Origin of the sequence: Burkholderia sp. BCC1047, from assembly GCF_902833155.1 — a bacterium.
Lineage (GTDB): Bacteria > Pseudomonadota > Gammaproteobacteria > Burkholderiales > Burkholderiaceae > Burkholderia > Burkholderia sola.
Map to the genome: position 1 here is coordinate 115344 of NZ_CADFEH010000009.1, position 57671 is coordinate 173014.

Here is a 57671-nt window from a genome sequence, read left to right on the forward strand (position 1 = left end):
CGACGCACACGTGCTGCCGTACGCGATCGTCACGCTGGTGTCGGGCATCGTCGCGTTCGTCGCGCAGTTCGATCCCGCGCCGAGCGAGCGCTAGCGAAATCGCCGGGCGCGCCGCATTCGACATCATGCTTGATGCGGGAATCGCTGATTTCCGTCAATCGCCGCGCGCCGCTTCGCGATGTAATCGACGCACTGAACCCGTCGACTTCCAGTGAGACGAGCGATGAAACTGACTTTTCTCGGTGCGACCGAAACCGTGACCGGCTCGAAGTATCTGGTCGAGCACGGCGGCCGGCGCGTGCTGATCGATTGCGGCCTGTTCCAGGGCACGAAAAACCTGCGCTTGCGCAACTGGAGCCCGCTGCCGCTCGCGCTCGACACGCTCGACGCGGTCGTGCTCACGCATGCGCATATCGACCATACCGGCTATCTGCCGGTGCTGGTGCGCGAAGGCTATCGCGGGCCGGTGTACTGCACGGCGGCCACGGCCGAACTCTGCGACATCATGCTGCGCGACAGCGCGCGGCTGCAGGAGGAAGAGGCCGACTTCGCGAACCGGCACGGCTACTCGAAGCATCATCCGGCGCAGCCGCTCTATACGCTCGACGATGCGCAGCGCGCGCTGCGGCTGCTGAAGCCCGTCGCCTTCGACGAATGCACGGCGCTCGGCGACGGCCTGGCGTTCCGCCTGCTGCCGGCCGGGCACATCCTCGGCGCGGCGAGCGTCGTGATGCACTGGGATCACAAGGTGCTCGCGTTCTCGGGCGACCTCGGCCGCTATCACGACCCCATCATGCAGCCGCCGCGGCCGCCGGCGCATGCGGATTTCCTGGTCGTCGAGTCGACGTACGGCGACCGGCTGCATCCGGAATCGGACCGGGAGAACGCGCTCGCCACGCTGTTCGACACGACCTTCGCGCGCGGCGGAGTCGTCGTGATACCCTGCTTCACCGTCGGCCGCGCGCAGGAGATCCTGCACTACATCGCGCGGCTGAAGGCGTCCGGCCGCATGGCGCGCGTCCCCGTGTTCCTCGACAGCCCGATGGCGACCGACGTGACCGAAATCTATCGCCACCACATCCTCGAGCACCGGCTGACGCTTTCCGAAGCGAACGCGCTCGGCCACGCGGCGACGATGACCCGGACGGTCGAGCAGTCGAAGGCGATTGCGGAACACCATGGGCCGATGGTCATCATCGCCGGCAGCGGCATGGCCACGGGCGGCCGCGTGCTTCATCACCTGAGCCGCTACGCGCCCGACGCGCGCAACACGATCGCGCTGGTCGGCTATCAGGCGGCCGGTACACGCGGCGCGGCGCTGGCCGCGCACGAACCGACGGTCAAGATTCACGGCGAATACGTGCGCGTGCGCGCGCAGGTCGAGTCGATCGCCGCGCTGTCCGCGCATGCCGACTACGAGGAGATTCTCCGGTGGCTCGGCACGATGCAGCCCGCGCCCGCACGGACCTTCATCACGCATGGCGAACCTGCATCGGCGGACGCACTGCGGCGGCGCATTTCGGAGCGATTGCACTGGCCGTGCGAAGTCCCGACCTACGCGCAGACCGTCGATCTCGATGCAGTCGAATCGGGCGATGCGCGCGAGCCGGCCGCCGTTTCGTCCTGACTCGGGCGCCGGCGAAACGCCGGTCGGCCGCGGCGGGAACCGAACGACGTTGCATATCGGTCCCCGTCACGCGCCACCGGCCCGTCAGCTGACTTCGATGATGACCTTCAGCGCATGGGTTTGCGCCGCGCGACCGAACGTGTCGTACGCACGCTCGACGTCGTCGAGCGAAAACCGGTGCGTGATCAGGCGTGTCGGATCGAGACGCCCGGCGCGCACGGTCTTCAGCAGCATCGGCGTGCTGACCGTGTCGACAAGCCGCGTCGTGATCGAGATGTTGCGATCCCACAGCTTCTCGAGGTGCAGGTCGGCCTTCACGCCGTGCACGCCGACGTTCGCGACGACACCGCCCGGCGCCACGAGCGCCGTGCACATCTCGAACGTCGCCGGAATGCCGACCGCCTCGATCGCGCAATCGACGCCGATGCCGTCGGTCAGCTTCATCACTTCTGCCACCGGATCGCCGGCACGGCCGTCGATGCAATCGGTCGCGCCGAAGTGCCGCGCGGTCTCGAGCCGGTTGCTGTCCGGGTCGATCATGATGATCTGCGCGGGCGAGTAGAACTGCGCGGTCAGCAACGCGGCCAACCCGATCGGCCCCGCGCCGACGATCGCGACCGAGCACCCGGGCTGCACCTTGCCGTTCAATACCCCGCATTCGAACCCGGTCGGCAGGATATCGGACAGCATCACGAGCGCGTCCTCGTCGGCGCCGGCCGGAATCCGGTACAGACTGGTCGGCGCATGCGGGATACGCACGTACTCGGCCTGCGTGCCGTCGATCCGGTTGCCGAGAATCCAGCCGCCGGTCGTGCAATGCGAATAGAGTCCGCGGCGGCAGTATTCGCAGCGGCCGCACGACGAGATGCACGAAATGAGCACGCGATCGCCCGCCTTCAGCGAATCGACCGCGGCGCCGACCTGCTCGACGATGCCGACGCCTTCGTGGCCGAGAATGCGGCCGGGTTCGCAGGTCGGTACGTCGCCCTTGAGGATATGCAGATCGGTGCCGCAGATCGTCGTGCGCGTCACGCGGACGATCGCGTCGGTGGGCGACTGCAGTGCCGGCCTGGGCCGTTCTTCGAGCGCCTTGCGCCCCGGCCCGTGGTAGACGAGTGCTTTCATCGCTGTTGCTCCATTCATGTTTCGAGTACATAGGCGCCGGGCGCCGCCGCGAAGCCGTCGGGCGGCGTACGGGCCGGCTCGTCGCCCGACGAGCGCGCGTGCAACCAGTCTCGCCAGCCTGTCCACCACGATCCGTCGACCGCCGGCGTATCGCGCACGAAGTCGTGCGGGCTGCGGTACGCCGCGCCGGGTTCGCGCGTCGCGCACCGATAGTGGCGCCCCGGATGGCCCGGTTCGGACACGATGCCCGCGTTGTGCCCGCCCGACGTCAGCACGAAGGTCAGCGCATGGTGCGTGAGCAGATGGAGCTTGTAGACGGACCGCCACGGCGACACGTGATCGCGCTCGGTGCCGACCACGAACGTCGGCACGTCGATATCCGACAGCGCGACAGGCCGCCCGTCGACGCAGTAGCGGCCGGCCGCGAGATCGTTGTCGAGAAAGAGCCGCGTCAGGTATTCCGAATGCATGCGGTACGGCATGCGCGTGGTATCCGCATTCCACGACATCAGGTCGTTGGGCTTCGTGCGCGTGCCGAGCAGGTATTCGCTCATCATCCGCGACCAGATCAGGTCGCGCGCGTTCAGCAGTTCGAACGCGGCGGACATCTGCGCACCGTCCAGGTAGCCCTGCCGCCACATCAGCGCGTCGAGCGCGGACAGCTCGCTCGCATCGATGAACAGGCCGAGTTCGCCGGGTTCGCTGAAATCGGTCTGGGCCGCGAGCAACGTGACCGAGCGCAGCGCGTCGTACTGCTTGCCGTCGCGCGCCAGCGCCGCCGCGGCGATCGCCAGCAGCGTGCCGCCCAGGCAATAGCCGACCGCGTGGACCGCTTCGCAGCCGATCGACCGGGCTGCGTCGAGCGCCGCGATGCAGCCGTCGCGCAGATAGTCGTCGAGCCCGAGGTCGCGCGATTCCGCGCGCGGGTTGCGCCACGACACCGCGAACACCGTATAGCCCGCATCGACCAGGAAGCGGATCAGCGAATTGTGCGGCTGCAGATCGAGGATGTAGTACTTCATGATCCACGACGGCACGATCAGGATCGGCTCGCGCGCCACGCGGGCCGTCGTCGGCGCGTATTGCAGCAGCTCGCACAGCGCGTTGCGCCAGACGACGCGACCCGGCGTGATCGCCACGTCGCGACCCGGCAGATAGGTGCGCGCATCGTGGGCCTGCGTGCCGCTCGCACGCTCGACGAACGCGTTCGCGTCGTCCAGCCAATGCCGCAAGCCCGCCGCAAGGTTCGCGCCGCCGCTGCGCATCGTCGCGTCGAGCACGACCGGATTGGTCGCCAGGAAATTGCCTGGCGAACAGGCGTCGAGCCACTGGCGGGCGGCGAATCTGACCAGTTCCTCATGATGGCGTTCGACGCCCGGCACACCGCGGGTCGCGTCGCGCCACCAGCGCTGGATCGACAGGAAGCCGTCACGATACGCGCGAAACGGCCAGCCGCCCCATGCGGGCGCGGCGAAGCGCGGATCGGCGCCGCCGGCGTGCACAGCCAGACCGCTCGACTCCGCATCGTCGGCCTCGCCGTCGCGCCCGCTTGCCGTCGGCGCCACGGCGCCCAACCACGCCTGTGCGGCGAGCTCGAAGCCTTTGCCCGGCGCCACCGCCAGATGCGCGCCCCAATCGAGCATCGCCAGCGCCAGCGACACCGGCGACAGCCCGAACGTCAGCGCGGCCACGTTCGCGTGCGCGGCACGGTTCCACTGTTCGGCAGCGCTCATCGGGGAAGGCGCGCATGGCGTCGCCGCCGGCGCGTGCCCGTCGTCGCCCGGCGTCGGCAGCGATGCCGGCGCGAGCGCCGCGCGCAGCACGGACGCGTTCATCGCAGGTACATTCCGCCGTTGACGTCGAATTCCGCGCCGGTGGCGAACGCACCGGCGTCGGAGCACAGGAGCGCGACGAACGCGGCGATCTCGTCGGGGTCGCCGAGCCGCCCGGCCGGAATCTGCGGCAGGATCTTCGCGTCGAGCACCTCCTTCGGCACCGACTCGAGCATCGCGGTCGCCAGATAGCCGGGCGACACCGTGTTGACCGTCACGCCATGCCGCGCGAGTTCGAGCGCCAGCGTTTTCGTGAAGCCATGGATGCCGGCCTTCGCGGCCGCGTAGTTGGCTTGCCCGTACGCGCCTCTCGACCCGTTGACGGAGCCGATGTTCACGATCCGCCCGAAACCGGCGTCGATCATGCCCGGCACGAACGGCTTCGTCATGTTGAACATGCTGTCGAGATTAGTGCGCAGCACCACGTCCCACATGCTCTTCGTCATCTTCACGAAGGTGGCGTCGTGCGTGATACCGGCGTTGTTCACGAGCACGTCGACGCGCCCGAATTCGGCGAGCACGCGCGCCGCGCAGTGCTGGCACGAATCGTAGTCGGCCACGTCCACTTCGAACGCATGAAACGTGCGGCCCGCGTCGCGCTCGTGCGCGAGCCACGTCGCGACGTGGTCGTTGCGCTCCGTGTACGACACCGCCACCGTCATGCCGGCATCGTGCAGGCGACGGCCGATCGCGGCACCGAGCCCGCCCATCCCGCCGGTGACGAACGCGACGCGCTTAGCGGACATGATCGTGCTCCCGATCGCCATCGATGCCGGCCAGGCGACGCGCGCCGCGTGCCCCGTTCGTCGCGCCGCCCGCTTCCTCGATCCCGCGCTCCAGCGCGGCCATCCAGTCGGCCCACGGCATGCTGGCTTCGTTGACCACCGCGAGTCGCTCGAGGTCCGGCAACCAGTCGGTCTGATAACGCGTCAGCGCGCCCGAGCCGTATTCGCGCAACCAGGTACGCCACGCACTGGCGTGCTCGAATTGCGCACGCATGCACAGCTCGGCGGCATCCTGCCAGATCTCGACGCTCGCGATCGCGTAGTCGCTCGTCACCTGCCGGCCGGCCTCGGCGAAGGCCGTCCACTCGTTCGTTTCCGCCAGCGCCTGCTGCAGGCGCCGCACCGCGGTGCGGTCGCGCTCGATGCGCCGCCCTTCCAGCGCATGCCATTCGTGTTGCCAGTCGCGGTTCAGCGCGACCATGCGCAACGCGAGATCGCAGCTCGCGCGCCAAGCGCCGTTCGGTGTCGTCAAAGCATCGCTACTCATCGGCTTCCCCTTTCGATCGGATCAATGGGTTCGCATCCGCGTCGCGCCGCCTGCCCGGCCTCGGCGTCTCGACCGCTTCACTGTGCGGGTATCGCGCACGGCCCCCGTTGATCTGAGTCAAGCGCGTGGAAACCCTGCTTCTTAGACTGGATTGCACTGGCGGATCACCCGTCGATGGAGCGATTCCGATGAGCTACAAAAGCATGGTCGTGCACCTCGATACGAGCGCCCGCGCGCATTCGCGTCTCGAGTTCGCGTTGCGTCTCGCCCGGCGCTTCGGTGCGCATCTCACCGGGCTGTTCGCGATCTACACGCCCGAGCCGCATTCGTTCTACGTGATGGCCGGTTCCGCCGACTATTTCCGCGCGCAACGCGAACGGCGCGACGAGCGGATGGCCGCGCTGGAGCGTCTGTTCCACGCGGAGACGGCGCGTGCCAAAGTGCCCGCAACCTGGATTCGCGCCGACGAGCGGGCGAACGTGGCCGTACCGCGCGCCGCCCGTCTCGCCGATCTGGTGATCGCTGGCCAGAGCGACCCGAACGATCCCGAGACCTATATCGACGACCAGTTTCCGGAAAATCTCGTGTTGACCGCCGGCCGCCCTGTGCTGTTCTGGCCGTACACCGGAGAATTCCCGTCGATCGGCGAACGGGTCTTCGTCGCATGGGACGGCAGCCGCGAAGCGTCCCGCGCCGCGCACGACGCGCTGCCCTTTCTCGAACACGCGAAACGCACGACGGTCGTCGCCGTGGTCGACGGCCATTCGGAGGCCGCGGCCACCCGGATTCCAGCCGCCGATGCCGCGCTGATGCTGGCGCGCCATGCGCACGACGTGAACGTGCTCGACATCGATGTCGGCGCCGGCTCGTCCGTCGGCGACACGCTCCTGTCGCGCGCCTATGAAACGGGTTCCGACCTGCTCGTCATGGGCGCGTACGGCCATCCGCGCTGGCGCGAGCTGTTGATGGGCGGCGCCACGCGCACGGTGCTCGCGTCGATGACGCTGCCGGTGCTGATGTCGCACTGAGCCGCCCGATGCGCATCGACCATCGACGCGTGGATCGCACCGCGGTGGGCGTGCTGCACGGCAACCGGGACGCTTGATCCAGATCAGCGCCATCGGCGTGCATGCGCCGATGATGGTTTCATCCACATCCGCTCAAGGGACATGCCATGTACTCGAACATTCTGGTTGCACTCGACGGCAGCGACACGTCGTCCCGTGCACTCGACGCCGCGCTGGACCTCGCGGCGCAAACGGGTGCACGGCTGACACCCGTCTACGTCGTCGATTTCCTCGCGCCGGCCTACGACATGTACGGATACGATCCGTCGATCCTGGTCGATTCATTCCGTGAAGAAGGATTGCGCGTGACCGAGGACGCCGCGCGACGCATGAAGGCGCGCGACGTGGCCGGCACGCCGCAGATTTCCAACGTCGCGCCGGCAGGCGAAGACATCCCGCACCGGATCGTCGGTCTCGCGGGCGAGATCGGCGCCGATCTGATCGTGATGGGCACGCACGGCCGGCGCGGCTTTCGGCGCCTGTTCCTCGGCAGCGTGGCCGAACGCGTGCTGCGCATGGCCAAATGCCCGGTCCTGATGATTCCGGCGAGCTGCGCAACGAAGGCATCCGCCGACGTCACGGCCGCTTCCACCGAAAAGGAGCCATCATGAGCTACAAGACCCTGCTCGTTCATCTCGACGACAGCGATCGCTGCGCGACGCGCGTCGACCTCGCGCTCCAGCTCGCGGGACGCTGGAACGCGCATTTGATCGGCCTCTACCTGGTCTGCCAGGATCTCCTCGAACCGTTGCGCCGGCCCGACGAACCACTGAAGCTGGCCGTCTACGAGCGCCTGTGCGACCAGCGGCGCAAGGAGGCGGAAGAACGCTTCCTGACGGCCGCCGAACGCGCCGGACGCAGCGTCGAATGGCTGGCGCCGGCCGGCAATGCGATCGATGCCGCGATCCTGCACGCCCGTCACGCCGATCTGCTGGTGCTCGGCCAGGAGGATCCCGACGATCGCATGACCTACGTGGCGCGCCATTTCGTCGAGGATGTCGTGATCGGCAGCGGCCGTCCGGCGATCGTCGTGCCGTATGCCGGCGACGTGCGCACGTTCGGCGAGAACGTGCTGATCGGCTGGGACGGCGGGCGCGAGGCCGCGCGCGCGATGGCCGACGCGCTGCCGCTGCTCGCCCGCGCACGCTTCGTCAACGTCGAGACGGTCGTCCGCGGGCAACCCGATCCGGACCGGACGCCGGCCGGCGTCGACGTCGCCGCGTATCTCGAACGACACGGCGTACGCGCGTCGTTCTCGACGACGCCGCGCGAGCGGTCGGTCGGCGTGGGCGGGACGCTGCTGAACCGGGTGACCGACGTGCATGCGGACCTGCTCGTCATGGGCCTGTACAGCCATACCCGCGCCCACGAGCGCGTGCTGGGCGGCGCGACGCGCACGATCCTCGAGACGATGACGGTGCCGGTGCTGCTGTCTCACTGAACCGGCGAGGTTCGGGCAGCCGGTCGCGGATGCCCGCTTTCGTCACAACACGGACGCACCCGCGCCCGGCCCCTCCCGCACGACCAGCACCGGCCGGTCGGCGATACGCACCAGCGACTCGGCGACGCTGCCGAGCAACGCGCGGCGCATGCCGCGACGGCCGTGCGTGCCCATCACGATCAAGTCCGCGTCGCATTCGGCGGCCGCTCGCGCGAGCACCGACGACACGTCCTCCCCGCACGCGTCGATCGCCTGCGCGGTGCCGCGAACGCCGCACAGCCGAAACGCCGTCTCGGCATCCGCCACCGCGATCGCGGCCTTGCCCACCTCCAGCCCGGCCGGGTCGCGCCGCTCGATATAGCCGCTGTCGACGTCCGTCGGCCGCGGCGCGTCCGATACCACGCACACGGCGACGATCAAGCCGTCCGACTCGCGGGCGAGCGCGATCGCCTCGTCGAGCGCGAGCCGCGAACCGCGGCTGCCGTCGAGCGCCGCAAAGATTCGTGCATACATAAAGCCTCCCTGTTGCCGTCCGGTGTCGATTGGCCTGCCCAACCAGTCTGGGCTCGGCGCACATCGTCCGGTTGACGCCGGTCAAGCCTGCACGGCAACCGCCGTACGCATCGGTCCCGATTGGCGAATACCGGCAAAACGCGCACAATCTCAGCGCATCGGACGCGCTTTTGATGCGACCCTTTGAAGGGACATCGTCCGGTCATCGACGGCGGCTATCATGCTCGCCGTCCGGAATCGGACCATTGCCAGGTTCGGGCCGAAGCAGGATCGACGAACGCCGACGCGCGCGTGCCAGCGCGAGCCGGCAAAGGACGCACTCCATGATCCGGGTACTCATTGCAGACGACCACACGCTCGTCAGGGACGGCCTGCGGCACATCCTGCAGAACGCCAACGATTTCATCGTGGCGGGCGAAGCGAACGACAGTGCGTCGACGATCGCGCTGACGCGTGCCACCGACGCCGAGGTGCTGGTGCTCGACCTGTCGATGCCCGGCCGCAACGGCATCGAGCTCATCAAGCAGATCAAGGACGAGAAGCCGGCCCTGCACATCCTCGTGTTGACGATGCACGCCGAGCAGCAATATGCGGTGCGCGCGTTCCGTGCCGGCGCATCGGGCTACATGACCAAGGAAAGCGCGAGCGCGGAGCTGGTGGCCGCGCTGACGAAAATTTCCGGCGGCGGCGTGTACGTCAGCCTTGCGATGGCGGAGCAATTCGCGCAAAGCCTCAACGAGCCGACCGACCTGTTGCCGCATCAACGACTGTCCGACCGCGAGTTCGACGTGTTCCGGCAGGTGACGACCGGCGAGTCCATCTCCGAGATCGCGCGGGCGTTGTGCGTCAGCGTGAAGACCGTGAGCACCTACAAGACGCGGATCCTCGAGAAGATGCAGATGGCCAACGATACGGCGCTCGTCCGGTACGCGATGCGCCACAAGCTGTTCGACGACCCGGACGAGCTCTGACCGCGACAACCCGCCGCACCGTTGTAGGAATCGCCCTACAAACCTTCGCTATCACCTACCGCATCTTCAATTTCGGCTGATTTCAATCAAGCGTCCGGCTGTCCATACTCCGATCAACAACAACACACCCGCGTGCCTTCCGGATCTGCCCGGCCTTGCCCTCGCGTCGCGACGGCATCGTCGTCTCGCCGATCCGGTGCGGCGCCGATTCGACAAACTAGGCGGCCGCCTCCCTGTCCGCCTGTACGACGGCCAGCGCAACCGCGACCACGCGACCCGCTGCCGCCCCAACCGGAGCAGATCATGCAGAGCCATGCCGACATCCCGACGACGGCGCCGTTGCACCCGTTCATTCCGCTGCATCCCGTCGCGCGGGCGGACCAACCGAAGCGCACGGCGTCGCGCTGCTCGTCCTGCACGCTGCGCACCGTGTGCATGCCGCGGGAAATGACGCCCGACGAGTTCGCGCGGGTCGACGCGATGATCTGCACGACGCGCCACGTCAAACGCGGTGAAACGCTGTTTCGCGCGGACGACACGTTCCACAGCATCTATGCGGTCAGAACCGGGTCGTTCAAGACCGTGATGATGCATCGCGACGGCAACGAGCAGATCACCGGCTTCCAGATCGTCGGCGAATCGCTCGGGCTCGACGGCGTGCACACCGGGCGGCACAACGGCGATGCGATCGCGCTCGAGGACAGCACGGTCTGCATCATCCCGTTCGGCCAGCTCGAGCAGATGTGCCGCGAAGTGCGGCCGATGCAGCATCACGTGTATCAGATGATGAGCGGCGAAATCGTCCGCGAATCCGCGCTGATGGTGCTGCTCGGCACGATGACCGCCGAGCAGCGCGTCGCCGCCTTCCTGCTGAACCTTTCCACCCGCTTCAAGGCGCGCGGTTACTCGGCCGCCGAATTCGTGCTGCGGATGACGCGCGACGAGATCGGAGAATATCTCGGGATGAAGCTCGAAACGGTCAGCCGCATGCTGTCGAAGTTCCAGCGCAACGGGCTCGTCGCCGCGCAAGGCAAGCAGATCCGCATCGTGGATCCGGAAGGCCTCGGGCGCATCTGAGCGGATCGCGCGGATACCGGGCGGGATCAGCCGCGCATGCCGAGCACGGCGGCGCCGGACACGCGCCCCCTGCGCAGATCGTCCAGTGCGCGGTTCGCATCGGTCAGCGCGTAGCGTACGGCCTCGACCCGCAGCGGCGTCGCGGCCGCGATCCGCATGAATTCGGCCGCATCCGCACGCGTCAGGTTGGCGACCGACGCGATGCGGCGCTCGCCCCACAGCCACGCGTACGGAAAGCTCGGGATATCGCTCATGTGGATGCCGCCGCATACGACGATCCCGCCTTTGCCGACGGCGCGTAGCGCGGCCGGCACCAGCGCGCCCGCCGGCGCAAAAATGAGCGCGGCGTCGAGCGTTTCCGGCGGCGTTTCGTCGCTACCGCCGGCCCACGCGGCACCGAGCGACAGCGCGAGCCGCTGGGCCGCGGTATCGCCGGGCTTCGTCAGCGCGAACACCTTGCGCCCCTCGAAACGCGCGACCTGCGCGACGAGATGAGCAGCCGCGCCGAAACCGTAGATGCCGATGCGACGCGCATCGCCGGCCATGCGCAAAGTTCGATAGCCGATCAGGCCGGCGCACAGCAGCGGCGCGGCTTCCAGATCGGAATAGCGCCGCGGCAGGTGCACGCAATACCGGTGGTCGGCCACCGCGCGCTCGGCATAGCCGCCGTCGATCGTATAGCCCGTGAAACCCGGGCTGTCGCACAGGTTCTCGCGGCCCGACGTGCAATACGCGCAATGCCCGCATGTCGAACCGAGCCACGGAACACCCACCCGGTCGCCGACGGAGAACCCCGTCACGCCGTCGCCGAGCACGCGCACCGTTCCGACGATTTCGTGCCCCGGCACCAGCGGCAGCTTCGGGTGCGCGAGTTCGCCGTCGACGACGTGCAGATCGGTTCGACAGACACCGCATGCATGCACGTCGATCAACAACTGGCCCGGCGCCGGCAGCGGATCCGGCACGCGCGCCTCGCGCAAATGCGGTGTCGTGCCGTCAAACATCATCGCAAGCATGCTCGCCTCCCGCTCGATCGTCTTCGTGCTTCGCTGTCCAAGACTAATCCCGGCGCATCGCGCGTGCATGGCCCGGTGACGGGCGCTTGACGTGGGTCAACGGCTGCCGGACGGTTGCTGACACGATGAAGTGGCATGACGCCGCCCGCGCGGCGTGCCAGGAGATGATCAATGATGTCCGTTCCCCCGCTTGCCGCAAGCGCCCATGTCGACGATCAATTGAAGTCGCTGTTGGCGTACGCGGTGCTGGCCCCGTCCAGCCACAATTCCCAGCCGTGGCGGTTCATCGTCAACGGCGCCACGATCGCCGTCTGCGCGGACCGGGTCCGCGCGTTGCCCGTGGTCGATCCGTTCGACCGCGAACTGATCATCAGTTGCGGCGCGGCATTGCTCAATCTGCGCGTCGCGCTCGATCACGCCGGCCTCGCCCACACGATCAGCACGTTTCCGTCGGAGGTCGACCCCGATCTCCTTGCGCTGGTCCGGGTCTGCGACGACGGCTATTCCGATCCGTCTCTCGGCGGGCTGTTCGATGCGATCCAGGCGCGCGTCACGACGCGCGCGCCGTTCGAATCCACCGCGCTGCCCGACGAAATTCAGCGCGAGTTGATCGCGGCCGGCGTCGCGGAAGGCGCCGAGGTCGCGTGCATCGACTCGATCGCGCATCGCGCACGGGTCGCCGAACTGGTTGCGCAGGCCGATCAGCAGCAGTTCGCGGATCCGCGCTTCCGGCGCGAACTGGCGAGCTGGATCGATCCGCGTCGGCGCGTCGACGGCATGCCTGCGTTCGCGGCCGGCGTGCCGACGCTGCTGGACTTCGCGGCGCCTGTCGTGACGATGGCGGTGCGGACGTTCGATCTCGGCAACGGGCTGGCCGCGCTCCATCACCAGCTCGTCGGCGCGTCGCCTTTGATCGTCTGCCTGTCGACCGTGCGCGACGATCGCGAAGCGTGGCTGGCCGCGGGCCAGGCGCTCGAGCGGATCCTGCTCGTCGCCGCGCGCGCGGGCTATACGGCGTCGTACCTGAACCAGCCGATCGAGACGGCCGCGCTGCGTGCCGACCTGGGCCGGACGCTCGGGCTGCGCGGCGAGCCGCAGTTGCTGCTGCGAGTGGGCCGCGGCCCGCATACGCCGCATTCGCCCCGTCGCCCGCTCGGCGAAGTGATCTCCTGAGTGATCGCCTGAGCACAACCGGCGGCGCGCTGCGCGCCTGCCGATCCGGACGAGGAAAAACATGAACATCACGCGCTGCTCCACTTTCTCTTTCTTTCTGATCGCCGCCATCGCCGGCACGGCGGCCGCGCAAACGACCGTGCCCGAGCCGACCGAGCTCGTCAACGCGCAACACTGCATGTTCTGCCACACGCCCGACATGACGTTCCTCGGGCCGTCGTTCCACGACATCGCCGCGCGCTACCGCGGCGATCCGCACGCGGCCGCCGAGCTGGAGCGCAAGTTGCGCGTTGGCGGCCCCACGCATTGGGGCGACACACCGATGCCGTCCGCCGTCGATCGCGGCGGGCCGCTGTCGGCCGACGACGCGCATCAGCTCGTCCAATGGGTGCTGAGTCAGTGACCGCGCGACTGCCTTCCCGCTCATGCCCACGATAGTCAAACGCGTTCCTGCCGGCACCGCGCGCGGCGGCGCGCACGGCAAGCGGATACGCGTCCGGCCCGAAGCGACCGCCAGCCTCGACGACATCCAACGGCCGTCTCGTCCGGCACGGCATCTCGCCAGCAGTCCAAACTGCACGCCCGGCGACGCGGACACGACGTTGCTGCAACGCGCGACCATGCGCGGGATCCGGCTGCAACTCGACTACTGGAAAGCCGAGGCGCGTTTGCAACACGAGCGCATCGGCCATGCCGTCGTGATCTACGGCAGCACGCGCATCGTCGCCCCCGCTGTCGCGAACGCTCGGCTCGACGAAGCGAACCGCCTGCTCGCGCTGCGCCCGCGCGACCCGGGCCGGCGTCGTGCCGTCGCGGTCGCCAGCCGTCTCCTCGAGCACAGCGCGTACTACCGCGTCGCACGCGAATTCGGCCGTATCGTCGGTCATGCCGACCGGCGCACGCGTACCGCGCGCCTCGCGATCGTCACGGGCGGCGGCCCCGGCATCATGGAGGCCGCCAATCGCGGCGCCTACGAGTGCGGCGCGCCGAGCATCGGCTTCAATATCGAGCTGCCGCGCGAACAGGCGCCGAATCCGTACATCACGCCGGATCTGTGCTTCCGGTTCCACTACTTCGCGATTCGCAAGCTTCACCTGCTCGAGCGCGCCAAGGCCGCCGTGTTTTTCCCCGGCGGATACGGCACGTTCGACGAACTGTTCGAAGTACTGACGCTGCTGCAGACACGCAAGATCGCGCCGCTGCCGGTCGTCCTGGTCGGCGAAGCGTACTGGCGGCGCGCCGTCGATCTGGCGTTTCTCGCGGACGAAGGGATGATCGACCGCCGCGACCTCGAACTGTTCACCTACTGCGAATCGGCCGCCGACATCTGGCATGCGATCGGATCGTGGTACGCACGGTATGGTGCAAAACGACCCGCCCGGCGTAGATCGAACTAAATTTGTCACAGGTTTCGAAGTCCCGCGCAGACCGCCGCTTGCGGCGTGTCGTGCGCGCTTGGCCGCCGCCGACGCAGAGGCTCGGCGTCTCGCGAAACGACGGCTCGCATTCGATTTCCGCGGTGTGGACGGGCTCGAACGCGATAGCGGCATATCCCCCGCACGCCGGCATCCCGATCTTGTAATGCGCGCTTCGCATCACGCATCCCACGCCGCGCCGGCACCTCTGAATTGCACGTTCCGCCCCGAACGGCCTAGCAGCTCAGTTCCCTCCTCGCCGTCGATAACAATTGGTATTACCTATGGCGAGAATCACAAACCCGTCTTGGACACTATGACGGAACAGGTCCATTCTCCATTCAACGCATCGCACTGACCGACACGGCAACGAACGCCGGACTGAATGGAGCTGACCATGCAAGAGATCATCGACGGTTTTCTGAAGTTTCAACGGGACGTCATGCCCGCGCGCAGGGAGTTGTTCCGCAAGCTGGCCACCAGCCAGACGCCGCGCACCCTGTTCATTTCCTGTTCCGATAGCCGCATGGTTCCCGAACTGGTCACGCAGCGCGAACCGGGCGATCTGTTCGTGATCCGCAATGCCGGCAACATCGTGCCTTCGTTCGGTCCCGAGCCGGGCGGCGTGTCGGCTACCGTCGAATATGCAGTGGCCGTGCTCGGCGTGACGGATGTGGTGATTTGCGGCCACTCGGACTGCGGCGCGATGACGGCCGTCGCGACGTGCAAGTGCCTCGACCATCTGCCCGCCGTCGCGAACTGGCTGCGCTACGCCGACTCGGCGAAGCTCGTCAACGAGGCACGTGAACATGCAAGCGAGCGCGAGCGCGTCGACTCGATGGTGCGCGAGAACGTCATCGCGCAGCTCGACAACCTCAAGACCCATCCCGCCGTTGCACTGGGGCTCGCGCAAGGCCGCCTCAATCTGCACGGTTGGGTCTACGACATCGAATCCGGCTCGATCCACGCACTCGATGCCGCGACTCGCCAGTTCGTGCCGCTCGCCGCGCATCCCGATGTCACCGCGACACCCGCCGAGTGCGTGGCCGCGCTCTGATTCCCGGCTCGTCACCCCGACTGCCGATCTCACTACGTCGATTTACTCAAGGAGCAACATCATGACCCAATCGCAAGTCACATCGAACGCACGCGAAGCATTGACGGAAACGATCATCGACGCGAAGGTGCGCAAGAACCTCACGTTCGAAGCCATCAACGAAGGCACGGGCTTGAGCGTCGCGTACACGACAGCCGCGCTGCTCGGTCAGCATGCGCTGCCGGAGAACGCGGCGAAGCGGGTCGCCGAACGCCTCGGGCTCGACGCCGACGCCGTGCGCCTGCTGCAAACCGTTCCCGTGCGCGGCAGCATTCCGGGCGGCGTGCCGACCGATCCCACCATCTACCGCTTCTACGAAATGGTGCAGGTGTACGGCACGACGTTGAAGGCGCTGGTTCACGAGAAGTTCGGCGACGGCATCATCAGCGCGATCAACTTCAAGCTCGATATCCAGAAGGTGCCGGATCCGGAAGGCGGCGAGCGTGCCGTCATCACGCTCGACGGCAAATACCTGCCGACCAAGCCGTTCTGAACCCATGACGCAAAGACGAAAGTTCTTGCTGAGCACCGGCGCCGCGCTTGCTTCGGGCGGCCTTGCCCTCTCGGGTTGCACGATGATGGAGCCGCGCGCCACGTCGAGCACCCACAATGCGCTGTCCCCCGCAAGGAGATCCGACATGACTTCACCCGTAGCAATTCGCCCGCCGCTTCCGCCGTTCACGCTGGAATCGGCCATCGAGAAAGTCCGTCTCGCCGAAGACGGCTGGAATTCGCGCGATGCCGCCAAGGTCGCGCTCGCCTATTCGCTCGACACGAAATGGCGCAATCGCGCGGAGTTCGCGAACAATCGCGCGGAAGCGCAGGCGTTCCTCGAGCGCAAATGGAAGAAGGAGCACGAGTATCGCCTGATCAAGGAACTGTGGGCGTTCGGCGGCAATCGCATTGCCGTGCGCTACGCCTACGAATGGCACGACGACTCCGGCAACTGGTTCCGCTCCTACGGCAACGAGAACTGGGAGTTCGGCGAGGATGGTCTGATGCAACACCGCTATGCGTGCATCAACGACATGCCGATCAAGGAATCCGAGCGCAAGTATCACTGGCCCTTGGGCCGTCGCCCGGACGATCACCCGGGACTGAGCGAGCTGGGACTCTGAAGCGCGGATCGTGGCAGCCGTGATGAGCGGTTAACGCCCAACCATTCGGTAACGAAGAATGACGGATCGATGGGCATTTTTTTAAGTTAATTTGTACTGCAAATAGTCTATCGGAACAAGGAAATAGAAACATCATGAACAAGCGCATCCGTCACATTTCTTACGTCCTGTCGGCACTCACGCTTGCTGCTTCCACCACGACCGCGTTTGCTGCCTCTTCCGCAGAAGCGGCTTCACCGGGTTACCACTCCGCTGCGCCGTTGATTCAGCGGAATGCGGCGCCGGAAGCCCAGCGCGCACTGACCCGCCGCGACGTGATCAACGAGCTGATCCAGGCCGCGCAGGACGGTACGCTGCAACGCCTGAACGATACGGTTTTCCACGGCTCGTGACGCCCGACCAAGCGGCTGCGTCGAAGCGAATCGCACGCCGCCTGACGAAGGCTGACTCGCCCCGTGTTCGTGTCCGGCGAATCGTCGGGTGCACCAGCCAATGCGGCAACGATCGTGTCGAATTCGATCGTGCAGGCTAATCCGCTCACTCTGCATGATCTTCGACGCAAGACTCTCGACAACGTGACGCCGTCGAAGTCTTTTTCGGCGTCGATGTCGGTGGAGATCACGTCGACTTTCCAAACCGCTCGGTCAGCAGTTTCAAGAATGCCCCGCTTGCCGCGGTGCGATACGCTCCCTTGCGCTCTAGAACGGCAGCCGTGCGCGTGGGAAGAGCGGGATCGAGCGGCACGGGATGCAGGCCCTCTTGCACGCGTGCGATGTGATCAGGAAGAACCGTCGCCAGCTGCCCGCGACGCACGATCTCCACGATTGCACCGATCGTATCCACTTCGATTGCAACAAGCGGTCGAATAGCGTGACGCGCAAAATGCTCATCGATGAACCGGCGCGTCGCGAACGTGTCGTTCAGCAAGACCAACGGCTCCTTGCCGAAGTCACGCCCAGCAAGTGCCCTGCGGCGCGACGCACGCGGATGGCTGCGGCCCACCACGAGGCTCAGCGTTTCCTCGAAAAGGGGTTGGCTTTCTATGTCGGCCGACAAGGCCGGATGGAATGCGACGCCGATATCGAGCTTGTCGTCCGCAAGCTGCGCCTCCATCTGATCCTGTGTGAGTTCGCGAATATCGATCTTGATACCAGGATGCAGCTGGTGGAAGCCATCGACGATCGGCCCGACCAGGGACGCCGTATAGGTCGGCGTGACTGCGAAACGCAGGTGGCCCCGGCTCAGCTCCGCCACGTCGTTTATCGCCCTTACCCCTGCGTCGAGGTCCTGTAGCGCGAGCTTGGCGTAACGCATCCACGCTTCTCCCGCGTCGGTCAGTTGAACGGTTCGGCCTGAACGGTCGAACAGCTGCGTTCCCAAGGTGTCCTCGAGCTGCCGAATCTGCTGCGACAAGGTCGGCTGCGATACATGCAGCGCCTCGGCGGCGCGCGTGAAATTCTTCTGTTCCGCCACTGCAAGAAAGTAACGGATATGACGTAGCAGCACGGGAATTCCCCTTGACTATTGGTTTTTCTTATCGACTCTATCGCAAACCAGTCTTGGACGCTATGGAAATTCGCGTCCATCCTTCATGCATCGAATCAACGCACGCAAGGAGGTCGATCATGAAAAAGATCGTCGAAGGGCCGCCCGGGTTTCGATGAAATAGCTGCCGACCAAGCCGTTCTGAATTCATCGCGTCGCGGGTCGGGCAATCCGCGACGCACGAAGTGCAATCGCCGATCTGAAAAAGGAGAGCTGTCATGTCGACTCAACAGCAGGAAATTCGCCCGCCGCTTCCGCCGTTCACGCTGGAATCGGCCAAGGAAAAGGTCCGTCTCGCCGAAGACGGCCGGAATTCGCGCGATGCCGCCAAGGTCGCGCTCGCTTATTCGCTCGACACGAAATGGCGGAACCGCGCGGAGTTCGCGAACAATCGCGCGGAAGCGCAGGCGTTTCTCGAGCGTAAATGGAAGAAGGAGCACGAGTATCGCCTGATCAAGGAACTGTGGGCATTCGGCGGCAATCGTATTGCCGTGCGCTACGCCTACGAATGGCACGACGACTCCGGCAACTGGTTCCGCTCCTACGGCAACGAGAACTGGGAGTTCGGCGAGGATGGTCTGATGCAACACCGCTATGCGTGCATCAACGACATGCCGATCAAGGAATCCGAGCGCAAGTATCACTGGCCCTTGGGCCGTCGCCCGGACGATCACCCGGGACTGAGCGAGCTGGGACTCTGAAGCGCGGATCGTGGCAGCCGTGATGAGCGGCTAGCGCCCGACCATCCGGTAGCAAAGAATCGCGGATGGTTGGGCGTGCGCCGGCGCGACGTCGCGATGTAGCAACTTGAATGTCGCTGGATTGTTCGTGGCTTTTCGTCGTGCCTCTTGCGATACGCTGAACCGCCCCGTGAGCACGCTCGCACCGAGCAAAATTGTTCCGGTTCGTCGATTCTCCTGATGATGTTCGTTCGAGCGCTGATCGTGTCAGCTTTTTCTGCTTGCCATCGACCTCCGTCGTGCGGTCGCACGCACCTTCGACCGTTCATTCGCTCGGCGGCGAAACGCCGGGCGATGGGTGGCCCGCGTCTTGCGCGCGACTGCCTGCCGGTGACGGGCACGGGTGAACAATCGTCAATCATGGTCGATGGCGCAAAGCGCTGCGCTTCGCTTCGCCGAAGCCGTGCGTGGTGTAGGAATCCGCCGACGGCCTCCGCTCGATTCCTACTACAACTTCGGGACACGCCGATTGAATCGCGCATGCGCGCCGACGATACTGAAATCACGGATCACGGCTCCCGGCACACCGATCGCGAGCCATCAGGAGAGACGCCATGTCACACGCTACCCAGCTTGCCGATTCGGGCAATCCGTCCGGTCAGCCCGATGCAGCTGCGCTCGACACGCTGGCATTGGTCGCCCTCGCCCGCGACGCCGGCATGCTCGTGATCCTCGACGGCCAGATCGGCCGGGAACGGTACGAAAGCGTGACGGGATCGATCGCCACGCTGGCCCGTTTCGCGCACGCGCTGCAGATTTCGGTGCTCAAGGCGGCATGAAGCCGGCGCAGTCGTATCCGGGCCGTGTGCTGCCCCCATGCCGATGAACCTGCACCTGCCGGATCGGTCCGCCCCTTTCGACCGGATATCCAGCGGATGAAGTGGCGATGAACCTGCCCCGCTCCGGACGCATCGCACGCATGCTCCCCGGTGTGGCGCTGCTCGCGAACTACCGGCGTGCATGGTTGTCGCGCGATCTCTATGCGGGCCTCGCGCTTTCCGCCGTGCTGGTTCCGGTCGGCATGAGCTATGCGCAGGCCGCCGGCCTGCCGGCCGTCACCGGGCTGTATGCGTCGATCGCGGCATTGCTCGCCTATGCGGTACTCGGCCCGAGCCGCATCCTCGTCCTTGGCCCCGATTCGGCGTTGGCCGCGCTGATCGCCGGCGCGATCGCGCCGCTCGCGGACCATGATCCGCAGCGGGCCATCGCGCTCTCCGGCGCACTGGCGCTGTTGGCCGGTACGATCTGTATCCTGCTCGGGACGCTCGGCCTCGGCTTCGTCACCGACCTGCTGTCGCGCCCGATCCAGTACGGGTATCTGAACGGCATCGCGATCACGCTCGCCATCGGCCGCCTGCCCGAGCTGTTCGGCATGACCGCATCGGGCGGCGACGTGTTCGCCAGCGTCCCGCACATCGTGCATGCCCTCGTCGACCGCCGGTTTTCATCCACTGCCTGCCTGCTCGGTGTCGGCGTGCTGACGATCATTTTCCTGATGAAGCGCGTGATACCTCGCTGGCCCGGCGTATTGATCGCCGTGCTCGCGGCGACCCTGGCCGCACGCGTGTTGCCGTTGCACGGCATCGCCACGGTCGGCGCATTGCCGGCCGGCACGCCTGCCCCGCACCTTCCGATCGTCTCGCTCGCCGACCTGACCGCGCTCGCGTCCGGTGCGATCGCCGTGGCGCTGGTGTCGTTCGCCGACATCAGCATGCTGTCGCGTGCGCTTTCCGTGCGCGCGGGCGACACGCCGGACCGTAACCAGGAACTGATCGCATTGGGCGCGGCGAATCTGCTGGCTGGCGTGACACAGGGCTGCGCGGTCAGCAGCAGCGCGTCCCGCACACCGGTGGCGATCGCCGCCGGCGCGCAAAGCCAGGTCACCCATCTCGTCGCGGCCGCATGCATCGCGATACTGCTCATTGCCGCGCCGACGCTGCTGACGCGTGTCCCGCGCGCGGCGCTGGCAGCGGTCGTGATTTACGCGGCGTTCGGCATCGCCGACGTCCGCAGCGTCGTCCGGCTGTACCGGATGCGCCGCGGCGAATGCCTGATTTCGGTCCTGTGCTTTGCCGGCGTGATCGGCGTGGGTGTCGTTCCCGGCATCCTGCTCGCCAGCGCGCTGTCGCTGCTGTCGTTCGTGTGGCGCGCCTGGCACCCGTACGATGCAGTGCTTGGTCGGTTGTCAGGCGTGCGCGGCTATCACGACATCACACGCCATCCGGACGCCGTGCAAATCCCGGGCCTCGTGCTGTTCCGCTGGGACGCACCGCTGTTCTATGCGAACGTCGAGATCTTCTGCGAGCATCTGCACGCGGCAATCGCGCGCTCGGCATGCCCGGTCACGCGTATCGTCGTCGCCGCGGAGCCCGTCACCGATATCGACGTCAGCGCGGCGGACCGGCTCATCACGCTGTGCGAAGAACTCCGCGAGCAACGGATCGCGCTGAACTTCGCTGAAATGAAGGGGCCGGTGAAGGATCGCCTGCGCGCCTACGGGCTATTCGACGTGTTCGGCGCCGCCAGCTTCTTTCCGACCGTGACCGATGCCGTGGCGCATCACGTCCAGCGGAAAGGCGAGCACGCGGGCGCGGGCGAACACCGCATGCGCCCGGCGTCATCGCCGCCCGCGCGGAAAAGGAAGGGCCGCTAGACGCTTGAGGACGGGCGGCCGCCACGCGTATCGCATCCGGCCGGGAGGAGCGGCCGGCTTCAGTCCGCCAGCCTTACTCGACGACCAGGTCGTCGACGACGGCGCGCACGCCACGCGCCGACCACGCCGCGCCGCGCACGGCCTTGCGCTCGGAGAACGAGCCGACCTTGCCGGACAACCGGACGGTGCCGTCGCGCACCTCGACCGCGATGTGTTTCGCCTCGCGCTCCGCATGGCGCATGATCGCCCGCTTGATGCTGCCGCCGATGTCGGCCGAGCCGACCGCCCCCTGCACGACGACGTGGTCGGTCACGCCGGTCACGCTGCGCATCTGCGAGATCGCCCGCACGGCCAGATGGCTCTGGTATGCCCATTCGACCTTGCCGGACAGCGTGATCCAGCCGTGTTCGACCTGCACCTTGACCGCGTCGTCATGCAGCCCGACCGTCCAGTTCAGCACCGAACGCACCGCATTCGCGATGTCCTCGTCGGTGCGAACGTCGTCGTTCGGCAGATGCACGGTCATGTCGACGACGAGCGCCTTGACGCCGGCCACGCGGTTCGCCGCGCGCTCGATCGCGAGTTTCTCCGCATAGCTCGGCGGGTGACCCGAAAGCGTCACGATCCGGTCGGAGACCTCGACACCGATTCGTGTCGCATCGATTGCCGGGTCGGATTCCAGTTCGTCCTGAACGTCCTGCTTCAACTGCTTGTCGGTTTTCATCATCTGTACTCCCGGGAGCCGCGGCGCGCTTGTCCGCCGTACACGGCCAGATTTGCACACACGCAGCCGCCCGTTGCTGATGCAGGTCAACGGATGCGTTGCGCCGCGCTTCGCGGCTCGTGCCTCCGTCGCTTGATGAAGGTCAAGCCGATCCGGCCGGGGCGTCTTATCGTGAGATCGCCGATGCGCGACGTTCCAGGCCCGCGCAGCGATGCTCGAAGGAGATTCACATGACGGAACAGCAACTGTTGGCCTATTCGCCGGCGCCACCGGCACTGCCGGCGCCGCCGCAAGGGGAGTCGCCGGCCATCATCGATCTACCGCGCCCGACCCTCGACGGCGGCACGCCGTTGATGACGGCACTCGCAACGAGAATGAGTTCACGGGAATTCACCGCCACGCCTCTGCCGCCTGCGACGCTCGGCGAATTGCTGTGGGCCGCGGACGGCATCAACCGGCCGGCAAGCGGCGGTCGTACGGCGCCGTCCGCGCACGCGTTCAATGAAATCGACCTCTACGTCGCACTGCCGCACGGCGTTTACCGCTACGACGCGCCCGCGCATCGGCTCGTGCTGAAACACGCGACCGATGCACGCAACCTGACGGGGTACCAGGACTTCGTGGGCCGCGCGCCACTCGATCTCGTCTACGTGGTGCGGACCGCCGCGATCCTCGACATGCCGCCGCAGCAGCGCGACGTGTTCTCGGCCATCGCGGCGGGCGCCATCGCGCAGAACGTTTCGCTCTACTGTGCGGCAGCCGGCCTCGGCACAGTCGTGCGTGGCTGGATCAATCATCGCGTGCTCGCCGACGCGTTGCGGCTGAACGAGGACGAACTGCCGATCCTCGCGCAGACCGTCGGATACCGCGCCGGCGGGACGGTATCGGCGGCGTGAGCGCACGTGGCCGGTTGAAAGAAACGGCGCGCGGATGGCTCCGTGCGCCGTCGTCCTCCCTTCGAGCGACGCGTGCCCCGCATCACCCGGCGCCTGCCTCCCGATCAGCTGATCGTCAGCTTCTTCTGCCCGACCGGCGCCTTCTTCGGCAGCGTCAGCGACAGCACGCCGTCCTGATACGTCGCCGTCGCGTTCGCGTCGTCGATCTCGCCAGCCAGCGAGAACGACCGGCCGATCGCGCCGCTGTAGCGCTCGCGCCGGATCACGCGCTCGCCATCCTTCTGCTCGTTGTTGCGCTCGATCTTCGCGTTGATCGTGACGGTTCGGCCCGTCACCTGGACATCGATATCCTCCTTAGCGACGCCCGGCAACTCCGCATTGACCTTGTAGGCGTTGTCGCTTTCCGTCACGTCGATCTTCATCGACGCAAGATCGGGTTCGTCCGTCGTCGCCACGCCGCGCAGCGGCCTGAACAGCCCCTGAAACAGGTCGGAGACGGGTTCGATCGAAAACGGATCGTAACGCGTGAGGTGGGTCATGGTTCGCACTCCTCGTACGGTTGACATGCAGCGGCGCTTTCGTCCAGCCAGCGCGGTGCCGTGATGCGGATCGGACTGGCGCGGCATCGCGTGCCGCGCAACGGACGAAGGATCCCTCTGCAATCAGCGTATCCGCTCGCACCGTCACGCGCTTGATACGCGTCAATGACCGACGGCATCACGTACAGAACCGGAAAAATCCGCTATGAAGCAGGATCGGCCTGCCGTCCATTTCCTCGAGCAGGCAACGCGCCGCGCGTTCGATCGCTGGGCGATGGCGCGCGAATGCGTCGACGAGATCCTGCTCGCGCGACGATACCGCCCGGAAGTGATCTTCCAGCGCTTCCGCGGTGATCGCGCAGCGCACGCGGCGGCCTTCGACCACGGCCGGAAAGGCCAGCGCCGGGTCCTGGCCGCAATACGTCGGCGGTTCGGAAGGAAAAGATATCTGCATGACGATCCCCTGGGCAGGTGGCGTGCCGACCGTCGCCCGACTCGACCGGGGCAGCCCGCCCCGGTATCGGGCGCGGCCCCCTAGGCCGCCGCGACGGTAGCAGGCGCGGCATCGTCGCCGCGTACGAGCAGGACCGGGCAACGCGATCCGCGCAGAAAACGTTCGGCCACACTGCCGAGGAACAACCGACGGACGCCGCGCCGCCCGTGCGTGCCGACCACGGCGAGATCGATCGACCGGTCGACGACATAGCGTTGCAGCCGTTCGGCGATATCCTGGCCGGGTTCGGTCTCGACGATTTCGGTATCGCCGTTGACGGCCGCATGCGAGATGGCCCGTTCCGCGCTTCGCAGCACCGCCGCGCCATCGCGCCGGACCTCGTCGAGCAACGCATCCGGGTTCATGCGTCCGGCGTACGTGATCAGAAGCGATTGATCGACGACGAAAACGGCGAACACGCGCGCGCCGCATGACCGGGCAACCTTCAGGCCCTCTTCAAGCGCCTGACTCGACGAAGGACTGCCGTCCACGGCGACCATGATGTTCGTGTACATACCTACCTCGCTGGATGACTCGACGCGCCGGTGGCGGTCGGCGTGGTTTCATCATCAGCGCTTGCCGCAAACCGGCGTTGACCGAAGTCAACGGTTTGAAGCGGTATGAGTCGATGCGGGGGGCGGGCGTGCCCGTTGCGCGCGACGGCTACTCGTACGCCGGGAAGCCGCGCTCGATTTCGAGGATCTTCGACGCGCATGCATCGTATTGCCAGCCGGGCCCGCCGTCGGTGCCGTACATCCCCTTGCACATCGCCTTGAGCCGGATCACCGCGCCGCCGTCGCCCGATGCCGTGCGCGATGCCCACAGATAGACTTCTCCGGCGAAATGCGGTTGCGCGGTTTCGATCCGGTCCTCACTGAATCGCGTGATACGGGTCGACGAACGCGCGTCGACGTAGCGCCGTGCGAGCTGCCACGCACGGTCGCAGTCGGACGGCGTCGAACATTGCAGCGCCGCGGCCTCCCGTGCGGCCTGCAATTGCGTTTCGGTCGATCGAAACGCCGACCCCTGCCCCGTACCGGCGCAAGCGCCCAGCGCGAGCGCGGCGCCGACAACCCACGTCAGATGTTTCATTTTCCATGCCTCATCACGCGGCGGCTTGCGCGTGCCATCGGGCGCCGCGCCGTGCGAGCGCCGGAGTCCACTGTATTGCCGGCAGCGCGAATGCGATTGACCTGCGTCAATCGCCGCCTTGGGTTGCCGATCGCGGACTGCCCTTCGTCGCCACGAGAAAATGCTTTCGACGATTCGTTGGTTTGAGCGGCGCGGCGCAGCCCGTAGCATGGGCGCGTCACCCATCCTCCAGCATCGGAATGTCCGCGCAAACAGACAAGATCGTCCATTGGCTGCTGTCGAGCCTGGAGCCGAAAAGCCAGCTTTTCCACGTCGGCCAGTATTGCGGCAACTGGCAGGCGTCCACCGCCGGCCGCGCGAAAGCGAGCTTCCACGTCATCCTGCATGGATCGGCGTGGCTTCACTTCGCCGACAGCCGCGACAGCATCCCGGTCGCCGAAGGTGAAGCCGTCTTTCTGCTGCGCGACGTGCCGCACGGGTTGTCGCCGAGCCCGGTCAACCCGCACGCCTGCGCGGTCGCGGGCGGCCACCCGCTCGAGCGACGCGGGTCGATGCAGCAACTCGACCCGTCGGTCGACGGCAGCGTCGGCCTCGCGTGCGGCTTCATCGAATTCCACTCCACCGTGTCGCGCGCGATCGTGTCGCTCTTTCCCGAATACCTGATCGTGCGGCGCGGCGACGACGCCTATCGCGGCATCCATGGGCTGTTCGACCTGATTCGCGCCGAAGGGCGTCATGGCGTCGACGCGCCGTCCCCGTTGATCGACAAGCTGGTCGAACTGCTGCTGTTCTATGCGGTGCGGGACGCCGCGCGGCACGATACCGTCGCCAGCGGGCTCGCGTCGCTGATGCAGCGGACCGGTTTCGGCACGCTGGTTGCCGCGATCATCGACGCACCCGCCGACGCGTGGACCACCGACTCGATGGCCGCGTTCGCGAACATGTCGCGCACCGCGTTCTGCAAGCACTTCAGCGAAGCATCCGGCCATCCGCCGATGCAGTTCGTCACGATGGTGAGGATGCGGCTCGCGGCGGACCTGCTGCAACAAGGCCTGCCGATTTCGCGGGCGGGAGAACGCGTCGGCTATCAGTCGGAGTCGGCGTTCGCGCATGCGTTCAAGCGCACGATGGGCATGCAACCCGGCGCATGGCGCCGCGACTGCGGCGACGCGTCGCAATCGGCGACGCGCCTGCACTAGCCGGCTACCGCGCCGTCGCAATGTGGGAGCGCGCGGCGCGGGACGAACGCACAGGAATCGCGGATGCTCGCGCATTGTCCGGCGGCAGCGGCGCCTCGACAATGATCTCACTGCCCCTCCGGAGAATCCTGTGAGCCGCCTGCCTTTGCCCACCGTCGAAACCGCCCCCGCGGCCAGCCAGCCGTTTCTGGAAAAATCGCAGCGCGCGAACGGTTTCCTGCCGAACCTCGTCCGCTCGCTCGCGAACGCGCCGGTCGCACTCGAAACCTACCTGACCGTCGCGGAGATCAACAGCCGTGCGGGCCTCACGTTCGCCGAGCGCGAAGCCGTGCAGATCACCGCGGCCGCCGTCCACGGCTGTGCGTTCTGCGTGGCCGGACACACCGCCGCCGCGCTGAAAAAAGCCCATGTCGATCGCGCCGACGTCGACGCACTGCGCGACGGCGAACCGGTCGCCGAGCCGCGGCTGGAAGCCGTCGCCGCGTTCACGCGCGCCGTGATCGCGACGCGCGGCGGCGTGACCGACGACGCGCTCGACGCGTTCCTGGCCGCCGGCTTCACCGAAGCGAACGCGCTCGAAGTGGTGCTGGGCGTGAGCCTCGCGACGCTGTGCAACTTCGCGAACAATCTGTCGCGCAACGAACTCAACCCCGAACTGGCGGCATACCGATGGGAACCCCGGACACAGGCCGCCTGAAGGCGCCCGCCCTCGACGCGTCGCTGGTCGACTGGCTCGACGCGAACGCCACGCAACTCGACACGAGCGCCGCGCTGAAGGCGGACGTCGTGCCGCGTCTCGCGACCGCCGGCCTGTTCCGGGCCGGTGTGCCCGCAAGCCTCGGCGGCGCGGGCGGCACCACCACGGACGCCATTGCCGGCATCGCCGCGGTCGCCGAGCATTCGCTGACCGCCGCCTTCGTGCTGTGGGGCCAGCGCAGTTTCATCGAATATCTGCTGCAAAGCCCGAATACCGCGCTGCGCGAACGCTGGCTCCCGGCGCTGCTCGATGGCCGTTGCGCCGGCGCCAGCGGCCTGTCGAACGCGATGAAATACCTGTCCGGCATCGAGTCGCTTCAGATCGACGCGACGCCGCACGCGGAAAGCGCCGACGACTGGCGGTTGACCGGCCGGATGGCGTGGGTGACGAACCTGCGCACGGAACGGTTCGTCGTGGCGGCCGCGGTCGCGTTCGGCGATGGCCGGCCGTCCGCGATCGTCGCGATCCCCGATGATGCGCCGGGCCTGACCCGCAGCACGGATCTCGACCTGATCGCGCTGCGCGGCAGCAACACCGCCGCGCTGCATCTCGACGGCGTACCGACCGACGCCGCGTGGCTGATCCATCCGGACGCGCAAACCTTCCTGCCCGCCGTGCGACCGGCGTTCCTCGGCTTGCAGTGCGGGCTGTCGATCGGGCTCGCACGGCGCGCGCTGGCCGAAGCGCGGCGCGCGGCGGAAACGACGCGCGGCATTCTCGGCCCCGAAGTCGAAGCCTGCGCGGGCGGGCTGGCCGCCGCCTGCGCGCAACTGTCGTCCGGCATCGCCGACGGCAGCCTGCGCCTGCATCCGAACCGCCTGTTCGAACTGCGCATCGCGCTCGCGACATACGTGGCCACCGCCGTGAACCTCGAACTCGAAGCGAGCGGCGGCCGCGGCTATCTGCGCGATGCGGGGCTCGGCTTCGAGCGACGCTGGCGCGAAGCGGCGTTCATTCCGATCGTCACGCCGAGCGTCGTGCAGTTGAAGGCGCAACTCGCCGCGCGGACGCGGAGCATCGCCGCATGACGCCCCCGCTGCTGGATGCGCGCCATCTGACGCTCGGCTACGACGGCGAGCGGCGCAATACCGTCCTTGCCGATGTCTCGCTGTCGGTCGAGCGCGGCGAAATCGTCGCGTTGATCGGCCCGAGCGGCACCGGCAAGTCGAGCCTGTTGCGCGCACTGGCCGGGCTGGAGCGGCCGCAATCCGGCACCGTGTCGATCGACGGTACGACGTTGCAGGGCCCGCACCCGAGGATCGCGATCGCGTTTCAGGACCCGTGCCTGCTGCCGTGGCTGTCGACCGAAAGGAACGTCGCATTCGGGCTCGCCTTCGAACATCAGGAGCGTCTCACGCGCGATCAGCAACGCGAACGCGTCCGCTCGGCGCTGCACGCGGTCGGGCTCGAAGCCGCCGCGTCGCTGCGTCCGGCCCAGCTTTCCGGCGGGATGGCGCAGCGTGCGGCGCTGGCGCGCGCCCTCGCGCGTCAGCCGCACGCGCTGCTGCTCGACGAGCCGTTCTCGGCGCTCGACGAAGTGACGCGCGCCGCGATGCAGCAGCTGCTGGTGAACATCGTATCGGCGACACGCTGCGCGACGATGCTCGTGACCCACGATATCGACGAGGCGCTGCTCGTGGCCGATCGCATCGTGCTGCTCGGCATGCAGGGCCGCTTCATCGACGCGTGGCACGTCGATTTCCCGCACCCGCGCGATGCGTTCGTCAGCGAACTCGGCACGATGCGCATCGACATCCTGAAGGCGTTGCAGGCGGGCATGAAGCGCCCGCACGCGTCCGAACTCCAATCCCTGAACTGACCTGACCCGCCTATCCATGTGCCAGATTCCGATGTCGCGCCGCGAATGGCTGAAGCTTGCGGCCCTGTTCACCGCGACGGGCGCCGCCCCGTTGCTGTCGATGGCGAATGCGCACGCCGCGGCCGAACCCGATGCGCCGGTTCGCATCGGCTATCTGCCGATCACCGATGCAGCCCCGTTGCTGGTCGCCCACAACAACGGCTATTTCGCGTCCGAAGGGCTGACGGTCGAGCAACCGAAGCTGCTGCGCAGCTGGGCGCAGCTCGTCGAAGCGTTCCTGTCCGGCCAGGTCAACGTCGTGCACCTGCTGTCGCCGATGACGCTGTGGGCGCGCTACGGCAGCCGCGCGCCGGCGAAGGTGGTCGCGTGGAACCACGTGAACGGCTCCGGGCTCACGGTCGCGCCCGACATCGATTCGCTGCGCGATCTCGGCGGCAAGACCGTCGCGATTCCGTTCTGGTACTCGATTCACAACGTCGTGCTGCAGGACATGCTGCGCCAGCAGGGGCTCGTACCCGTGCTCAAGCGGCGCGGCACGCCCGCGGCGAACGAGGTCAACCTGGTCGTGATGGCGCCGTCGGACATGCTGCCCGCGCTCGCCGCGCGCCAGATCGCCGGGTACATCGTCGCGGAGCCGTTCAACGCGACCGCGGAATTGATGAAGATCGGCAAGATCCTGCGCTTCACCGGCGATGTGTGGAAAAACCATGCGTGCTGCGTCGTGTTCATGCACGAGAACGACCTGACGCAGCGCCCGGCGTGGTCGCAAAAGGTCGTCAACGCGATCGTAAAGGCGCAGCTGTGGGCGCGCGCCCATCCGCAGGACACCGCGCAGTTGCTGTCGAAGGACGGCACGCATCGCTATTCGCCGCATACGCTCGCGTCGCTCGACCGCGTGCTGGTGCCGTCGGCGTCGCTGGCCGACGCCTATCGGGCGAGCGGCGCGATCCGTCATGCCGACTGGCACGCGAAGCGGATCGACTTCCAGCCGTATCCGTTCCCGAGCTATACCGAGGCGCTGGTTCAGCGATTGAAGCGCACGGTGGTCGATGGCGACAGCGCGTTCCTCGCGTCGCTCGACCCGGCGTTCGCGGCCCACGATCTCGTCGACGACCGGTTCGTGCGCAAGAGCATCGACGCGGTCGGCGGGCTCACCGCGTTCGGTCAGTCGGGCGCGTTCCAGCGCGAGGAGATCATCGTTGTCTGATGCGCTCGCCACCCGCCGTTCGTCGGCATCCGACACGCGCCGGGCGCGCGGGTACCGCTTCCCGGCTCGCGTTGCCGCGGGATGGCTCGGTGTGGCCGGGCTCGTCACGACGGTCGCCGTCTGGTGGGCCGCGATCCACGCGTTGACCGAGCCCGGCTCGCTTGGCCGACAGTTCGCGCCGGACAGCGCGTTCGCCAGCCTGCGGTCGCTCTGTTCGGACGATCATCTCGTCGAACACGCGCTCGTCAGCCTGCGACGCATCGGCGTCGGGCTCGGTGCGGCGCTGCTGGCCGGCGTCCCGCTCGGGCTGTTGATCGGCCGCGTGCAATGGGTCGAGCGGATGCTGTCGCCGACGTTCCAGTTCCTGCGCATGGTGTCGCCGTTGTCGTGGATGCCGCTCGCGGTCATGTCGTTCGGCATCGGCGATCGCGCGATCTACTTCCTGCTCGGGTTCGCCGCATTGTGGCCGGTGCTGATGAGCACGGCCGCCGGCGTCACGCAGATCGACCGGCGCTGGTTGCAGCTCGGCGCGAGCCTCGCGGCCACCCGCCGCGAACTGCTGGTGCATATCGTGCTGCCCGCGATCGCGGGGCCGCTGCTCAATGGCATCCGGCTCGCGATCGGGATCCTGTGGATCGTGCTGGTGCCGGCCGAGATGCTCGGCGTCAACGCGGGGCTCGGCTACCTGATCCTCGATACGCGCGACCGGCTCGCGTATGCCGAACTGACGGCGGTGATCGTCGTCATCGGCGCGCTGGGTTTCACGCTCGACGGTATCGCGCGGGGGTTGACCCGCGCGCTGCTGGCGTCCGACCGCTAACGCCGCTGACGCGATACGTAGCGGTCGGACATACCGTGTGCCGCTGGTGGCTCAATTCCACGCATGCCGCGCCGGGCGCGCGCCGTTCAGGTAGTAGTTGCCGACCAGGTGATATTTCCAGCGCACCGGATCGTGCAGCGTATGCGTGCGCGCATTGCGCCAATGCCGGTCGAGGTTGTGCTCGGCAAGCGTCGATTGCGTGCCGGCCAGTTCGAACAGCTTCTCGCCGGCGAGCAACGCGACCTCGGTCGTCAGCACCTTCGCCTCGCCAACCGCGACGGATGCCCGCGCGACATCGTCTTCGGTCACGTCGCCCTTGGCCGCGATCTCGTCGAGCGTGCGCGCCGCGCGTTCGAGCAATGCGTCGGCCGCATGCAGCTGGATATGCAGCCGGCCGATTTCGCGAATCGTCAACGGATCGTCCACCGCCCGCTCGACGCCGCTGTCGACCCACGGCCGCGTGCGGGTCCGCACGAACGCGAGCGTATCGTCGATCGCCGCCTTCGCGATGCCCGCGTCGATCGCCGCCTGGATGATCTGCGACAGCGGGCCGTTGAGCGTCGGCACGTCCGACACGCGCTGCGCGGGCAGCACGTGCGACACGGGGATGCGCACCGCGTCGAGCACGACCGTGCCGCTCGCGGTCGTGCGCTGCCCGAATCCCGACCAGTCGTCGATCACGGTCAGCCCCCGCGTCGGTTGCGGCACGTACGCGAGCCAGGCCTGTTGCGCGTCGTCGAGCCCGAGCACCGGCACGTAGTGCGCGAACAGCGCGCCGGTCGAATAGAACTTCGTGCCGTCGATCACATAGTCGTCGCCGTCGCGGCGCACGCGCGTCTTCAAGTCGAGCACGTGCTTCGTGCCCTTTTCCGAGAATCCGTTGCCGAACCGCTTGCCGCTCAGCACTTCGGCGAAGAAATGACGCTTCTGCGCGTCGGTGCCGACCAGCGCGATCACGTCGACCAGCCCGAAATGATTCTGCGGAAGCTGCCCGAGCGACGCATCGGCCGCGGCGACGATCTTGATCACCTCGGTGAGCGTCACGTGCGACACGCCTGCGCCGCCGTATGCCTTCGGCACCGTGATCGCCCACAGCCCCGACTGCGAGAACCATTCGATTTCCTCGCGCGGCAGCCGGCGTTCGCGATCGCGTTCGGCGGCCCCTTGCGCGAGACGTTGCGCCAGCGCATGCGCGACCGCGATCGCTTCCGCATCATCCGCAATCACACGGGCCAGCTGTGGTTGTGCATCGGCCGGCCGATCCTGAATCGTCGCGCTCGTGTCTGACATCGGGTTCTCCTGTCGAATGGCGAAAGCATTCAATCTAGCAGCGCCGCGCGGGCCGGAAAACCGAGCGATTCTCGAAACGATATTCCTTTGGAGAACAAACGACGTCGCAATGGATACAGGCGATACAGGTGAATCTGCGCTTCGACGTCGCAATGGACGCGAGAACGTCGATACGTCCCCGCGCGGGCCTCGGTAATACGCAGCGACGATAAAGATTCGACAATCCGTTATTGGAACGCTCGTATCGCGCTTCCTATACTGGGCTCCCGGCGCACACGGCCACGCCCTTCGAGGAAATCCGCATGACTTCGTCGCACGCAGCTCCCGACCTTTCCACCGGTACCGATTACGACGCGCTCGCGAGCCGGTTCCGGCCGATCTTCGAGCGCATTGCCGCCGGCACCGCCGAGCGCGAACGCAACCGCGAACTACCCCACGAGGCGATCGGCTGGCTGAAGTCGGCAGGCTTTGGCGCGATCCGGCTGCCGGCGAGCGCCGGCGGCGCAGGCGCATCGCTGCCGCAGTTGTTCCGGCTGCTGACCGAGCTCGCCGCCGCCGATTCGAATTTGCCGCAAGCGTTACGCGGGCATTTCGCGTTCGTCGAGGACTGGCTGAACGCGCCGGACAGCCCGCAGCGCACGACCTGGTTCGACCGCTTCGCGAGCGGCCAGCTCGTCGGCAATGCGTGGTCGGAAGCCGGCGACGTGCCGCTCGGCCAGACCGTCACCAAGGTGTCGGAGCAGAACGGCCGGCTCGTGCTGAACGGCCGGAAGTTCTACAGCACCGGCAGCCTGTTCGCCGACTGGATCGACGTGTTCGCGCAGCGCGCGCACGACGGCAGCGACGTGATCGTCGCCGTCTCAACCGCGCAGCCCGGCGTGATCCGCGACGACGACTGGGACGGCTTCGGCCAGACCACCACCGGCAGCGGCACGACGCGTTTCGAGAATGCGACGGTCGACGCGGACAACGTGATCGATTTCGCGCGCCGCTTCAAATACCAGACCGCGTTCTACCAGTTGTTCCACGTCGCGACGCTGGCCGGTATCGGCCACGCGATCGTGCGCGATGCGGGCGAGCTCGTGCGCAACCGCACGCGCGTGTACAGCCACGGCAACGCGCAGCGTGCCGGCGACGACGCGCAGCTGCAGCAGGTGATCGGCGAGATCGCGTCATGGGCGTACGCGGCCGACGCGCTCGCGCTGCGCGCCGCGCAGCCGCTTCAGCACGCGTACGAGGCGCGCTTCGGCGGCGACGAAGCGGCCGAGCAGGCTGCGAACGTCGCGGCCGAAATCGAATCCGCGCAGAGCCAGCTCGTCGTGTCCGAACTCGTGCTGCGCGCGGCGACGCGCCTGTTCGACGCGCTCGGCGCATCCGCGACCCGCAGCACGACCGCGCTCGATCGCCACTGGCGCAACGCGCGCACGGTGTCGTCGCACAACCCGCTCGTGTACAAGGCGCGCATCGTCGGCGACTGGATCATCAACGGCCGCACGCCGCCGTTCGTCTGGCGCGTGGGCAGCGGTGCGGGCGCCAATACCGACGCCGGTGCGGAAACGAGGGCCGCGCAATGAGCAAGACCATCCGCTTCAACGCATTCGAGATGAACTGCGTGGGCCATCAATCTCCCGGCCTGTGGGCGCATCCGCGCGACCGCTCGTGGCAATACAAGGATCTCGACTACTGGACCGACCTCGCGCGCGTGCTGGAGCGCGGGATCTTCGATGCGATCTTCATCGCGGACGTGATCGGCTACTACGACGTGTACAAGGGTAGCAACTATCACGCGCTGCACCAGGCCGCGCAGATCCCGGTCAACGATCCGTTGCAACTGGCCGCGCCGATCGCGATGGCGACCGAGCATCTCGGCATCGGCATCACCGCGTCGACGACGTTCGAGCACCCGTACACGTTCGCGCGCCGGCTGTCGACCGCCGACCATCACACGAAGGGCCGACTCGCGTGGAACATCGTCACGTCGTACCTGGAGAGCGGCGCGAAGAATGTCGGCGATCACGGGCTGCGCACGCACGACGACCGCTATGCAGTCGCGGCCGAATACGTCGAGGTGCTGTACAAGCTGTTCGAAGGCAGCTGGGAGGATGGCGCGGTGGTGCGCGATCGCGACGGCCGCGTGTTCACGCATCCGGAGAAAGTGCACGAGATCGGCCACAAGGGCCGCTTCTTCGACGTGCCCGGCTATCACCTGTGCGAGCCGTCGCCGCAGCGCACGCCGGTGCTGTTCCAGGCGGGCGCGTCGGGCCCCGGCAAGGCGTTCGCCGCGCAGCACGCCGAATGCGTGTTCGTCGCCGCGCCGACCCGCGACCAGCTCGCGCGCTACGTGGCCGACGTGCGTGCACAGGCCGCGGCCGCCGGGCGCGATCCGGCGAAGGTGCTGATCTACAACCTCGTCACGGTGATCGTCGACGAGACCGACAAGAAGGCGCAGGCCAAGTTCGACGAGTATCGCCGCTACGTGTCGTACGACGGCTCGCTGGTGTTCATGTCGGGCTGGACCGGCATCGACTTCGGCCAGTACGCGCCGACCGATCCCGTCAGGCGCGTCGAAACGAACGCGATCGTGTCCGCGGTCGAACACCTGTCGGGCGGCGACACCGCGTGGACGATCGAGGCGCTGGCGGCGTGGGGCGGCATCGGCGGGATGGGCCCGGTGTTCGTCGGGTCGGCGGCGACGGTCGCGGACATCCTGCAGGAATGGGTCGCCGCGACCGACGTGGACGGCTTCAATCTCGCGTATGCGGTCGCGCATGAAACCTTCGAGGACGTCGTGCGGTATCTCGTCCCCGAGCTGCAGCGCCGCGGCGCGTATCCGACCGCGTATGCGCCGGGCACGCTGCGCGAAAAACTGTTCGGCGGCTCGGCGCGTTTGCCGAACGAACATCCGGCCGCGCAGTTTCGCGATATCGAACAGGTCAAGCGCGCGGCCGAGCGGGAAGCGGTCAGCGCTTGACGTGCAATATGTCGAAGCCGGTCTGTCCGCATTCACGCGGCGACCGGCTTCAGTACGAACGGCTTCGTGCGATTCGACGAAGCCGTTCGTGTTTTCCGAGGGCGCGGTAAACGCCCCCATCAGCGCTTACGCCACGCTTTCGTCGTCGACGTCATGCGTCGTCGGTTCGTACCGCACGATCAGCAGAAACACGATCGGCGTGACCGCGCTGATCGCGACGACCCAGAACATGTCGGTGCCGAGGCGGGCCTGCAGGATCGGCAGCACGAACAGCGCCAGCGCCTGGCCGATGCCGCACAGCGACCGCCCGAATCCCACGCCGGTGCCGCGGATCGCGGCCGGATACGACAGCGTCGGATAGATCATCATCTGCGCGCCGGGGCCGAAACCTTCGGCGAACAACCACGTACCGAGCATCAGCAGCACGACGCCGACCGCGATCGCCCCATGCGGATGGCCTGCGAGCGCCAGCGCGACGAGCGCGACCGTTTGCAGCGCGAACCCCGCGATCGCGACATGACGCGACGCATACCGATACGCGAGGCGCATGCCCAGCAAGCCGCCGGTGAACGCGAACAGCACGTTCAATGCGAGCGATGCCGCGATCGTCTCGAACACGCCCGCACCGAGGAATTGCGACAGGATCGACGGCAGGAAGAACGCGATCGCCGTGTATTCGAACGGGATGCACAGGTTCATCACGCTGGCGACGATCGTCCTCCCGAGATACGGACGCTCGAACAGCACGCGAATCCGCACGGGCGGCGGGCTCGACTCGCGTCGCGCATCGTCCGCTTCGTGCGCATGAATGCCGTACGACTCGCGCAGGATGCGCGCGGCGTTAGCCAGATCGCCCTGATTCGCGGCCCACAGCGGCGACTCGTTCATGAAGCGGTTGCGGAACAGGATGATGACGAGCGCCGGCACCGCGCCGAAAATCAGCGATGCGCGCCACAGCCAGCCCGCATGCTCGGCCGGCAGCAGGAAATACAGGCCGAAGATCAACAGGAAGCACACCGACGACGCGACGTACCACGTCGGGCACCACGCAGCGAGCCGCGACGCCTTGTTGCCGCGGCCGTTGAACTTCGAGAATTCGGCAAGAAACGCCATCGCGACGGGCAGGTCGATGCCGACGCCGAGCCCCATCACGAAGCGCGCGGCGATCAGCACCCAGACATTCGGCGCGAGCCCGGCCGCGATCGCCGCGACCACGAAGAACAGCATGTCGGCCATGAACACCTGATAGCGGCCGATCCGATCGGTCAGCCAGCCGCCGATCAGGCTACCGAAGATCGTGCCGATCATGATCGCCGACCCGACCAGCCCGGTCAGCGCGGGCGTCAGCCCGAATTCGCGCGCGACGTCGTCGATGCCGTACGACAGCGTCGTCAGGTCGTACGCGTCGAGAAACACGCCGCCGAGCGCCAGCAGCACGACCATCCGTGCGTGGCTGACCGAACTGTCCACCGTATTGATCAGGCGCGCGACGTCGCTGGCCGAGCGGATGGGAGAAGAAACCGGCGTGACCGGGCTCAGATCGATCGAACTCATCGGATTCCTTAGTTTGATGCCGAATGCATGGCAAGGTCGTCGTGAAGGCGGGAACCGGGCAAGTGCCTGCGCGACCATCGCGGCGTCGAACGAACGCGGCGCCGCTGTCGCCGGGTTCCGGCAGCGGAAATTCTGTTCCTCCGGTCCGGCAATCCCAAGCGATATAAACCGATAAATTAATCGGCGTGCGTCATAAAGTTGCGCGGGCGGCGCTTAGCAGCAGCACGCATGTGCAATCGCGAATTCCTTCGCTAACGGATCGCCTGCGCTTCGTTACATTAGCCGGTCACGCCGGCCCCACCTCGCCGGCCCGCGCGGCACACGACTTCATTGCGCAGACACCGACCGCACGAACGCGGCCAAATCGCGATTGAACCGCTCGGCTTCCTCGATGAACGGCGCGTGCCCCGACTCCGCGTACACCTTGCTGGCAATGCGCGGATTCAACTCGGCCGCGCGAGCCAGCGTCGCGTGCGTATCGACCAGCGCGTCACGGCCGCCGTAGAGAAACAGCAGCGGCACACGCGCATGGCCGAGCCCCGCGGCGGCGGACACCGACATCGTCGGAATCGCCTTTTGCATGTCCCACGACGCCATCGCGGCATTCGCGAGCAAGCGCTCGAACGTGGCGGCATCCGGCCGACGGTTGAAGCACAGACCGACGAACGTACGCTCGCCATCGAGATGCGTTTTGAGGTCCGGCGCATTCATGTCCCGGTACACGTCCGGATGATCGACGATCTGGCCCGGCGCAAGCTCGACCACGCCATCGACGTACACCGCGCCCGCGATCGCGCGATCGCCGTATTTGGCGAGGTAGTTCGAGATCACCACGCCGCCGAGCGACCAGCCGACCACGACGGGTTTGCGCGCATGCGCACCGTCGATGACCGCGGCGAGATCGTCGCCCCAGCGGGTTCCGTCGCGATACGGCTGCGCGCCGATCGGCTTGTCCGACAGCCCGTGGCCGCGCAGGTCGTACGTGATGATCCGGAACCCGCGCAGGTCGGGGCTCCGGACCTGCGCGTCCCAGTTCAGGCGGCTGCCGAGCAGGCCGTGGATCAGGATGACCGGCACGCCGTCGGGGTCGCCGCTTTCCTGCACGGCCAGCTTCACGCCATCCGTCGACGTCACGGTATAGCTCAGCGGTGCGGCGGCCGCGTCATACGCCAACGCGAACGGCGTCGCCCACCAGATCACGGCCATCAGCCAGCGGATCAGCACTTGGGTCGTCACGATTTTTCCTCCAGGGTGAACGGACGCCCAGTCTCAACCCTCACACTGATGTGAGAGTCAAGCGGATCGTGCTAACCTGCTTTCCATGAAAAACCCGCCTACCCAGCCCCTGTTGACCATCGGCAAACTCGCGCAGCTCACCGGCGCGAGCGTGCGCTCGATCCGGCACTACGACGAACACGGCCTGCTCGCGTCGGTGCGCGCGGCCAACGGCTATCGCCTGTTCGCCGACAACGCGGTGACGCAGGTCAAGCAGATTCAGCGCATGATCGCGACCGGCTTCACCCTCGACGACATTCGCGGCTTTCCGGACTGCATGCTGCTGATCGACGGCGCGCGGTCGTGCGACCAGATCTCCGACGTCCAGCGCGAACGCCTCGAAGCGATCGACCGCCAGATCGCCGATCTCGAAAAGCGCCGCGCACGGCTCGTCAAGATGTTGCGCGATGGCGCGGTGCCGCCGCTCGATTGACGCGCGGTTCGCCAGCCCGGATCGGGCGCCGTCTCGCCCGTCGGGCCCCCTCCATACAGAAATCGCTCAAGGATGCGCGACCGCCGCGCCACCACGAAAAACGCGCCTATTCAATGACGGTCGATTACAAACGCTTTTTATAAGCGCATCCTTGACATGCCGAATCGCGTGGTATTTACTCCCATTGCACTCGACGCAATACGCAATCGCAGCACGAAAAACAACAGAACTGAGAGTTGCATTTGCATCGGCATGCAAGAAATGCGCGTCGGCGAAATGCAAGACGAAGAAGTAAAACAGACGTGATCCGAACGGGGGCCACATCCATGTCCGCTACCAGCAAACCGCCGCCTGGCGGTTGATTCCCGCCATTCATCCATCCGACCACGCAGGTTCCCCGCCGGTTTTTCGATAGAACCGGGGCGGCATCGTCACGTGCGTCGTCCACCCGCATCGCATCGCGCATGCGTCGGGTTTCAATGCGAGACGGCATGTTCGCGGAATACTCATTTTAAAAACCCGGTGAGTCCCGAATTTCACCGGTCGCGCAATATAAATTCGGGATTTCTTTAAAAAAGATGTGCCTCGATATTTCACATATTGATGAAGGAATGAAAATGAGTACCACGACGATCGAAAATGCCGGTTACGGGGTCTACAACTCGACCATCGATGTCACGACCCAGGTGGCGGCGGCCTACAAGAACGGCCAGCGCGTATTCACCGCCAACAATCAATGGGGCGATCCGGCGCCGGGCGAGCGCAAGTACCTGTACATGTTCTGGACCCGCAACAGCGAATGGCAGTCGGGCGTGACCGGCGAGAACGATTCTCACGGCGTGACGCTGCCCTGAACCGTATTCCGCGCGCGGGACGGGCCGCCGCGTCGCGGCAGCGTGCAGTCGCCGTACGGCCCGTGCGCGTCATCCCGCGCACAGCGTGTTTCCCCACCCTACCGATCGACAGGAGTCTTTCATGCCGTCCATCTACGTGCAGAACATCTCGATTCCCGTGAGCACCGCCACGCCGTCCGACTCGGGCGTCATCACGGCCCAGACCACCTACAGCTTCCCGACCAACGTGATTGCGGCTGGCGCGTCGGTGGCCAGTTACTCGGCCTCGTTCGGCAGCACCGACCACCACCTGCGCACGGTAGGCGCGAGCGTGCAGGTCCAGACGCAAAACAATTCGCCGACGGTGACCATCACGGGCTCGCTCCAGCTGATCGACAACAGCAACAACGAACTCAACCCGAGCAGTTGCTCGTTGACCGCGTCGGTCATTGCCTGGGCGCAATAAGCGACGTTCGCCGTCGCATCGCCGCGATGCGCGGCGTCGCTCCATTGTCCGGTTTGCAGTCGTGCCTTTCATGGTCCTCCGCCCGCCGTTCGGGCCGAGGACCATTTTCTCGAGGAGTCGCCATGTCCACCAGCGCCAGCCAGCAAGCCGACATCCCCGCCCTGGGCGTGCTCCAGTTCGACGCCGGCAGCTTCGGTTCCGCCGTGAACCTGTTCCGCGGCAATCTCGCCTTTCCGCTCAAGCTGCTGACGCTGCCGGCACGTGGCGGGCTGGCGTTCGACCTGACCCTGCTGTACCAGAGCAACGTCGCCGACCAGGTCTCGCAATGGAACCTCACGAACCCGAGCGGCGCGCTCGGCGTGGGCTGGAGCATGCCGCTCGAACGCATCGTCGCGGAAACGCAGGGCACGGGCAGCCCGCTCGACGTCCAGTATTACCTGATGAGCCAGGGCCAGGCGATGCAGCTCGTGCCGATCCCGACGGCGTGGAGCCGCGGCACGCTGCCCGCCGACGCGTTCGACGCCGCCGCGAACGCGGCGCTGTTCGCGAGCGACCGCGTGCCGGCGCCGCTCGCGTCCGCGCTGGAACGACACGGCTGGCGCCCGTCGGGGGACGCGCGTATCGCGTCCACCGGCCGCCCCGACGAGTGGCGTCTCGACGATGCGCCGCTGCGCCGCTCGCACCTGTTGCGCCGGCAACCGGACGGCACGATCGCCGTGACCACCGACGGCCAGTCCTATGAAACGGCGCCCTACCAGTTCTGGCAGATCACGCACTACCCGGCCTGGGACAGCTGGGAAGTCGTCCGCCCGGACGGCACGGTCGCCACCTACGGCGGCTCGGATGCGGCCGCCGCCGCGCGCAACCTGATCCAGTGGGGCATCCGCTGGGGCAACTGGGTCGGCCCGAGCCGCCGCGCGGAAAACCAGCAGCGCTACGCGCTCGCGTGGAATCTCGCGCAGTTGCGCAATACGCTCGGGCACTGGATCGAATTTTCGTACAGCACGATCGAGCAGGCGGTCGGCGACGGCACGTTGACGTACACACGCGAATGCCAGATCGCGAGCATGGAAAACGATCTCGGCTGGTCGTGCCGGTTCGCGTGGCAGCCGATGACCTACGACACCCGCTCGCTCGATGCGCCGAAGGAATACCTGGCCGCGCACGGCGACCCGACCCAGGTGCCGGGCGACCAGCCGAACGCATGGCAGGATCGTTACGAGACGCGCTATCTCGACCACGTCGACGTGATCGACGGCTCGGGCGCGCAGCAGACCCGGCTCGATTTCGACTGGTACGACCTGACCCTGCTCGCGCCGCGCGACGCCGCCAATCCGCTCGCCACCGGCGCCTGCTACAAGCGCTATCTGAAAGGCGTGACCGATACTTTCAGCGGCGGCGCGGCCCGCCCCGGCATCGCGTTCGACTACAACTTCGATGCCGACGGCGCGCCGAACCCGGGCGCGATGACGTCGATGACGCTGCCCACCGGCGGCGTGCTGCGCTACACGTACGCCGAGATCGACGTGGGCGCGGACGAGAACGTCGATCCGGGCTCGCGCAATCTCACCGTCGACAATCCGTTCGGCGCCAGCCGGCCGGGCGCGCCGCGCATCTGGTACGGCGCCGACTACGTGGCCGTCGCCTGGTACGAGGCCAGCGAGAACGCGCTGCTGGTGAACGTCTACACGTGGCTGGGCCGCTGGATTCCGGCCTGGACGGACTGGCAGCGCTTCGACGGCGCGCTCGATCTCGATCGGACGGTAGCCACGACCAGCGCCGACAGCTTCATGCTGCTGCTGGCCAACCTCGACGACACGCAATCGACGCTCTATCTCGCGTCGCGCCGGCCGGTCGCGAACGCGGACTGGCATTTCGCGGGCGAGCCCGGCTCGCCCACGCCGTACCGCTACGACAGCACGCAACTGAGGATCGCCAACGGCGCCGACTTCTTCGTCGTGATCGACGACGACGATCGCCGCGTCGACCGCTACGCGCTGAACTGGCAGACGCGCGACTGGGACGTCGCGCCCGCGCTCGCGAGCGGCACGTGCTGCCCGTCCGGCAGCGTCAATACGCAATCGTACGTGGCGGCGGCCACGAATCACTATCTGGTGTTCTGCTATGACGAGGACACGGCGCGCGGCCGCTTCAGCCTGATGGTCCGCGATGCGGCGACGCTGGCGTGGCGGCTCGGCAGCACGCTGGACACCGACGCGATCACGATTCCGGCGGTCGGCGCCACGTCGTATTTCCAGCTGTCGATGGGCCAGGGCTTCGCGGCCGCCGCGTGGATCGACCGCTATACGTCGTCGGGCGGCATGGTGCAGGCTTTCGACTACCGCTTGGCCGTGCTCGCGTGGGACGACGACTACGGCAACCTCGCGTTGCGCCCGCTGCCCGACGTATTCGACGGCCCGGGCTTCACGAACCTGTCGCCGGCGTTCATGCAGACGCTCGGCCCGGTGATCACCGGCAACAGCCTGATCGGCTCGGGCCCGAACGTGCTGGTGTTCGACGGCGTGAGCTGGTCCTACCATTTCGCCGGCATCCAGTACCCGCCCGGCAGCGACGCGAACCGCCAGTTCTACTGGTACGCGTGGGATCAGCTCGGCGTGCTGAAGACGGAGAACACGACGTCGGCGCTCTACGCCGCGCTCGACAGTTTCGATCGCGACGCCGACACGCCGTGGGTCACCCAGGTGCTGCAGGACGAGGACCCGGCGCCCGCGGACCGCGAGACGCAGGGCTTCCCGACGCTGGCCGGCACGTTCCTGTCGCAGAACCGCGACCTCTACGGCCGGTCGGTCTGGCCCGCGTGGAACCCGCTCGCCGGCTTCCGGCTGGGCGAGATCACCGTCGATCGCTTCGACAGCACGACCGTCATCAACCAGGCGCCGGACTTCCTCGCGTTCATGACGCTCGACGCCGACGGCGCGCCGCTCGACACGCAGGTGCGCTTCTTCTGCAACGGCGGGCTGCTGCGGGACGCGCAAGGCGAGCCGGTGGTCGAGCGTTTTCCCGGGCAGCAGATGTTCCGCCTGCTCAACAGCACGCTGCATTACGAAACGGCGATTTCGGGCAAGCTGCCGGCGATTCCGTCGGGGTTCGTGACCTTCCCGTCGGGCAACGAGATCGACGCATCGACCCACATCACGCTGCACCGCTATGCGAATCACTCGCTGCATGCGCCGCTGGCGGCCTTCGTCGTGACCGCGCTCGCGATGGACAGCGGCTACGACTCGATGCTGCGCTGCTACGCGTATGCGGACGTGTCGGCCAACACCGATCCGTCGGGCAGCATCGTGCAATTCTCGACGGTGTCCGAATACCAGGCGTGCGAGACGCCGCAGGCGCAGCGCTACGGCTGGACCACGAGCCATTTCTACAACGGCCTGCCGGCGCGGACGCTGCAGTTGCCGGACGATTGCCGCATCCGCGCCGGCGTACGCGGGACGGCCGCGCCCGTCGACGACGCGTATTCGCTGGCGGCCGGCCTGTTGCTGTCGAGTTCGGTGTACGACCGCGACGGCACGCTGCTGTCGTCCACCACCAGCGACTGGACCTACACCGACCAGGTCGCGAGCGACGCGAACGGCGCCACGCTGCGCAATCTCTACGACGCCGTGCCGCAGATCGCGACGTCGGTCGAGAGCCTGCAGGGCGTCGCGCGCACCATGACCTATGCGTACAACGCGGCGTCGGGCTATCCGACCACGGTGCAGACCGCCTATTACGACAGCCGGGGCGAGCTCAACGTCACGCAGCGCACGTCGCTGTTCGGTTTCGAGGTCTACCCGGCGATGTGGAGCGCGCACATCCTCGCGCCGGTGGCCAGCGCATCGACGCGGGTGCAGGCGGACGGCGGCTGGCTGTTGCAGGCCGCGAAGGCGCAGACCTTCCGCAGCTGGGCGCACGACGACGGCACCACCTATCTCGCGGAAGCCGACAGCTGGGTCGCGGTCGACGAGAACGCGCCGCCGTTCGCCGCGTGGAACGGCGGCCAGCCCGGCGCGGGCTGGCTGCTGGAGGAGCGTATCGACACACGCGACGGCGAGGGCAACGTACTGCTCTCGCACGACGTCACCGGCCGGCCGATGGCTTCGCTGTTCGACGATGCAGCGCGCTTTCGCATCGCGGGCTTCGTCAATTCGGCGGGCGGCAATGCGTACGACAGTTTCGAGGATTACCAGCGGCCGACCTGGAGCCTGCCGGCCGGCGCCGCCGTCTATCGCGACGACGCGGCCAGCGGCACCGCCTGCCTGCAGATCACCGCGTCGGCGACGCTTACCCGCGCCGTGACGCTGACCGACGGCCGCGCGCGGCAGTTGTTCGGCCTCTGGTTCAAGAGCCCGCCCGGCGCGACCGCAAGCGACTTCACCGTGACGTTGACGCTCACCGCGCCGGGCGGCGCGCAGTTGAGCCGGCGCCTCGCGCCCACCGCCGGCCAGTGGCAGCCGCAGCAATGGACCGTCGATCCGTCGTCGCTCGGCCTCGGCGCGAACGCCACCGTCACGCTCGGCATTCGGGCCGAACTGCCGGCGGGCGGCGCGGCGTGGCTGCGGCTCGACGACGTGTTCTTCACGCCGCTCGACTGCCAGTTCCAGTCGATCGCCTACGACGGCGCGCGGCTGCGCACGCTCGGCACCACCGCGCCGAACGGCGTGCGCTCGCGCACGCTCTACAACCCGTTCGCCGAGCCGTCCGTGACGGTCGGCCCCTGGGACAATCCGAGCCTGATCAGCATGACCTGGTTCGCCGCGCAGGACACGACGATCGGCCCGGCCGCGCCGTTTCCGCGCGCCACGCCGAACGCGGCGATCAACGTCAACGGCCAGGGGATCGGCATATACGACGGCTTCTGCAACGGCGCGCTGGCGTTCTACACGGCCGCGTCGGGCAATGCGGCCGACTGGAGCGCGGGCGGCGGGCTGCTCAGCTATCACGGCGAAGCGGCCGGGCCGCTCGGCGCGCGGCTCGAACGCACCGGTTTCGCGGCGGCGAGCATCGCCGCGCGCGTGCTGGTCGACCGCGCCAGCCTCGGCGACGCGGTGCTCGGCACCGGCACCTGGTTCGTCGGCTTCAGTCCGGCGCAGGGCTGGCGTCTGTGGCGGCTCGACGGCGCGAACCCCGTGCTGCTGCAATCCGACAGCGGCGCGCCGGCCGCACGGGAATGGCTGCTGGTGGCCGTGACGGGCCGCGTGCTGTTCTTCGCCGACGGGCTCAAGGTGTTCGAATATGCGGACGCCGCGATCGCCGCCCCGTTCGGCGTCCAGCTCGGCATGACGCAGCCCGGCAGCTTCTCGGCGCTGGCCGTGGCCGAGGACGTCGGCCTGAGCGTCGAGTATCGGGACGGCCTCGCGCGCAGCCTGCAGACGCTGAAGCTCGAATCGGCCAACAGCGCGGTGCTCGACACCGGCGTGTACGACGATCGCGGCAACACCGCGATCCGGGCACTCACGAGCCGTGTCACGGTGTCCGGCGCACAGGCGTTGTTCGTCTACCAGGACGGGCTGGTGACCAACGGCGGCGCCGACGGCAGCCTCTGGCAAGGCGCGCCGCTCGAGGGCGCGCTCGCCGCGTGGCATCCCGACGCCGGCGGCTATCCGTTCGCGCGCACGGTCTACGAAAACGCCCCGCTCGGCCGGCCGGTGGCGTTCGGTCAGCCCGGCTACGACTATGCGATCCGGCCCGGCAGCACGCATTACGCGACGCGCGGCTACGGCGTCAACGCCGACGCGGGGCGCTTCGCCTATCCGCTGCCGATCGGCGAGTATCACCTGACCACGGACGTCGATCCCAACGGCGCGGTCACGCAAAGCTGGTCGGACACGGCCGAGCACCTGATCGGCCGCGTCGTGCAGAACGCGCTCACCGACCACAGCCTCGACTGGCGCATGAGCCAGATTTACGACGCGCAGGGCCGCACCATCGCGTCGGTGCCGCCCGCGTCGTACGCGGCAGGCGGCGCCGGCACGAAAGCCGTGCCGGCCGGCAGCAGCACCGCCGACTACGACTTCGCCGGGCACCGGCTCAGCTCGACCGATCCCGACAGCGGCACCACGCAGATCGTCTACAGCAGCGCCGGGCTGATGCGCTTCCTCGCCGACGGCAATGCATTGAACGACGGCTACATCGCCTATCGGAAATACGACACGCTGAGCCGCGTGATCGAGGAAGGCACCTGTGCCGTCGCGTGGGATCGCGCGCAGCTACAGCAGCATGCCGACGACCCCGAGTGGCCGCCGTCGCCGCCCACCTGGAGCGTGCGCCGCCACTACGACGGCGACGGATCGGATGCGACCCAGGACGACCACCTCGCCGGCCGGCTCTGGAAGGTGGAGGTCAACCAGGGCGACGCCGGGCAGGCCGGCTTGACCGAGACGGTCGCGTACGACCGGGCCGGGCGCGTGCTCGCGCGGCGCCGGCAATTCGCGGGGACGCCCGCGGGCGACTGCGTCATCGCGAATACGTGGTCGGCCGGCGGCAATCTTCTGTCGAGCACAGATTCGACCACGGGGCTCGTCAGCCTGCGCCGTTACGACGCGCTCGGCCGCGTGCTCGAGGTCGCGGCCGATACCAGCGGCACGACGACGGTGCTGATCGCGCACGAGTACGAGCCGAACGGCAAACCGGCGCTCACCCGCCTGCTGCCCGACGGCAAAGGCGCGTCGATGCTGTCCCGACGCTTCGCGTACACGCCGCCCGGCTGGCCCACCGTCAGCGATGCCGGGGGCGTGCTCAGGGAAACGCTGGCCTACGACACCGGCGCCTGTGAGGGCGGCGGCTATTACAACGGCGAAATCGCACGACAGACCGTCACGTCGGACGTGCCCGGCGGGTCGGTCGGGCCGGCCTGCACCACGATGGATTCGCTCGGCCAGCTGACCGCGTTCGGTTCCGGCGCCGACGCGCAACGCTGGGAGATCGACCTGAACGGCAACTTCGAGCGGCACACGCGCGGCGCCGATTCGGCCGGCTACACGTATGCGGCCGGCACCAACCGCCTGACCGGCTACACGGCCGCGCAGGACACCACCACGTTCGCGTACGACCATGCGGGCGGAATCGTCGGCGCGAGCGACGGCGCGGGTGCGACGTGCTGGCAGATCGGCTATGACGCCGGTACCGGGCGGCCCGTCAGCTACGCCGGGCCGGGCGCGTCGCTGTCGATCCTGCGCGACGCGGACGGCAATCGCGCGGCGCTGACCCGGACGAGCGGCGGCGCGACCACGCAGCGCTTCCAGACGTCGATGCCCGACGGCGAACTCATGGTCGACGCGGCAAACGGCGCGAGCGCGCCGACCCGCTTCATCGCCGCGCTCGACGTCCAGGTGGCATGGCACGACGGGCGCTTCTACTTCGCGCTGCTCGACCATCTCGGCAGCGTGCGCGTGCTGCTCGACGCGAGCGGCGAGACCGTCGGCGCGTGGCAGTACGACGTGTACGGCCAGCCCACCGTGCTGATGGCCGCGCCGTTCGCGTGGCCGCGCCTGTTCACCGGCCACAACTACGACGCGGATTCCGGTTTCTACGACTGCAACGCGCGCTTCTACCACCCGGGTTACGGCCGTTACCTCAGCGTCGACCCGATGCTGGAAACGCCGTCGCCGTACGTCTATGTCGGCAACAACCCGCTCGTCTTCACCGATCCGAGCGGCATGAACGTGTGGGGGATCATCGTCGGCGCGCTGGTCACGCTGGCGGTGGGTGTGGCCGGCGTGCTGCTGCTCGGCACCGGCATCGGCGCGGCGATCCTGGTGGGCGTCGTGGCCGGCGCGGTCGGGTCGATGGCCGGCGACCTCATGAGCATGGCCACCGGCGACCAGATCAGCTGGAAGCAGTTCGGCATCGATGCGCTGGCCGGTGCGGCGGCCGGCGCGGCCGGCGCGCTCGCCGGCGGCGGCGCCGGCGCACTGACCGCGCGGGCGGCGCTCGGCCTGAGCGCCGGCAAGGTGGCCACCACGCTGTCGGTGTCGCTCGTCTCCGGCATCGCGGGCGGCGTGGCCGGCGGCGCGGCCGGGGCCGGCGTGACGGCCGGCATGACCGGGCAGCCGTTCTTCAGCCGCGCGACCGCGCTGAACATCGCGATCGGCGCGGTGGCGGGCGGCGGCGCCGGGCTGATGGCGGCGGGCGCGCACCTCACCTTCTTCACCGGCAAGGCGTCGGTCGGCGTGAACCCGACGCCGCTGGAGAACGCCGGCGAAATCCCGAACTATCCGCCTCCGAACGCGCCCGGCTTGCCGAGCGAACCCGGCCAGAGCGGCCTGGTCGGCAAGATGCGAATCCTGATGCCGAACGATCCGGTCACGGCCAGCGTGAAAGCCCGGTGGGATGCGTTCACCACCGATCTGCAGCGGCAGCAGTTCGCGGAAAATCTCACGCGGGTCGGTACCCTCGACGTCGACGTCGTCGCGACGCACGGCATCTCGCGCAGCGCGATGGTCGAGTGGACGGGCGCGAACGGCGTGCCGATCAACCGGCCGACCTCCGCGTCCACGCTGGCGCGGTTCCTGCGCGCACAGGGCTATGGCGCGGCCGATACGAATTTTCCCGCCGCGTCGGGCAGGCCGATCAAGCTCGTCACCTGCTTCGCCGGGATGGCCGGCCGCTTCAGTTTCGCGCAGGCGCTGGCCAACGAGCTGCAGGTCGACGTGTACGCGCACTGGTGGGTCGTCTATCCGACCAACAATGCGACGCCATGGATCCGCTTTCAGCCGCGCTGACGGCGCGACGCATCGCGGCAGGCGACGACGGCAGGCCGCGTGGCGGCCGTCGCGGATCGGGCACACTACGCGGCTTTATTCTTTTGCCCGTGGGGTGGATTTCCCCGATCCGCTTGTTCCGACGTCAATCGTCGAAGGTGCCCTGATATTCCGGCGCCGCATCCGCGCGCGTGTTCAGTTCGAACATCACGCCGCCCGGCGCGCGGCAAAAGAAGCGCGAGCCGCGCCCGTTGTTGAAGACGTCCGTCTCCATCGCGACGCCCTCCTCCTTGAAGCGCGCGAACAACGCTTGCACGGCATCGAGGCTCGGCAGTTCGAAGCCGACGTGGAAATTGGTCGGCCACGCGGGCACGCCGTCGCCGACGTGATCGATCACGACGTCGAAGCCCGGGCGTTTGAGGATCCACGATTTGTCCCAGCTTCCCGCGATCGTGAAGCCGAGGTATCGCTCGAAGAATCGGGCCGTCGCCAGCGTGTCGGCAGAGGGGAAGCTCAGGTGGTTGAGTTTCATCGTGTGGGTCGTTTCGGTCATGGTCGCGCTCTCTGATGCGGTGAAGGGCGAAGGCTCCATGCCATGCCGCCCGAGGACTTCAGAATACGAGCGCGGGCTCGCATTCCACAACTCGCATTGGACGTTCCGCCGGAGGCGCGTGGAACCCTTGCCGCGCCGTCGGTTGCGGGATGGCGACGATCGCTCCCAATGGTAGTACTCGCATTCGCGACGGCATCGTCGACGGGAAATGCCCGATCGGCTGGCGACAGCAAACGACGAAGGCCCGGGATTCGCGAACGAACCCCGGGCCTTCGGTCGACAGCGGATGGTGCCGGGCTGAGTATCCATTGCCCGGCACCGCGCCTCGCTCAACGCGACGCGGCCTGCATCAGAACTGATAACCCGCGCCGACCACCGCGCCGAAGTCCGACCGCGCGTTGCCCGTCACCGATGCCTTGACGACCCAGCGGTTGCTCTCCGTCACGTACGAGTAGCCGGCCGCGAAGCCCTGCTGGCCGTGATAGTTCGACGTCGCCGCCGACACCATCGAGCGCCCCGCGCCGGTCGGCTGCGGCAAGCCGGCCACCGCCATCGCCGACGCGACGCCGCCGTACATGTCCTTCTTCAGGTCGTTGAACGAGTTGTACACCTGGCCGATGCGCTGGTCGGTATAGCCCTTCGCCTGCGTCGACGCCGTCGCGAGGTTGTCGTTCAGTTGCTGTACGTTCACCGCGTCGGTCGGCGCCGTGCCGGCCGCGACGTTCGTGACCTGGCGCTCGCTGCCCTTCGCACCGACCGAGAATGAGTTGTCGCGATCGGCGACCGAGCCCTGACCGACCGCTACCGCATTCTTGCCGGTTGCGGTCGCCGTCGACCCGATCGCACCCGCATCGGCGCGCGCGATCCACGTGGTATTCGCATCGGTCGCGGTCGCACGGATCCGGTCGTTGACCGCGACATTCTGCAGCGCGGCGTTGAACTGGCCCATGTTGACCGCGTCGTTGGCGTTCACGCCCGCCGCCACGCCGGTCAGCACGCGGTCGCCCGCCGTGCCGGAGAAGTTCACGCTCGTGCCGCCCGACTCCTTGCCGACCGTGATCGCGCCGTTCGGGTCCTGCTGCTGCACGAGGCCGGCCTTGCCGTTCGCGATGTTGGTCACGCTCCCTTGCAGGTTCGAGATGTCGGTGGTGTTCTTCGACACCTGCTGATTGGTCGCGTACAGCTGCGAGCCGTTCACCGCGTCGGTGCTGGTCGCGCCGAGCGTGCCGGCCTGCACGTTGGTGATGCGCGTGCCGCCCGCGCCGCCGAGCGTGATCGTGCTCTTCGAGCTGTCGTCGTACTGCACCGCGAGCGCGCCGAGCTGGTTCAGGTTCGACTGCACGTCCTTCAGCTGCTTCACGTTCACTGCGTCGGTATCGCTGGTGCCCGCCGCGACGTTCTTCAGCACGACCGCCGACGTGGCGTCGCCGCCGACGAGCGACACCGAATTCAGCCGGTTGCCGCTCGGGTCGACGTCGTACTTGACGACGTTCTTCACCGCTTCGCCGGCCTGGTTCGACACGTTCGTGATCTGCTGTTCGAGCGCGGTCTTCACGCCCGACAACTGGCCGCCGTTCACGGCATCCGTGCTGCCCGCGGCGAGGTTGCCGTCGGCCACGTTCGTCAGCTTCGTCGGCGCACCGCCGCGCGCGGCGTTGAACGCGCCGAGCGTCGGGTCGAATTGCAGCGCATCCTGCTGCAGCCCGGCAATCGCGGCCGTGTTGTTCGTGATATTGGTTTCGGCGTTGCCGAGGCGCGTTTCGTGATTCGCGAGCGTCGTCGTGTTGCTGCCGACGCGGCCGTCGAGGTTCGTCAGCGCGTCACCGACGTTGTTGAACGCGCTGCCGCCGATCTTGTAGTTCGGTGCGCCGATCGAGCCGTCCGGGTTCGCCGTCGCGCCGCCGCCGAGCGCGGCCGCGGCGCCGTCGGTCGCGCGACGCAGTTGCGCGCCGTTCACCGCATCGGTGCTGCCGGCCGCCACGTTGCCTTCCGCGACGTTCGTCACGCGCACCGGGCTGCCGCCGTTGCCCGCGCCGAGCGATACCTGCTGCTTGCTCGCATCGTCGTATTTGACGGCGAGCGCGTCGAGCTGGCTCGTCCCGTCGTGAATCGCCGCGTTCAGCTGATCGACGTTGACCGCATCCGTGCCGCTCTTGCCGGCCGCGACGTTGCTGATCAGCTGCGGGCCGTGGCCGCCGTGGCTCGCATCGTATGCGCCGAGGCCCGGGTTCCACTGCAGCGCGTCCTGCTGAAGCGCCGCGATGTTGCCGGTGTTCGTCGTCACCTGGTTGCCGACGGCCGTGATCGACTGATTGAGCGTGTCGGTCGCCTTGCCGAGCTGGCCGACGTTCACGGCGTCGCCTGCCGCCACGCCATCCGCGACGTTATGCAGGCCGACCGGCGCCGTTGCACCCGTGCCGCCCAGCGTGACGCCGCCGTGCGCATCGTCGTCGTACTGCACTGCGTTCTTCGTCGCGTTGCCGATCTGGCTCGTGATCGACGTGCTCAGGTTGCCGAGCGTCGTGCTGAGGTTGTTCGTCACGCTCGTGCTCAGCGATGCAAGGCCGCCCGTCAACTGGCCGACGTTCACGGCGTCGTGCGTATCCTTGCCGTCCGCGACGTTGTGCAGCGTCGTGCCGTTGGGGCCGGCGAACGTCACCGAATCGAAGCCGCTCGCGCCGTCGTACTTGACGTTGCGCGTATCGGCCGCCTGCAGGCCGGCGATGTTCGACGTCGCCGTGCTCAGCGATCCGCTGATGCCGGTCACGCTGTTCTGCAGGTTCGTGATGTTCGACGCCGCCGTCGACAGGGACGTCTGCAACGGCGCGACGCTGCCCTTCAACTGGCCGACGTTGACCGCATCGGTATCGGCGACGCCGGCAGCCACGCCGCCGATCGTCGTGCCGGTCGCGCCGTCGAGCGCGATCGCCGCATGCGAGTCGTCGGTGTATTTGACGACGTTCTGCGTCGCCGTGACGATGCTCGTGCTCAAGCTATTGCCGACGTTGGTCACGCGCTGGTCGACGTTCGAGATCGTGGTCGACAGCGAATTGCCGACCGACGTCACGCGTGCGTCGACATTGCCGATGCCCGTGCTCAGCGTGCTGTTCACGTTCTTCAATTGCTGGACGTTGACGGCGTCGGTATCGGCCGCGCCCGCCGCGACGTTCTTGAGCTGGCGTTCGCTGCCGAGCGCGCCGAACGACACCGCGCCGCCGACCGGCGCGGCCGTGCCGCCGAACACCGGCGTACCGCCGTTGTTCGCGCCGATGCTGCCCGAGCCGATCGCCACCTGGTTGTTGCCGTTCGTCTGCGCGCCGGCGCCGATCGCCACCGACTGGGTGCCGGCGGCACGGGTCTGCGTGGCCGCGTCGTACGATGCGCCGGCCGATACGCCGTCGCTCGACGTCGGGTTCGCGCCGCCGATCGCGACCGAGCGGTCGCCGCTGGCGAGCGCCGAGTGGCCGAGCGCGATCGAGCTCGTGCCGTGTGCATCCGCGACGTTGCCGAGCGCCATCGAGAAATCGCCGACCGCTGCCGACTGGCGGCCGATCGCCAGCGCCGTGTTGCCCTGCGCGACCGCCACCGTGCCGATCGCGGTGGACGAGTTCGCCAGCGCCTGCGAGCCGACCCCGATCGCAATCGCGCCGCCGCTGCTGGCGCCGCCGTTGCTGCTCGCATTCGACTGGTCGCCGATCGCGATGCCGCTCGCGCCGGCCTTCGCATTGGTTCCTTGCGTCACGTTGGTGGTGCTGACTGCCACGTAGCTGCCGTTCTTGGTCGCCACGCACAGCGGGTTGGTCCCGTCGATGCACTGACCGTTCAGCGCGTTGTCCGGGTTGCCGCGGTCGACGAAATTATCCGCGTGGGCGGCGCCGGCGATCAGCACACCCGCGCCGGTGAACATCGCGGCGGCGAGCGCCGAAATCTGCTTCCTCTTCATGGTCTTCTGCTCCGTTGTGTAGCTTCTGGTTTGAATACGGACTACTTACTTTTATTGACAGCTTCGACTTCGATTTCGACTTCGTTTCGGAAGCGGATTCCGCTACCGGGCCACCATATCGACACGACACGCATCGAGCACCCGTTTCAGCAGGGCGTTCGGAAGCCGCGGGCATGTCGTCGTCCCGACGTCCCGTTCCGTTAATTCGACAATTGCATTAGGAATACGTATTGTTTCTCATGGACGAGTTTTTCCCCGACTGAATCCGGAGATTCAACCCGTCGTCATGTGCATCCCCGATTTGTCGTCGCGCGAACCGCGACCCACCACGCTTCTTTTATTTCATCCCGGGCAACCGGGGGTTTTCATTTCCGTGCAGCAAGCACGGGCCTGGACAGTCATCAATTGATGCGCCGGCCCCGGATCAGGCAACGTCCGTCACTGCTTGCGGCGCTTCCGCTGCCCTGCTCCACCCGTCGCTCAAAGTTCGGACGAATTATGAGACACGAGCCTGAGTTATTAAAGACGGCATTCTTTATAGATTGTAAAATTCAAAATATTCAATGACTTAGATAAAACACATCCATTGCGCAAACGATTTCGCACCGACGCCGTCATTCAAAATATTTTACCGAGCGGATAAATACTTTGCCAAAGCGGATTCCAATAATATTTTTCTTCAGAAAGACAATCGCAAAACTGCCCGGCTGTGCGATTTCTCACTGGATATACGCGTAAACCATGAGTATTGACGCACGTCGACGCCTTACGTTCCTGTCGCAAACCGCCATTTTCGATAATCGAGAAGATTGAATGATGCGAATAGAGTCGTCATGGCTGGCCGGATTCGAAATATGCTCCTACAATTCCGCTCGCATCGATTCCGGCAGTCGCGATCGTTCTCCACGCGCTCACGGCAATCCGTCGCGTGTCGACCGGCTCCGTGATTAAAACGACGAACGCCGTGCGATGCGTCGCCACAGAGCGGCTTCCGACGTTTCCACCGCACCGGGCAGGCCACCCGCGGAAACGCAGCCAACCGCCTTTTCACCACAGGTGCACGATGTCTTCACCGATCTCCGCGTTGAGCGACGCGCATATCCTGATCGTCGACGATCAACCCGACCAGCTTCGTCTGCTGATCGAGATCCTGCGCAGCACGGGATGCCGGATCAGCATCGCATTCGACGGCGCGCAAGCGTGCCAGCGCGCGCAGGCGCTGATGCCCGACCTGATCCTGATGGACGTGCGCATGCCGCACATGGACGGCTTCACCGCATGCCGCCTGCTGGCCGCCGATCCGCTGACGAGCGCGATCCCGGTCATCTTCCTGACCGTGGCCGACGCGTTGCACGAGCGGCTCGAGGGGCTCGAGATCGGCGGCGTCGACTATGTGGTGAAGCCGTTCGAGCCGGCGGAAGTGATCGCGCGGATTCGCGTACAGCTGTCGCGGACGAAGCGCGAACGGCCGGCCGTGACGGAGCATGCGGAACGCCCGCCCGCGGACGGCAAGGAAGACGACATCATCGTGCGCGCGGCCATCCGTCATCTGTCGCGCACGCTGAACGATCCGCCGACGGTGGAGGAACTGGCGCGCGCGGTCGGCACGCACGAAAAGCGCTTGTCGCGCGCGTTTCGCGACAATCTCGGCCAGACCGTGTTCGAGTATCTGCGCTACGAGCGGCTGCGGATAGCGCAGGATCTGCTGGATTCCACGTCGCTCAGCATCGCCAGCATCGCGAAGGAAATCGGCTTTTCCACGCCGGCCAATTTCGCGACCGCCTTTCGCGAACGGTTCGGCATCACGCCGACCGAATGGCGGCGCCAGGGCCATGCGGGCGCGCGCACCGCCGCGCGGGAGCCGCAACGCCGCGCGTAGGCCGCATGCGACGCGCTCGCGCCTACCAGTTGTATTTCGCGCTGGCCAGCACGGTCCGCTCGTTGCCGAACACGCACACCGCGTACGACTGGCAGCCGCTCACGTAGCGCCGGTCGAACAGGTTCGCGACGTTCACCGCGAAACGCCAGCGCGGCAGTTCGTAATGGATCGCGAGGTCGTAAAGCGTCGCGCTCGGCACCGTCAGCGAGTTGTCCGGCGCGCCCGCCGATGCGCTCTGGTAGCGCACGCCGCCGCCGACGCCGAGACCGGCCAGCGCGCCCGTATGCCAGGTCCAGTCGGCCCACATCGACGCGATCTGCCGCGGCAGCGGCACGGACACCGGCCAGTGGTTCAGCGACGCGTCGTTCGCCTGCACGTTCTTGACGTCCTGATACGCATACGACGCGACGATCGACAGCTCGCGCGTCAACTTGCCGACCGCGCTCAGCTCGATGCCGCGCGAGCGCACCTTGCCGGTCTGCACCGACGTCGTGCCGGTCGGGTCGAGATTGACCGGCGTCGGCGTCACGACGTTGGTCTGGTCGATCCGATACACGGCCGCGTTCAGCATCAGGTTCCGGCCGGGCGGCTCCCAGCGCAGCCCGGCCTCCGTCTGCGCGCCGCGGGTCGGTTTCGGCAGGCCGCCGCCGAACATCCGCACGCCGATGACCGGATCGAACGACGTCGAATAGCTAACGTACGGCGACAGCCCGGCGTCGCCGCGATAGGTGAGCCCGACGCGCCCGGAGAGCGCACTGACGTCCTGCTGCGCGTGCGTGCCGGCGGCGCGGTCGTCGAACCGCGCATTCACGACGTCCTCGCGGCCGCCGAGCGTCAGCGTCCAGCGCTGCCAGCGGATCTGGTCCTGCGCGTACACGCCGACCCCGTTCATCGCCGTGTACTGATCGACGTGGCCGAGCGACGTCGGGCCGGAGAAGATCGCGGCCGTCACCGGCCGATAAACCGGGTGGTAGAGGTCGAGCGACGGCGCGAGCGCGAGGTACACGCTATTGGTCGTCGTCTGCCGGTCGAACTGCACGCCGAACAGCAGCGTGTGTTCGAGCGGCCCCGTGCCGAAGCGCGCCTGCGCGTGGTTGTCGATGTCGAGCCGGCTGTAGTTGAGCTGGAACAGCCCCGCGAAACGCATCATGTTCGTCGTGCTGCGCGGCGCGAGACCGTTGCCGAACACCGTCGCATCGTCGACCGACAGGTGCGACCAGCGCACGTCCTGATGCAGCGTCCAGATCGCGTTCACGCGGTGTTCCAGCGCATAGCCGAGCGACCATTGCTTCTTGCGGTAGTCGTTGAACGACGGGTCGCCCATGTAGAGGTCCTGCGACAGGCGGCCGTTCGGGTTCGGCAGCACCGTGCCCAGCGCGGGCAGGAAGTTCGACGAGATGTCGCCGCTGTCCTGCAGGAACGTCGCGGAAACCGTCAGCGACGTGTCGGCGTTCGGCCGCCACCGGAACGACGGCGCGAGCGCGACGCGCCGGTCGCCGTTCGGGCCGGTCACCGCATTGCCGTCGCGTGCGACGCCGACGAAACGGTACGCATACTTGCGATCGGGATCGAGCGTGTCGCCGACGTCGAGCATCGCCTGCTTGCGCGCATCGTTGCCGATCTGCACGCCGGCTTCGCGCACACGCTCGCCGTCGGCCAGCTTCGTGTGCGCGTCGACGATCGCGCCCGGCTCGCCCGCGCCGTACAGCACCGACGTCGGCCCGCGCAGCACCGCGATCGAATCGATCGTGTACGGATCGACGCGCCAGTTCGCGATCACGGCCGTATCCGGCGCCGGCAGGCCGTCGACGTAGAGCGTCGGCGTGAAGCCGCGCAGCGCCGCATACCAGTCGGTGCGGCTGTCGGCGCCGAACGTCGCGAAACCGGGCACGTAGCGCAACGCCTGGTTCAGGTCGGTCGCGCCGGTCATGTCGATCTGTTGCGCGGTCACGAGGTTGACCGTTTGCGGAATCTCGTCGATCGGCGTGTCGGTCTTGGTGCCGGCGGCGGTGCGCCGCCCGACGAGCCCGACCGACGATGCGTCGGCCGGCCCCCGCACGTCGATGGCCGGCAGCACGGCCGCTGTCGCCGCCGGCGCCGATGCCTGCGCGTACGCGCCGCCCGCGGCGGCCACGCACAACGCTCCGCCGGCCGCGATCGCTGTCGCGCGCCGCCCCGCCCCTGTCTCCGTCCACATCGTGTCGATACTCCGTCGTGCTGGGTTGGCCCGTTCGGCCGAATCGGCGGGCCGCGTGTCGCCGGGGCCCGTCCGGTGGTGTCGTGATTGCCGTGCCGGCGAAGGCTGCGACGCGTGGATCGTCGGATGCACCGGCCGATTGCGTCGTTCGCGAGCGCAGCGATCATACCGGCCGAACGTGGCGCGGTCTTTAAAAAAGAAATCGGCTCGGCGACGGCGGCGGCACGCGGATTGCTCGTCGCCCGAACCGCATCAGGGACCCGGCGCAGCCGGGCAACGACGTGACACGCACATCCGGCAGGATTCACATCGGCATTTCGGGCTGGCGCTACCCCGGCTGGCGCG

At 67.3% G+C, this 57671-nt stretch carries 50 protein-coding genes (2 of these 50 cut by a window edge); 32 read left to right on the forward strand and 18 right to left on the reverse strand.

The genetic code is table 11. From position 1 onward, the window contains the following. Together HWX55_RS12310 and HWX55_RS12315 are read left to right on the forward strand one after the other, a co-directional pair. Positions 1-94, forward strand: the 3' portion of a protein-coding gene (locus HWX55_RS12310) for a DUF2964 family protein (protein WP_175975818.1). 92 nt of this gene lie to the left of the window's left edge; the window shows 94 of its 186 coding nt (coding positions 93-186); its start codon lies off the left edge, out of view; its stop codon occupies positions 92-94. Between the two features lie 129 nt (positions 95-223). After that, the gene (locus HWX55_RS12315) at positions 224-1627 is read left to right on the forward strand and encodes an MBL fold metallo-hydrolase (RefSeq protein WP_175975819.1); all 1404 of its coding nucleotides are present in this window, start codon (positions 224-226) and stop codon (positions 1625-1627) included. An 84-nt stretch (positions 1628-1711) separates the two neighbouring features. On the opposite strand, the gene HWX55_RS12320 is transcribed toward HWX55_RS12315, so the two are convergent. Genes HWX55_RS12320 through HWX55_RS12335 form a run of 4 tightly spaced genes read right to left on the reverse strand, consistent with a single transcriptional unit; the run spans position 1712 to position 5856 of the window. Then, a complete protein-coding gene (locus tag HWX55_RS12320; protein WP_175975820.1) occupies positions 1712-2752 on the reverse strand; it encodes a zinc-dependent alcohol dehydrogenase family protein in 1041 nt (346 codons plus the stop codon). Positions 2753-2766: 14 nt separating this feature from the next. Then, the gene (locus HWX55_RS12325) at positions 2767-4587 is read right to left on the reverse strand and encodes an alpha/beta fold hydrolase (protein ID WP_175975821.1); all 1821 of its coding nucleotides are present in this window, start codon (positions 4585-4587) and stop codon (positions 2767-2769) included. Further along, positions 4584-5330, reverse strand: coding sequence for a beta-ketoacyl-ACP reductase (locus tag HWX55_RS12330; RefSeq protein WP_175975822.1), 747 nt, complete (start codon positions 5328-5330; stop codon positions 4584-4586). The genes HWX55_RS12325 and HWX55_RS12330 overlap by 4 nt, the downstream gene beginning before the upstream one ends. Continuing rightward, positions 5320-5856, reverse strand: coding sequence for a hypothetical protein (locus tag HWX55_RS12335; RefSeq protein ID WP_175975823.1), 537 nt, complete (start codon positions 5854-5856; stop codon positions 5320-5322). The genes HWX55_RS12330 and HWX55_RS12335 overlap by 11 nt, the downstream gene beginning before the upstream one ends. Positions 5857-6044: 188 nt before the next feature. Between HWX55_RS12335 and HWX55_RS12340 the strand changes: the two genes are divergently transcribed. The 3 genes from HWX55_RS12340 (at position 6045) to HWX55_RS12350 (ending at position 8364) form a co-directional block, all read left to right on the forward strand. After that, positions 6045-6884: a universal stress protein gene (locus tag HWX55_RS12340; RefSeq protein WP_175975901.1), complete on the forward strand. Its 840-nt coding sequence runs from the start codon at positions 6045-6047 to the stop codon at positions 6882-6884. 146 nt (positions 6885-7030) lie between these two features. Then, complete coding sequence (locus HWX55_RS12345; RefSeq protein ID WP_175975824.1) at positions 7031-7534, forward strand: universal stress protein; 504 nt, start codon at positions 7031-7033, stop codon at positions 7532-7534. Next, on the forward strand, positions 7531-8364 hold the full coding sequence (locus HWX55_RS12350; protein ID WP_175975825.1) for a universal stress protein: 834 nt from the start codon (positions 7531-7533) through the stop codon (positions 8362-8364). Before HWX55_RS12345 ends, HWX55_RS12350 begins: the two co-directional genes overlap by 4 nt. A gap of 42 nt (positions 8365-8406) precedes the next feature. Here HWX55_RS12350 and HWX55_RS12355 read toward each other — a convergent pair whose 3' ends face one another. Continuing rightward, positions 8407-8877, reverse strand: coding sequence for a universal stress protein (locus HWX55_RS12355; protein WP_175975826.1), 471 nt, complete (start codon positions 8875-8877; stop codon positions 8407-8409). 323 nt (positions 8878-9200) lie between these two features. Here HWX55_RS12355 and HWX55_RS12360 point away from each other — a divergent pair, with 323 nt between their 5' ends. After that, positions 9201-9848, forward strand: a complete 648-nt coding sequence (locus tag HWX55_RS12360) for a response regulator transcription factor (protein ID WP_175975827.1) — start codon at positions 9201-9203, stop codon at positions 9846-9848. Between the two features lie 303 nt (positions 9849-10151). Continuing rightward, positions 10152-10925, forward strand: coding sequence for a fumarate/nitrate reduction transcriptional regulator Fnr (gene fnr, locus HWX55_RS12365; protein WP_175975828.1), 774 nt, complete (start codon positions 10152-10154; stop codon positions 10923-10925). Positions 10926-10951: 26 nt separating this feature from the next. Here the strand turns inward: fnr and HWX55_RS12370 are convergent, their stop codons facing one another. Then, positions 10952-11941: a zinc-dependent alcohol dehydrogenase family protein gene (locus HWX55_RS12370; RefSeq protein ID WP_175975902.1), complete on the reverse strand. Its 990-nt coding sequence runs from the start codon at positions 11939-11941 to the stop codon at positions 10952-10954. 171 nt (positions 11942-12112) lie between these two features. On the opposite strand from HWX55_RS12370, the gene HWX55_RS12375 reads away from it, so the two are divergent. The 7 genes from HWX55_RS12375 to HWX55_RS12405 all read left to right on the forward strand — a co-directional run bounded on the left by HWX55_RS12375 (position 12113) and on the right by HWX55_RS12405 (position 17135). Beyond that, positions 12113-13114: a nitroreductase family protein gene (locus HWX55_RS12375; protein WP_175975829.1), complete on the forward strand. Its 1002-nt coding sequence runs from the start codon at positions 12113-12115 to the stop codon at positions 13112-13114. A 61-nt stretch (positions 13115-13175) separates the two neighbouring features. Further along, complete coding sequence (locus HWX55_RS12380; RefSeq protein ID WP_175975830.1) at positions 13176-13517, forward strand: c-type cytochrome; 342 nt, start codon at positions 13176-13178, stop codon at positions 13515-13517. Positions 13518-13539: 22 nt separating this feature from the next. Beyond that, positions 13540-14511, forward strand: a complete 972-nt coding sequence (locus tag HWX55_RS12385; protein ID WP_175975831.1) for a TIGR00730 family Rossman fold protein — start codon at positions 13540-13542, stop codon at positions 14509-14511. A gap of 415 nt (positions 14512-14926) precedes the next feature. Beyond that, the gene (locus HWX55_RS12390; RefSeq protein WP_175975832.1) at positions 14927-15586 is read left to right on the forward strand and encodes a carbonic anhydrase; all 660 of its coding nucleotides are present in this window, start codon (positions 14927-14929) and stop codon (positions 15584-15586) included. Positions 15587-15647: 61 nt separating this feature from the next. After that, positions 15648-16118: a cyanase gene (gene cynS, locus HWX55_RS12395; RefSeq protein ID WP_175975833.1), complete on the forward strand. Its 471-nt coding sequence runs from the start codon at positions 15648-15650 to the stop codon at positions 16116-16118. 145 nt (positions 16119-16263) lie between these two features. Further along, the gene (locus HWX55_RS12400; protein WP_175975903.1) at positions 16264-16743 is read left to right on the forward strand and encodes a DUF1348 family protein; all 480 of its coding nucleotides are present in this window, start codon (positions 16264-16266) and stop codon (positions 16741-16743) included. A gap of 134 nt (positions 16744-16877) precedes the next feature. After that, positions 16878-17135, forward strand: coding sequence for a DUF4148 domain-containing protein (locus HWX55_RS12405; protein ID WP_175975834.1), 258 nt, complete (start codon positions 16878-16880; stop codon positions 17133-17135). A gap of 226 nt (positions 17136-17361) precedes the next feature. On the opposite strand, the gene cynR is transcribed toward HWX55_RS12405, so the two are convergent. After that, positions 17362-18249, reverse strand: coding sequence for a transcriptional regulator CynR (cynR, locus tag HWX55_RS12410; protein WP_175975835.1), 888 nt, complete (start codon positions 18247-18249; stop codon positions 17362-17364). 257 nt (positions 18250-18506) lie between these two features. On the opposite strand from cynR, the gene HWX55_RS12415 reads away from it, so the two are divergent. From HWX55_RS12415 to HWX55_RS12425, 3 genes are all read left to right on the forward strand, one after another. Beyond that, a complete protein-coding gene (locus tag HWX55_RS12415; RefSeq protein WP_175975836.1) occupies positions 18507-18989 on the forward strand; it encodes a DUF1348 family protein in 483 nt (160 codons plus the stop codon). Between the two features lie 593 nt (positions 18990-19582). After that, positions 19583-19807, forward strand: coding sequence for a hypothetical protein (locus HWX55_RS12420; protein ID WP_175975837.1), 225 nt, complete (start codon positions 19583-19585; stop codon positions 19805-19807). Positions 19808-19914: 107 nt separating this feature from the next. Beyond that, the gene (locus HWX55_RS12425; RefSeq protein ID WP_175975838.1) at positions 19915-21681 is read left to right on the forward strand and encodes a SulP family inorganic anion transporter; all 1767 of its coding nucleotides are present in this window, start codon (positions 19915-19917) and stop codon (positions 21679-21681) included. 73 nt (positions 21682-21754) lie between these two features. On the opposite strand, the gene HWX55_RS12430 is transcribed toward HWX55_RS12425, so the two are convergent. Further along, positions 21755-22405, reverse strand: coding sequence for a BON domain-containing protein (locus tag HWX55_RS12430; protein ID WP_175975904.1), 651 nt, complete (start codon positions 22403-22405; stop codon positions 21755-21757). A 230-nt stretch (positions 22406-22635) separates the two neighbouring features. On the opposite strand from HWX55_RS12430, the gene HWX55_RS12435 reads away from it, so the two are divergent. Continuing rightward, positions 22636-23301 carry a nitroreductase family protein gene (locus HWX55_RS12435; RefSeq protein ID WP_175975839.1) on the forward strand — a complete coding sequence of 222 codons (666 nt, stop codon included), beginning with the start codon at positions 22636-22638 and terminating at the stop codon, positions 23299-23301. Between the two features lie 104 nt (positions 23302-23405). Here the strand turns inward: HWX55_RS12435 and HWX55_RS12440 are convergent, their stop codons facing one another. From HWX55_RS12440 to HWX55_RS12455, 4 genes are all read right to left on the reverse strand, one after another. Next, positions 23406-23840 (reverse strand): Hsp20/alpha crystallin family protein, encoded by a 435-nt coding sequence (locus tag HWX55_RS12440; protein WP_124555420.1) that lies wholly within the window; start codon positions 23838-23840, stop codon positions 23406-23408. A gap of 178 nt (positions 23841-24018) precedes the next feature. Next, positions 24019-24294, reverse strand: a complete 276-nt coding sequence (locus tag HWX55_RS12445; RefSeq protein ID WP_124555421.1) for a DUF1488 domain-containing protein — start codon at positions 24292-24294, stop codon at positions 24019-24021. Positions 24295-24374: 80 nt separating this feature from the next. Continuing rightward, the gene (locus HWX55_RS12450; protein WP_175975840.1) at positions 24375-24848 is read right to left on the reverse strand and encodes a universal stress protein; all 474 of its coding nucleotides are present in this window, start codon (positions 24846-24848) and stop codon (positions 24375-24377) included. A gap of 148 nt (positions 24849-24996) precedes the next feature. Next, on the reverse strand, positions 24997-25425 hold the full coding sequence (locus HWX55_RS12455) for a hypothetical protein (protein WP_175975841.1): 429 nt from the start codon (positions 25423-25425) through the stop codon (positions 24997-24999). 239 nt (positions 25426-25664) lie between these two features. Here HWX55_RS12455 and HWX55_RS12460 point away from each other — a divergent pair, with 239 nt between their 5' ends. The 6 genes from HWX55_RS12460 to HWX55_RS12485 all read left to right on the forward strand — a co-directional run bounded on the left by HWX55_RS12460 (position 25665) and on the right by HWX55_RS12485 (position 31227). Beyond that, the gene (locus HWX55_RS12460) at positions 25665-26624 is read left to right on the forward strand and encodes an AraC family transcriptional regulator (RefSeq protein ID WP_175975842.1); all 960 of its coding nucleotides are present in this window, start codon (positions 25665-25667) and stop codon (positions 26622-26624) included. Positions 26625-26754: 130 nt separating this feature from the next. Then, positions 26755-27321: a carboxymuconolactone decarboxylase family protein gene (locus HWX55_RS12465; RefSeq protein ID WP_175975843.1), complete on the forward strand. Its 567-nt coding sequence runs from the start codon at positions 26755-26757 to the stop codon at positions 27319-27321. After that, a complete protein-coding gene (locus HWX55_RS12470) occupies positions 27294-28409 on the forward strand; it encodes an acyl-CoA dehydrogenase family protein (RefSeq protein WP_175975844.1) in 1116 nt (371 codons plus the stop codon). The genes HWX55_RS12465 and HWX55_RS12470 overlap by 28 nt, the downstream gene beginning before the upstream one ends. Continuing rightward, a complete protein-coding gene (locus tag HWX55_RS12475) occupies positions 28406-29200 on the forward strand; it encodes an ABC transporter ATP-binding protein (RefSeq protein WP_175975845.1) in 795 nt (264 codons plus the stop codon). Before HWX55_RS12470 ends, HWX55_RS12475 begins: the two co-directional genes overlap by 4 nt. Positions 29201-29216: 16 nt before the next feature. After that, entirely contained in the window at positions 29217-30407 is a 1191-nt protein-coding gene (locus tag HWX55_RS12480) for an ABC transporter substrate-binding protein (protein ID WP_175975846.1), read from the forward strand. After that, positions 30400-31227 (forward strand): ABC transporter permease, encoded by an 828-nt coding sequence (locus tag HWX55_RS12485; protein WP_175975847.1) that lies wholly within the window; start codon positions 30400-30402, stop codon positions 31225-31227. The genes HWX55_RS12480 and HWX55_RS12485 overlap by 8 nt, the downstream gene beginning before the upstream one ends. A gap of 51 nt (positions 31228-31278) precedes the next feature. Here the strand turns inward: HWX55_RS12485 and HWX55_RS12490 are convergent, their stop codons facing one another. Then, on the reverse strand, positions 31279-32517 hold the full coding sequence (locus HWX55_RS12490; RefSeq protein WP_175975848.1) for an SfnB family sulfur acquisition oxidoreductase: 1239 nt from the start codon (positions 32515-32517) through the stop codon (positions 31279-31281). Positions 32518-32819: 302 nt separating this feature from the next. On the opposite strand from HWX55_RS12490, the gene HWX55_RS12495 reads away from it, so the two are divergent. Continuing rightward, positions 32820-34091, forward strand: a complete 1272-nt coding sequence (locus HWX55_RS12495; RefSeq protein WP_175975849.1) for an acyl-CoA dehydrogenase family protein — start codon at positions 32820-32822, stop codon at positions 34089-34091. Beyond that, complete coding sequence (locus HWX55_RS12500; RefSeq protein WP_175975850.1) at positions 34088-35488, forward strand: LLM class flavin-dependent oxidoreductase; 1401 nt, start codon at positions 34088-34090, stop codon at positions 35486-35488. The genes HWX55_RS12495 and HWX55_RS12500 overlap by 4 nt, the downstream gene beginning before the upstream one ends. 126 nt (positions 35489-35614) lie before the next feature. Here HWX55_RS12500 and HWX55_RS12505 read toward each other — a convergent pair whose 3' ends face one another. Both HWX55_RS12505 and HWX55_RS12510 read right to left on the reverse strand, forming a co-directional pair. Further along, entirely contained in the window at positions 35615-37042 is a 1428-nt protein-coding gene (locus HWX55_RS12505; RefSeq protein WP_175975851.1) for an MFS transporter, read from the reverse strand. Between the two features lie 327 nt (positions 37043-37369). Next, positions 37370-38278 (reverse strand): alpha/beta hydrolase, encoded by a 909-nt coding sequence (locus HWX55_RS12510; RefSeq protein WP_175975852.1) that lies wholly within the window; start codon positions 38276-38278, stop codon positions 37370-37372. A gap of 85 nt (positions 38279-38363) precedes the next feature. On the opposite strand from HWX55_RS12510, the gene HWX55_RS12515 reads away from it, so the two are divergent. The 4 genes from HWX55_RS12515 to HWX55_RS12530 all read left to right on the forward strand — a co-directional run bounded on the left by HWX55_RS12515 (position 38364) and on the right by HWX55_RS12530 (position 48775). Further along, positions 38364-38750 carry a MerR family transcriptional regulator gene (locus HWX55_RS12515; protein WP_175975853.1) on the forward strand — a complete coding sequence of 129 codons (387 nt, stop codon included), beginning with the start codon at positions 38364-38366 and terminating at the stop codon, positions 38748-38750. 617 nt (positions 38751-39367) lie between these two features. After that, positions 39368-39604 carry a hypothetical protein gene (locus HWX55_RS12520; RefSeq protein ID WP_175975854.1) on the forward strand — a complete coding sequence of 79 codons (237 nt, stop codon included), beginning with the start codon at positions 39368-39370 and terminating at the stop codon, positions 39602-39604. A gap of 121 nt (positions 39605-39725) precedes the next feature. Beyond that, positions 39726-40049: a hypothetical protein gene (locus tag HWX55_RS12525; protein WP_050015283.1), complete on the forward strand. Its 324-nt coding sequence runs from the start codon at positions 39726-39728 to the stop codon at positions 40047-40049. Between the two features lie 122 nt (positions 40050-40171). Next, complete coding sequence (locus HWX55_RS12530) at positions 40172-48775, forward strand: RHS repeat-associated core domain-containing protein (RefSeq protein ID WP_175975855.1); 8604 nt, start codon at positions 40172-40174, stop codon at positions 48773-48775. A 124-nt stretch (positions 48776-48899) separates the two neighbouring features. Here the strand turns inward: HWX55_RS12530 and HWX55_RS12535 are convergent, their stop codons facing one another. Further along, positions 48900-49307 carry a VOC family protein gene (locus tag HWX55_RS12535; RefSeq protein ID WP_175975856.1) on the reverse strand — a complete coding sequence of 136 codons (408 nt, stop codon included), beginning with the start codon at positions 49305-49307 and terminating at the stop codon, positions 48900-48902. A 349-nt stretch (positions 49308-49656) separates the two neighbouring features. Beyond that, positions 49657-53250, reverse strand: coding sequence for a YadA-like family protein (locus tag HWX55_RS12540; RefSeq protein ID WP_175975857.1), 3594 nt, complete (start codon positions 53248-53250; stop codon positions 49657-49659). Positions 53251-54313: 1063 nt separating this feature from the next. Between HWX55_RS12540 and HWX55_RS12545 the strand changes: the two genes are divergently transcribed. Beyond that, on the forward strand, positions 54314-55129 hold the full coding sequence (locus HWX55_RS12545; RefSeq protein ID WP_175975858.1) for a response regulator: 816 nt from the start codon (positions 54314-54316) through the stop codon (positions 55127-55129). A 22-nt stretch (positions 55130-55151) separates the two neighbouring features. Here HWX55_RS12545 and HWX55_RS12550 read toward each other — a convergent pair whose 3' ends face one another. After that, positions 55152-57326 (reverse strand): TonB-dependent siderophore receptor, encoded by a 2175-nt coding sequence (locus tag HWX55_RS12550; RefSeq protein ID WP_175975859.1) that lies wholly within the window; start codon positions 57324-57326, stop codon positions 55152-55154. Positions 57327-57607: 281 nt separating this feature from the next. Here HWX55_RS12550 and HWX55_RS12555 point away from each other — a divergent pair, with 281 nt between their 5' ends. Continuing rightward, positions 57608-57671 carry the beginning of a DUF72 domain-containing protein gene (locus tag HWX55_RS12555; RefSeq protein WP_175975860.1) on the forward strand. Its footprint extends 848 nt past the window's final position, so 64 of the gene's 912 nt are visible here — the first part of the coding sequence; the start codon lies at positions 57608-57610; its stop codon lies off the right edge, out of view.

What these genes read in the sequence shown, in the direction of transcription:
- HWX55_RS12315 (WP_175975819.1), top strand. Translation starts at nt 224, where the DNA reads ATGAAACTGACTTTTCTCGGTGCGACCGAAACCGTGACCGGCTCGAAG.
- HWX55_RS12320 (WP_175975820.1), bottom strand. Translation starts at nt 2,752, where the DNA reads ATGAAAGCACTCGTCTACCACGGGCCGGGGCGCAAGGCGCTCGAAGAA.
- HWX55_RS12325 (WP_175975821.1), bottom strand. Translation starts at nt 4,587, where the DNA reads ATGAACGCGTCCGTGCTGCGCGCGGCGCTCGCGCCGGCATCGCTGCCG.
- HWX55_RS12330 (WP_175975822.1), bottom strand. Translation starts at nt 5,330, where the DNA reads ATGTCCGCTAAGCGCGTCGCGTTCGTCACCGGCGGGATGGGCGGGCTC.
- HWX55_RS12335 (WP_175975823.1), bottom strand. Translation starts at nt 5,856, where the DNA reads ATGAGTAGCGATGCTTTGACGACACCGAACGGCGCTTGGCGCGCGAGC.
- HWX55_RS12340 (WP_175975901.1), top strand. Translation starts at nt 6,045, where the DNA reads ATGAGCTACAAAAGCATGGTCGTGCACCTCGATACGAGCGCCCGCGCG.
- HWX55_RS12345 (WP_175975824.1), top strand. Translation starts at nt 7,031, where the DNA reads ATGTACTCGAACATTCTGGTTGCACTCGACGGCAGCGACACGTCGTCC.
- HWX55_RS12350 (WP_175975825.1), top strand. Translation starts at nt 7,531, where the DNA reads ATGAGCTACAAGACCCTGCTCGTTCATCTCGACGACAGCGATCGCTGC.
- HWX55_RS12355 (WP_175975826.1), bottom strand. Translation starts at nt 8,877, where the DNA reads ATGTATGCACGAATCTTTGCGGCGCTCGACGGCAGCCGCGGTTCGCGG.
- HWX55_RS12360 (WP_175975827.1), top strand. Translation starts at nt 9,201, where the DNA reads ATGATCCGGGTACTCATTGCAGACGACCACACGCTCGTCAGGGACGGC.
- fnr (WP_175975828.1), top strand. Translation starts at nt 10,152, where the DNA reads ATGCAGAGCCATGCCGACATCCCGACGACGGCGCCGTTGCACCCGTTC.
- HWX55_RS12370 (WP_175975902.1), bottom strand. Translation starts at nt 11,941, where the DNA reads ATGCTTGCGATGATGTTTGACGGCACGACACCGCATTTGCGCGAGGCG.
- HWX55_RS12375 (WP_175975829.1), top strand. Translation starts at nt 12,113, where the DNA reads ATGATGTCCGTTCCCCCGCTTGCCGCAAGCGCCCATGTCGACGATCAA.
- HWX55_RS12380 (WP_175975830.1), top strand. Translation starts at nt 13,176, where the DNA reads ATGAACATCACGCGCTGCTCCACTTTCTCTTTCTTTCTGATCGCCGCC.
- HWX55_RS12385 (WP_175975831.1), top strand. Translation starts at nt 13,540, where the DNA reads ATGCCCACGATAGTCAAACGCGTTCCTGCCGGCACCGCGCGCGGCGGC.
- HWX55_RS12390 (WP_175975832.1), top strand. Translation starts at nt 14,927, where the DNA reads ATGCAAGAGATCATCGACGGTTTTCTGAAGTTTCAACGGGACGTCATG.
- cynS (WP_175975833.1), top strand. Translation starts at nt 15,648, where the DNA reads ATGACCCAATCGCAAGTCACATCGAACGCACGCGAAGCATTGACGGAA.
- HWX55_RS12400 (WP_175975903.1), top strand. Translation starts at nt 16,264, where the DNA reads ATGACTTCACCCGTAGCAATTCGCCCGCCGCTTCCGCCGTTCACGCTG.
- HWX55_RS12405 (WP_175975834.1), top strand. Translation starts at nt 16,878, where the DNA reads ATGAACAAGCGCATCCGTCACATTTCTTACGTCCTGTCGGCACTCACG.
- HWX55_RS12415 (WP_175975836.1), top strand. Translation starts at nt 18,507, where the DNA reads ATGTCGACTCAACAGCAGGAAATTCGCCCGCCGCTTCCGCCGTTCACG.
- HWX55_RS12420 (WP_175975837.1), top strand. Translation starts at nt 19,583, where the DNA reads ATGTCACACGCTACCCAGCTTGCCGATTCGGGCAATCCGTCCGGTCAG.
- HWX55_RS12425 (WP_175975838.1), top strand. Translation starts at nt 19,915, where the DNA reads ATGAACCTGCCCCGCTCCGGACGCATCGCACGCATGCTCCCCGGTGTG.
- HWX55_RS12430 (WP_175975904.1), bottom strand. Translation starts at nt 22,405, where the DNA reads ATGAAAACCGACAAGCAGTTGAAGCAGGACGTTCAGGACGAACTGGAA.
- HWX55_RS12435 (WP_175975839.1), top strand. Translation starts at nt 22,636, where the DNA reads ATGACGGAACAGCAACTGTTGGCCTATTCGCCGGCGCCACCGGCACTG.
- HWX55_RS12440 (WP_124555420.1), bottom strand. Translation starts at nt 23,840, where the DNA reads ATGACCCACCTCACGCGTTACGATCCGTTTTCGATCGAACCCGTCTCC.
- HWX55_RS12445 (WP_124555421.1), bottom strand. Translation starts at nt 24,294, where the DNA reads ATGCAGATATCTTTTCCTTCCGAACCGCCGACGTATTGCGGCCAGGAC.
- HWX55_RS12450 (WP_175975840.1), bottom strand. Translation starts at nt 24,848, where the DNA reads ATGTACACGAACATCATGGTCGCCGTGGACGGCAGTCCTTCGTCGAGT.
- HWX55_RS12455 (WP_175975841.1), bottom strand. Translation starts at nt 25,425, where the DNA reads ATGAAACATCTGACGTGGGTTGTCGGCGCCGCGCTCGCGCTGGGCGCT.
- HWX55_RS12460 (WP_175975842.1), top strand. Translation starts at nt 25,665, where the DNA reads ATGTCCGCGCAAACAGACAAGATCGTCCATTGGCTGCTGTCGAGCCTG.
- HWX55_RS12470 (WP_175975844.1), top strand. Translation starts at nt 27,294, where the DNA reads ATGGGAACCCCGGACACAGGCCGCCTGAAGGCGCCCGCCCTCGACGCG.
- HWX55_RS12475 (WP_175975845.1), top strand. Translation starts at nt 28,406, where the DNA reads ATGACGCCCCCGCTGCTGGATGCGCGCCATCTGACGCTCGGCTACGAC.
- HWX55_RS12480 (WP_175975846.1), top strand. Translation starts at nt 29,217, where the DNA reads ATGTGCCAGATTCCGATGTCGCGCCGCGAATGGCTGAAGCTTGCGGCC.
- HWX55_RS12490 (WP_175975848.1), bottom strand. Translation starts at nt 32,517, where the DNA reads ATGTCAGACACGAGCGCGACGATTCAGGATCGGCCGGCCGATGCACAA.
- HWX55_RS12495 (WP_175975849.1), top strand. Translation starts at nt 32,820, where the DNA reads ATGACTTCGTCGCACGCAGCTCCCGACCTTTCCACCGGTACCGATTAC.
- HWX55_RS12500 (WP_175975850.1), top strand. Translation starts at nt 34,088, where the DNA reads ATGAGCAAGACCATCCGCTTCAACGCATTCGAGATGAACTGCGTGGGC.
- HWX55_RS12505 (WP_175975851.1), bottom strand. Translation starts at nt 37,042, where the DNA reads ATGAGTTCGATCGATCTGAGCCCGGTCACGCCGGTTTCTTCTCCCATC.
- HWX55_RS12515 (WP_175975853.1), top strand. Translation starts at nt 38,364, where the DNA reads ATGAAAAACCCGCCTACCCAGCCCCTGTTGACCATCGGCAAACTCGCG.
- HWX55_RS12520 (WP_175975854.1), top strand. Translation starts at nt 39,368, where the DNA reads ATGAGTACCACGACGATCGAAAATGCCGGTTACGGGGTCTACAACTCG.
- HWX55_RS12525 (WP_050015283.1), top strand. Translation starts at nt 39,726, where the DNA reads ATGCCGTCCATCTACGTGCAGAACATCTCGATTCCCGTGAGCACCGCC.
- HWX55_RS12530 (WP_175975855.1), top strand. Translation starts at nt 40,172, where the DNA reads ATGTCCACCAGCGCCAGCCAGCAAGCCGACATCCCCGCCCTGGGCGTG.
- HWX55_RS12535 (WP_175975856.1), bottom strand. Translation starts at nt 49,307, where the DNA reads ATGACCGAAACGACCCACACGATGAAACTCAACCACCTGAGCTTCCCC.
- HWX55_RS12540 (WP_175975857.1), bottom strand. Translation starts at nt 53,250, where the DNA reads ATGAAGAGGAAGCAGATTTCGGCGCTCGCCGCCGCGATGTTCACCGGC.
- HWX55_RS12545 (WP_175975858.1), top strand. Translation starts at nt 54,314, where the DNA reads ATGTCTTCACCGATCTCCGCGTTGAGCGACGCGCATATCCTGATCGTC.
- HWX55_RS12550 (WP_175975859.1), bottom strand. Translation starts at nt 57,326, where the DNA reads ATGTGGACGGAGACAGGGGCGGGGCGGCGCGCGACAGCGATCGCGGCC.